At 58.0% G+C, this 53,751-nt stretch carries 66 protein-coding genes (1 of these 66 only partly in view); 12 read left to right on the top strand and 54 right to left on the bottom strand.

Going from position 1 to position 53,751, the window contains the following annotated elements:
- The 34 genes from infA to QZL71_RS04280 all read right to left on the bottom strand — a co-directional run.
- Nucleotides 1-247, bottom strand: partial view of a translation initiation factor IF-1 gene (gene infA, locus QZL71_RS04445; protein ID WP_005937979.1) — the 5' portion only. 5 nt of this gene lie to the left of the window's left edge; only the first 247 of its 252 coding nucleotides appear in the window; it begins with the start codon at nt 245-247; the stop codon falls past the left edge of the window.
- Between the two features lie 517 nt (nt 248-764).
- Entirely contained in the window at nt 765-1,556 is a 792-nt protein-coding gene (gene map / locus QZL71_RS04440) for a type I methionyl aminopeptidase (protein WP_097777145.1), read from the bottom strand.
- A gap of 2 nt (nt 1,557-1,558) precedes the next feature.
- Nucleotides 1,559-2,191, bottom strand: coding sequence for an adenylate kinase (locus QZL71_RS04435; RefSeq protein WP_005937991.1), 633 nt, complete (start codon nt 2,189-2,191; stop codon nt 1,559-1,561).
- A 114-nt stretch (nt 2,192-2,305) separates the two neighbouring features.
- Entirely contained in the window at nt 2,306-3,601 is a 1,296-nt protein-coding gene (gene secY, locus QZL71_RS04430; protein ID WP_005937994.1) for a preprotein translocase subunit SecY, read from the bottom strand.
- Nucleotide 3,602: 1 nt separating this feature from the next.
- Nucleotides 3,603-4,043, bottom strand: coding sequence for a 50S ribosomal protein L15 (gene rplO / locus QZL71_RS04425; protein ID WP_005934902.1), 441 nt, complete (start codon nt 4,041-4,043; stop codon nt 3,603-3,605).
- Nucleotides 4,044-4,063: 20 nt separating this feature from the next.
- The gene (gene rpmD / locus QZL71_RS04420) at nt 4,064-4,249 is read right to left on the bottom strand and encodes a 50S ribosomal protein L30 (protein ID WP_005934904.1); all 186 of its coding nucleotides are present in this window, start codon (nt 4,247-4,249) and stop codon (nt 4,064-4,066) included.
- Between the two features lie 14 nt (nt 4,250-4,263).
- Complete coding sequence (gene rpsE / locus QZL71_RS04415) at nt 4,264-4,764, bottom strand: 30S ribosomal protein S5 (RefSeq protein WP_005937997.1); 501 nt, start codon at nt 4,762-4,764, stop codon at nt 4,264-4,266.
- Between the two features lie 19 nt (nt 4,765-4,783).
- Nucleotides 4,784-5,143 carry a 50S ribosomal protein L18 gene (gene rplR, locus QZL71_RS04410; protein WP_005938000.1) on the bottom strand — a complete coding sequence of 120 codons (360 nt, stop codon included), beginning with the start codon at nt 5,141-5,143 and terminating at the stop codon, nt 4,784-4,786.
- A gap of 18 nt (nt 5,144-5,161) precedes the next feature.
- Nucleotides 5,162-5,713 carry a 50S ribosomal protein L6 gene (gene rplF, locus QZL71_RS04405; RefSeq protein ID WP_005938003.1) on the bottom strand — a complete coding sequence of 184 codons (552 nt, stop codon included), beginning with the start codon at nt 5,711-5,713 and terminating at the stop codon, nt 5,162-5,164.
- Between the two features lie 17 nt (nt 5,714-5,730).
- On the bottom strand, nt 5,731-6,129 hold the full coding sequence (gene rpsH / locus QZL71_RS04400; RefSeq protein WP_005938007.1) for a 30S ribosomal protein S8: 399 nt from the start codon (nt 6,127-6,129) through the stop codon (nt 5,731-5,733).
- A 110-nt stretch (nt 6,130-6,239) separates the two neighbouring features.
- Entirely contained in the window at nt 6,240-6,425 is a 186-nt protein-coding gene (locus tag QZL71_RS04395; RefSeq protein ID WP_005921866.1) for a type Z 30S ribosomal protein S14, read from the bottom strand.
- Between the two features lie 17 nt (nt 6,426-6,442).
- Nucleotides 6,443-6,988, bottom strand: a complete 546-nt coding sequence (gene rplE / locus QZL71_RS04390; RefSeq protein WP_005938011.1) for a 50S ribosomal protein L5 — start codon at nt 6,986-6,988, stop codon at nt 6,443-6,445.
- Between the two features lie 17 nt (nt 6,989-7,005).
- Nucleotides 7,006-7,320, bottom strand: coding sequence for a 50S ribosomal protein L24 (rplX, locus tag QZL71_RS04385; protein WP_005934911.1), 315 nt, complete (start codon nt 7,318-7,320; stop codon nt 7,006-7,008).
- 13 nt (nt 7,321-7,333) lie between these two features.
- A complete protein-coding gene (rplN, locus tag QZL71_RS04380) occupies nt 7,334-7,702 on the bottom strand; it encodes a 50S ribosomal protein L14 (RefSeq protein WP_005938014.1) in 369 nt (122 codons plus the stop codon).
- A gap of 41 nt (nt 7,703-7,743) precedes the next feature.
- The gene (gene rpsQ / locus QZL71_RS04375) at nt 7,744-8,001 is read right to left on the bottom strand and encodes a 30S ribosomal protein S17 (RefSeq protein ID WP_005938017.1); all 258 of its coding nucleotides are present in this window, start codon (nt 7,999-8,001) and stop codon (nt 7,744-7,746) included.
- Between the two features lie 12 nt (nt 8,002-8,013).
- Nucleotides 8,014-8,199: a 50S ribosomal protein L29 gene (gene rpmC, locus QZL71_RS04370; protein ID WP_005921879.1), complete on the bottom strand. Its 186-nt coding sequence runs from the start codon at nt 8,197-8,199 to the stop codon at nt 8,014-8,016.
- Nucleotides 8,189-8,629: a 50S ribosomal protein L16 gene (gene rplP / locus QZL71_RS04365; RefSeq protein WP_005938020.1), complete on the bottom strand. Its 441-nt coding sequence runs from the start codon at nt 8,627-8,629 to the stop codon at nt 8,189-8,191. The genes rpmC and rplP overlap by 11 nt, the downstream gene beginning before the upstream one ends.
- Entirely contained in the window at nt 8,629-9,333 is a 705-nt protein-coding gene (gene rpsC, locus QZL71_RS04360) for a 30S ribosomal protein S3 (protein ID WP_005938023.1), read from the bottom strand. Before rpsC ends, rplP begins: the two co-directional genes overlap by 1 nt.
- Nucleotides 9,334-9,345: 12 nt before the next feature.
- Nucleotides 9,346-9,681, bottom strand: a complete 336-nt coding sequence (gene rplV, locus QZL71_RS04355) for a 50S ribosomal protein L22 (protein WP_005921882.1) — start codon at nt 9,679-9,681, stop codon at nt 9,346-9,348.
- 18 nt (nt 9,682-9,699) lie between these two features.
- Nucleotides 9,700-9,966: a 30S ribosomal protein S19 gene (gene rpsS, locus QZL71_RS04350; RefSeq protein WP_005921883.1), complete on the bottom strand. Its 267-nt coding sequence runs from the start codon at nt 9,964-9,966 to the stop codon at nt 9,700-9,702.
- Between the two features lie 17 nt (nt 9,967-9,983).
- The gene (gene rplB, locus QZL71_RS04345) at nt 9,984-10,814 is read right to left on the bottom strand and encodes a 50S ribosomal protein L2 (RefSeq protein WP_005938027.1); all 831 of its coding nucleotides are present in this window, start codon (nt 10,812-10,814) and stop codon (nt 9,984-9,986) included.
- 78 nt (nt 10,815-10,892) lie between these two features.
- Entirely contained in the window at nt 10,893-11,189 is a 297-nt protein-coding gene (gene rplW / locus QZL71_RS04340; protein WP_005938030.1) for a 50S ribosomal protein L23, read from the bottom strand.
- Nucleotides 11,189-11,812: a 50S ribosomal protein L4 gene (rplD, locus tag QZL71_RS04335; protein ID WP_005938033.1), complete on the bottom strand. Its 624-nt coding sequence runs from the start codon at nt 11,810-11,812 to the stop codon at nt 11,189-11,191. The genes rplW and rplD overlap by 1 nt, the downstream gene beginning before the upstream one ends.
- Nucleotides 11,813-11,826: 14 nt before the next feature.
- Nucleotides 11,827-12,459, bottom strand: coding sequence for a 50S ribosomal protein L3 (rplC, locus tag QZL71_RS04330; RefSeq protein ID WP_005938036.1), 633 nt, complete (start codon nt 12,457-12,459; stop codon nt 11,827-11,829).
- A gap of 97 nt (nt 12,460-12,556) precedes the next feature.
- Nucleotides 12,557-12,868 carry a 30S ribosomal protein S10 gene (gene rpsJ / locus QZL71_RS04325; protein WP_005934923.1) on the bottom strand — a complete coding sequence of 104 codons (312 nt, stop codon included), beginning with the start codon at nt 12,866-12,868 and terminating at the stop codon, nt 12,557-12,559.
- Nucleotides 12,869-13,598: 730 nt separating this feature from the next.
- On the bottom strand, nt 13,599-15,353 hold the full coding sequence (locus QZL71_RS04320) for an Rqc2 family fibronectin-binding protein (protein WP_294647937.1): 1,755 nt from the start codon (nt 15,351-15,353) through the stop codon (nt 13,599-13,601).
- Between the two features lie 270 nt (nt 15,354-15,623).
- Nucleotides 15,624-16,400, bottom strand: coding sequence for a Nif3-like dinuclear metal center hexameric protein (locus QZL71_RS04315; protein WP_294647934.1), 777 nt, complete (start codon nt 16,398-16,400; stop codon nt 15,624-15,626).
- Nucleotides 16,401-16,488: 88 nt separating this feature from the next.
- Nucleotides 16,489-17,199 carry a class I SAM-dependent methyltransferase gene (locus tag QZL71_RS04310; protein ID WP_294647931.1) on the bottom strand — a complete coding sequence of 237 codons (711 nt, stop codon included), beginning with the start codon at nt 17,197-17,199 and terminating at the stop codon, nt 16,489-16,491.
- A gap of 1 nt (nt 17,200) precedes the next feature.
- Nucleotides 17,201-17,455, bottom strand: a complete 255-nt coding sequence (locus QZL71_RS04305; protein WP_005938058.1) for a DUF1858 domain-containing protein — start codon at nt 17,453-17,455, stop codon at nt 17,201-17,203.
- A gap of 108 nt (nt 17,456-17,563) precedes the next feature.
- Nucleotides 17,564-18,433 (bottom strand): YitT family protein, encoded by an 870-nt coding sequence (locus tag QZL71_RS04300; RefSeq protein WP_291014651.1) that lies wholly within the window; start codon nt 18,431-18,433, stop codon nt 17,564-17,566.
- 114 nt (nt 18,434-18,547) lie between these two features.
- A complete protein-coding gene (locus QZL71_RS04295; protein ID WP_294647929.1) occupies nt 18,548-19,249 on the bottom strand; it encodes a P-II family nitrogen regulator in 702 nt (233 codons plus the stop codon).
- A gap of 12 nt (nt 19,250-19,261) precedes the next feature.
- Nucleotides 19,262-20,809 (bottom strand): DUF1538 domain-containing protein, encoded by a 1,548-nt coding sequence (locus QZL71_RS04290; protein WP_294647927.1) that lies wholly within the window; start codon nt 20,807-20,809, stop codon nt 19,262-19,264.
- Nucleotides 20,810-20,962: 153 nt separating this feature from the next.
- Nucleotides 20,963-22,279 carry an NAD(P)-dependent oxidoreductase gene (locus tag QZL71_RS04285; protein WP_294647925.1) on the bottom strand — a complete coding sequence of 439 codons (1,317 nt, stop codon included), beginning with the start codon at nt 22,277-22,279 and terminating at the stop codon, nt 20,963-20,965.
- Nucleotides 22,280-22,416: 137 nt separating this feature from the next.
- Nucleotides 22,417-23,622, bottom strand: a complete 1,206-nt coding sequence (locus tag QZL71_RS04280; protein ID WP_294647922.1) for a nucleotidyltransferase family protein — start codon at nt 23,620-23,622, stop codon at nt 22,417-22,419.
- A 255-nt stretch (nt 23,623-23,877) separates the two neighbouring features.
- On the opposite strand from QZL71_RS04280, the gene QZL71_RS04275 reads away from it, so the two are divergent.
- Both QZL71_RS04275 and QZL71_RS04270 read left to right on the top strand, forming a co-directional pair.
- Nucleotides 23,878-25,074, top strand: a complete 1,197-nt coding sequence (locus tag QZL71_RS04275; protein ID WP_097781256.1) for an acetate/propionate family kinase — start codon at nt 23,878-23,880, stop codon at nt 25,072-25,074.
- A 308-nt stretch (nt 25,075-25,382) separates the two neighbouring features.
- Complete coding sequence (locus QZL71_RS04270) at nt 25,383-25,670, top strand: zinc-ribbon domain containing protein (protein WP_005921120.1); 288 nt, start codon at nt 25,383-25,385, stop codon at nt 25,668-25,670.
- Between the two features lie 113 nt (nt 25,671-25,783).
- On the opposite strand, the gene QZL71_RS04265 is transcribed toward QZL71_RS04270, so the two are convergent.
- Complete coding sequence (locus tag QZL71_RS04265) at nt 25,784-27,403, bottom strand: phospholipase D-like domain-containing protein (RefSeq protein WP_097800858.1); 1,620 nt, start codon at nt 27,401-27,403, stop codon at nt 25,784-25,786.
- 184 nt (nt 27,404-27,587) lie between these two features.
- Here QZL71_RS04265 and udk point away from each other — a divergent pair, with 184 nt between their 5' ends.
- Nucleotides 27,588-28,217, top strand: a complete 630-nt coding sequence (gene udk, locus QZL71_RS04260) for a uridine kinase (protein WP_097781254.1) — start codon at nt 27,588-27,590, stop codon at nt 28,215-28,217.
- Nucleotides 28,218-28,346: 129 nt separating this feature from the next.
- Here udk and atpC read toward each other — a convergent pair whose 3' ends face one another.
- The 15 genes from atpC to QZL71_RS04185 all read right to left on the bottom strand — a co-directional run bounded on the left by atpC (nt 28,347) and on the right by QZL71_RS04185 (nt 43,402).
- Entirely contained in the window at nt 28,347-28,745 is a 399-nt protein-coding gene (gene atpC, locus QZL71_RS04255; protein WP_005938085.1) for an ATP synthase F1 subunit epsilon, read from the bottom strand.
- A gap of 3 nt (nt 28,746-28,748) precedes the next feature.
- Nucleotides 28,749-30,143: a F0F1 ATP synthase subunit beta gene (atpD, locus tag QZL71_RS04250; RefSeq protein WP_005938088.1), complete on the bottom strand. Its 1,395-nt coding sequence runs from the start codon at nt 30,141-30,143 to the stop codon at nt 28,749-28,751.
- A gap of 26 nt (nt 30,144-30,169) precedes the next feature.
- Nucleotides 30,170-31,018 carry an ATP synthase F1 subunit gamma gene (gene atpG / locus QZL71_RS04245; protein WP_005938091.1) on the bottom strand — a complete coding sequence of 283 codons (849 nt, stop codon included), beginning with the start codon at nt 31,016-31,018 and terminating at the stop codon, nt 30,170-30,172.
- A 17-nt stretch (nt 31,019-31,035) separates the two neighbouring features.
- Nucleotides 31,036-32,556 carry a F0F1 ATP synthase subunit alpha gene (gene atpA, locus QZL71_RS04240; protein WP_097774385.1) on the bottom strand — a complete coding sequence of 507 codons (1,521 nt, stop codon included), beginning with the start codon at nt 32,554-32,556 and terminating at the stop codon, nt 31,036-31,038.
- A gap of 51 nt (nt 32,557-32,607) precedes the next feature.
- On the bottom strand, nt 32,608-33,147 hold the full coding sequence (gene atpH / locus QZL71_RS04235; RefSeq protein ID WP_097774384.1) for an ATP synthase F1 subunit delta: 540 nt from the start codon (nt 33,145-33,147) through the stop codon (nt 32,608-32,610).
- Nucleotides 33,144-33,650 (bottom strand): F0F1 ATP synthase subunit B, encoded by a 507-nt coding sequence (gene atpF / locus QZL71_RS04230; RefSeq protein ID WP_005938099.1) that lies wholly within the window; start codon nt 33,648-33,650, stop codon nt 33,144-33,146. The genes atpH and atpF overlap by 4 nt, the downstream gene beginning before the upstream one ends.
- Nucleotides 33,651-33,686: 36 nt before the next feature.
- Nucleotides 33,687-33,968: an ATP synthase F0 subunit C gene (gene atpE, locus QZL71_RS04225; RefSeq protein WP_005930278.1), complete on the bottom strand. Its 282-nt coding sequence runs from the start codon at nt 33,966-33,968 to the stop codon at nt 33,687-33,689.
- A gap of 53 nt (nt 33,969-34,021) precedes the next feature.
- Nucleotides 34,022-34,765, bottom strand: coding sequence for a F0F1 ATP synthase subunit A (locus QZL71_RS04220; protein WP_294647920.1), 744 nt, complete (start codon nt 34,763-34,765; stop codon nt 34,022-34,024).
- A gap of 3 nt (nt 34,766-34,768) precedes the next feature.
- Complete coding sequence (locus tag QZL71_RS04215; RefSeq protein ID WP_005938105.1) at nt 34,769-35,269, bottom strand: ATP synthase subunit I; 501 nt, start codon at nt 35,267-35,269, stop codon at nt 34,769-34,771.
- 22 nt (nt 35,270-35,291) lie between these two features.
- Nucleotides 35,292-35,552 carry an AtpZ/AtpI family protein gene (locus QZL71_RS04210; protein WP_044953278.1) on the bottom strand — a complete coding sequence of 87 codons (261 nt, stop codon included), beginning with the start codon at nt 35,550-35,552 and terminating at the stop codon, nt 35,292-35,294.
- 317 nt (nt 35,553-35,869) lie between these two features.
- A complete protein-coding gene (locus QZL71_RS04205) occupies nt 35,870-37,288 on the bottom strand; it encodes a glycogen synthase (RefSeq protein WP_249236468.1) in 1,419 nt (472 codons plus the stop codon).
- A 166-nt stretch (nt 37,289-37,454) separates the two neighbouring features.
- Nucleotides 37,455-38,582, bottom strand: a complete 1,128-nt coding sequence (glgD, locus tag QZL71_RS04200; RefSeq protein WP_294647918.1) for a glucose-1-phosphate adenylyltransferase subunit GlgD — start codon at nt 38,580-38,582, stop codon at nt 37,455-37,457.
- Complete coding sequence (locus tag QZL71_RS04195; RefSeq protein ID WP_005938116.1) at nt 38,576-39,769, bottom strand: glucose-1-phosphate adenylyltransferase; 1,194 nt, start codon at nt 39,767-39,769, stop codon at nt 38,576-38,578. The genes glgD and QZL71_RS04195 overlap by 7 nt, the downstream gene beginning before the upstream one ends.
- An 87-nt stretch (nt 39,770-39,856) precedes the next feature.
- Complete coding sequence (gene glgB / locus QZL71_RS04190; protein WP_294647917.1) at nt 39,857-42,073, bottom strand: 1,4-alpha-glucan branching protein GlgB; 2,217 nt, start codon at nt 42,071-42,073, stop codon at nt 39,857-39,859.
- A 306-nt stretch (nt 42,074-42,379) separates the two neighbouring features.
- Nucleotides 42,380-43,402 (bottom strand): 3D domain-containing protein, encoded by a 1,023-nt coding sequence (locus QZL71_RS04185; protein WP_242702886.1) that lies wholly within the window; start codon nt 43,400-43,402, stop codon nt 42,380-42,382.
- A 759-nt stretch (nt 43,403-44,161) separates the two neighbouring features.
- Here QZL71_RS04185 and QZL71_RS04180 point away from each other — a divergent pair.
- Genes QZL71_RS04180 through QZL71_RS04155 form a run of 6 tightly spaced genes read left to right on the top strand, consistent with a single transcriptional unit; the run spans nt 44,162 to nt 47,029 of the window.
- Nucleotides 44,162-45,622: a phage baseplate protein gene (locus QZL71_RS04180; protein ID WP_294647915.1), complete on the top strand. Its 1,461-nt coding sequence runs from the start codon at nt 44,162-44,164 to the stop codon at nt 45,620-45,622.
- Nucleotides 45,623-45,640: 18 nt separating this feature from the next.
- Complete coding sequence (locus QZL71_RS04175; RefSeq protein WP_097774377.1) at nt 45,641-46,033, top strand: hypothetical protein; 393 nt, start codon at nt 45,641-45,643, stop codon at nt 46,031-46,033.
- Nucleotides 46,033-46,146, top strand: a complete 114-nt coding sequence (locus QZL71_RS04170) for a CD1375 family protein (RefSeq protein WP_263287078.1) — start codon at nt 46,033-46,035, stop codon at nt 46,144-46,146. Before QZL71_RS04175 ends, QZL71_RS04170 begins: the two co-directional genes overlap by 1 nt.
- Nucleotides 46,139-46,534, top strand: a complete 396-nt coding sequence (locus tag QZL71_RS04165; RefSeq protein ID WP_207698550.1) for a YcbK family protein — start codon at nt 46,139-46,141, stop codon at nt 46,532-46,534. The genes QZL71_RS04170 and QZL71_RS04165 overlap by 8 nt, the downstream gene beginning before the upstream one ends.
- 14 nt (nt 46,535-46,548) lie before the next feature.
- Nucleotides 46,549-46,776: a hypothetical protein gene (locus QZL71_RS04160; protein ID WP_044953283.1), complete on the top strand. Its 228-nt coding sequence runs from the start codon at nt 46,549-46,551 to the stop codon at nt 46,774-46,776.
- A 1-nt stretch (nt 46,777) separates the two neighbouring features.
- Complete coding sequence (locus QZL71_RS04155) at nt 46,778-47,029, top strand: phage holin (protein ID WP_005938144.1); 252 nt, start codon at nt 46,778-46,780, stop codon at nt 47,027-47,029.
- Between the two features lie 435 nt (nt 47,030-47,464).
- On the opposite strand, the gene lepA is transcribed toward QZL71_RS04155, so the two are convergent.
- The 4 genes from lepA to QZL71_RS04135 are packed head-to-tail and all read right to left on the bottom strand — an operon-like array spanning nt 47,465 to nt 51,848.
- A complete protein-coding gene (lepA, locus tag QZL71_RS04150) occupies nt 47,465-49,276 on the bottom strand; it encodes a translation elongation factor 4 (protein ID WP_294647911.1) in 1,812 nt (603 codons plus the stop codon).
- 20 nt (nt 49,277-49,296) lie between these two features.
- Nucleotides 49,297-50,499 carry an alanine racemase gene (alr, locus tag QZL71_RS04145; protein WP_294647909.1) on the bottom strand — a complete coding sequence of 401 codons (1,203 nt, stop codon included), beginning with the start codon at nt 50,497-50,499 and terminating at the stop codon, nt 49,297-49,299.
- Nucleotides 50,500-50,502: 3 nt separating this feature from the next.
- Entirely contained in the window at nt 50,503-51,282 is a 780-nt protein-coding gene (locus tag QZL71_RS04140) for a tRNA 2-thiocytidine biosynthesis TtcA family protein (protein ID WP_097781247.1), read from the bottom strand.
- Nucleotides 51,279-51,848, bottom strand: a complete 570-nt coding sequence (locus QZL71_RS04135; protein ID WP_294647906.1) for a hypothetical protein — start codon at nt 51,846-51,848, stop codon at nt 51,279-51,281. Before QZL71_RS04135 ends, QZL71_RS04140 begins: the two co-directional genes overlap by 4 nt.
- A 310-nt stretch (nt 51,849-52,158) precedes the next feature.
- On the opposite strand from QZL71_RS04135, the gene rplM reads away from it, so the two are divergent.
- The 3 genes from rplM to QZL71_RS04120 are packed head-to-tail and all read left to right on the top strand — an operon-like array spanning nt 52,159 to nt 53,576.
- Nucleotides 52,159-52,587 carry a 50S ribosomal protein L13 gene (gene rplM / locus QZL71_RS04130; RefSeq protein ID WP_005938158.1) on the top strand — a complete coding sequence of 143 codons (429 nt, stop codon included), beginning with the start codon at nt 52,159-52,161 and terminating at the stop codon, nt 52,585-52,587.
- Between the two features lie 17 nt (nt 52,588-52,604).
- The gene (gene rpsI / locus QZL71_RS04125; RefSeq protein ID WP_005938160.1) at nt 52,605-53,003 is read left to right on the top strand and encodes a 30S ribosomal protein S9; all 399 of its coding nucleotides are present in this window, start codon (nt 52,605-52,607) and stop codon (nt 53,001-53,003) included.
- A gap of 33 nt (nt 53,004-53,036) precedes the next feature.
- Complete coding sequence (locus QZL71_RS04120) at nt 53,037-53,576, top strand: hypothetical protein (RefSeq protein ID WP_294647904.1); 540 nt, start codon at nt 53,037-53,039, stop codon at nt 53,574-53,576.
- Nucleotides 53,577-53,751 lie beyond the last annotated feature (175 nt).

The following is a 53,751-nucleotide window of genomic DNA, read 5'->3' as shown; positions in this document are numbered from 1 at the left end:
TGGAGCGCCAGGTGATGCGGCCCTTAGAAAGATCATAGGGCGACATTTCCACGGTAACCTTGTCCCCGGGCAGGATACGGATGAAATTGGTCCGCAGCTTGCCGGAGATGTGCGCTAAGAGGATGTGACCGCTGGGAGTGAGCTTCCCGGTGTTCTTATCCTCGCTCAACATTTCCACCTTAAAGATGGCGTTGGGCATGGCTTCACGCACAATGCCTTCGATCTCGATAACGTCTTCCTTAGACAAGCTATTTGCCTCCTCATTGGATCTGCTCAGTTTGTCGTTGAACCTGAACCGGTACCTTTGCCTTGGAACCCTGAAAGCGCCGCGGTTTTCACGTGCCTGCGCCCGTTTGACCGCAGCTTGCCGCTTCAGCGTTCTCCAGTTCCAGTGCCGGTCCACAGACGGACAGGCGGCGATGATCGCCACATACTTCATCTTTCGCGGCACAAAATCCGCAAAACGGGCAGAAAATCCCTGTCCGCCGAGGAAGTATCTGGCTTCCACAGCCATTTATAGATTATACACCTTTTGTTGTCAATTTGCAAGAGGTTTTTTCCGTATTTCCGATAAAAAATTCTCGAAATTCAAAAGCTGCCCTTTCTCTCCCCGGTCTTGGTTTTTCTCCACCGCAAAGATGAAACTTTTTCACCAAAAGTTGTCATAATTGCACAAACAGCAGGTCTATCCCTGCAAAAACGCCGCCTGCGGCGGAGCATTTCTGCTCTTCACAGGCGGCGCTTCTCATATTTCAGGGATCAGCTTACTTCAGGCTGAACTTTTCCGGGTCAAAATCCGGGTCATCCCAGAAGCGGGTCATGATCTCAGTGTGATCCTTCAGGATCGCATTGGAGTGCTCAAAGTGCGCAGCCAGACCACCGTCCTTGGTCTTGACGGTCCAGCCGTCCTTGGACTGGGTGATCTTGCAGTCGTACTGGCAGATCATGGGCTCAATGGCAATGGTCATGCCGGGCACAAGGCGCGGGCCGCGGCCCTGATGGCCGTAGTTGGGCACTTCCGGGTCCTCGTGCAGCTCACGGCCGGTGCCGTGGCCCACGAACTCGCGGACGACCGAGAAACCGGCATCCTCGCAGTAGCTCTGCACGGCATAGCCAATGTCGCCGATGCGGTTGCCGGCCACAGCCTGCTCGATGCCCTTATACAGAGCAGCCTTGGTCACATCCAGCAGGCGCTGTGCTTCCAGATCGACCTTACCCACCGCATAGGTGCAGGCATTGTCGCCGTTGAAGCCGTCGATCTTTGCGCCGGTGTCGATGCTGACGATATCACCGGGACGAATGACGATGTCATGCGAAGGGATACCATGGATGATGGTATCGTTCAGGCTGATGCAGGCCGTGCCCGGAAAGCCATACAGACCCTTGAAATTGGGGGTGCCGCCGTGCTTCACGATGAAGTCGTAGATCAGCTTATCCAATTCCCATGTGGTCATACCTGCTTCGATATGCTCACCGCCGTACTTCAGGGCAGCTGCGCTCAGGGCATTTGCCTTGCGCATGCCGTCCAGCTCTTTCGCATTTTTGATCTGAATCACGATTATGCCTCCAAAGCTTTCATGACTTCAGCCGTGGTCTCCTCGATGGAGGGGCAGAACTTGATCTCTGCCAGCTTGCCGCGGGTACGGTAGAACTCCACCAGCGGCTCGGTCTGCTCATGATATGCTTTCAGACGATCCAGCACGGTGGCAGGCTGGTCGTCCTTGCGGATGACGGTCTTGCCGCCGCACAGGTCGCATACACCCTCGACCTTGCTCTTCTTGTTGACGATGTGGTAGCTTGCGCCGCACTTCTCGCAGACGCGGCGGCCGCTCATGCGGTCAACGATCACATTGTCCTCGACCTGCAGCTCCAGCACCTTGTCGATGCGGATGCCCATGGTCTCGATGGCCTCGGCCTGAGCGATGGTGCGGGGCACACCGTCCAGGATAAAGCCGTTTGCGCAGTCCGGCTGAGCCAGACGCTCTTTCAGGATGCCGATGATGACCTCATCGGGCACCAGAGCGCCAGCGTCCATAAAGCTCTTTGCCTTCAGGCCCATCTCGGTGCCTTCCTTGACAGCAGCGCGCAGAATGTTGCCGGTGCTGATGGAGGGGATGTTCAGCTTGGCGCAGATGATCTCGGCCTGAGTGCCCTTACCAGCACCAGGTGCGCCCAACAGGATCAGATTCATAGGATCATTCCTTTCCTTTGTTAGAGGATGTAAACTCCAAAAAAGTAAAAAAGCACTGAAAAGTTCGAGCGTACTCTCCTTTCCAGTGCTTTCTCACATCTTAATTATTGTGGATCAACCAAGGAAACCCTTGTGGTTGCGCATCGTCATGAAGCTGTCGAGGCTGCGGGTGGTATCAAGTGCCACACCAACCACGATCAGCAGGCTGGTACCGCCCAGCTGGATGCTCATACCGGTCAGGTTGCCCAGAATGATCGGCAGCACAGCCACCGCAGCCAGGAAGATGGCACCGATGAGGGTGATCTTGTTCAGGGTGCGGGTGATGAAATCGCTGGTCGGCTTGCCGGGACGGAAGCCGGGGATTGAGCCGTTGTTGCGGCGCAGATTGTTGGCGATCTCAACGGGGTTGTACTGGATGGCCACATAGAAGTAGTTGAATGCCAGAATCAGCAGCAGGTAGATCACAACGTACAGCCAGGAGGTGTAGTTGAAGGTGTGGAAGAATGCATACCACACCGGGTGTGCCTGCTGGTCGATCTGCAGGAAGCTGCCGATGGTGCCCGGGATGGACACCAGAGCCGAAGCGAAGATGATGGGCATAACGCCGCTCATGTTCAGCTTCAGGGGCAGATAGCTGTTCTGACCGCCCATCTGCTTGCGGCCTACCACGCGCTTTGCGTACTGAATGGTGATGCGGCGCTCTGCGTTGGTCATGACGACCACGAAGACCACAGCCACCAGTGCCAGCACGATCAGCAGCGGCAGGAAGAAGTAGTACTGGGGCTTGCCGGACGCTGCCTGAGTCAGCAGACCCTTGACAGAGGTGTACAGCGAAGACCAGTTGGAGACGATCGAAGCAAAGATGATGAGCGAGACACCGTTGCCGATGCCCTTGTCATCGATCTGCTCACCGCACCATGTGATCAGCTGTGCGCCAGCCACAAAGGTTGCGATGATGACGATGGCGGCAAAGATGCCGGCACCGCCGGAAACGTACTTCAGTGCGCCCATATTGCGGATCACGAAGTAGTAGCCGATGCTCATGATCAGAGCGACCACAGCACCTGCGTACCGGTTGATCTGCTGCAGCTTCTGCTGGCCGTCGGCTTCCTTTGCCAGATTTTCCAGCGCGGGAATTGCCACGGTGAGCAGCTGCACAATAATGGAGGCGTTGATATAGGGTGTCACACCTAACGCGAAGAGCGTGCAACGGGCCAGAGCACCACCGCTCATCATGTTCAGATAGGAGAGCATGTCGCCGTTTGCGAACATCTGCGTCAGCGCAGAGCCGGAAACGAACGGAACGGGGATGGCACAGCCCAGACGGTACACCACGAGGATCGCCAGCGTGAACAGGAGACGATTTTTAAGCTCGGGGATCTTCCATGCGTTACGGAATGTCTGGAACACCTTACATCACCTCAGCCTTTCCGCCTGCCTTCTCGATTTTCTCTTTGGCAGAAGCGGAATAGGCTGCGGCCTTCACGGTCAGAGCCTTGGTCAGCTCGCCGTTGCCCAGAACCTTAACGCCGTCCAGAGTCTTCTTGACCAGACCCTTTGCCTTCAGAGCCTCGGTATCGACGACATCGCCGGCATTGAAAGCAGCTTCCAGATCAGCCACGTTGACGATGGCGTACTGGGTAGCAAAGATGTTGTTAAAGCCAACCTTGGGCAGGCGGCGTGCCAGAGGCATCTGGCCGCCCTCGAAACCAGCGTGCTTCACGCCGGAGCGGGCCTTCTGGCCCTTGCTGCCGAAGCCGGCAGTCTTGCCATTGCCGGAGCCAATGCCGCGGCCCTTGCGGGTCACAGCCTTGTTTGCGCCGGGAATCGCGTGCAATTCATGAAGTTTCATTATGCGTATACCCCCTGCTATTAGGCTTCGGTGACGCTGAGCATAAAGCCGATCTTTGCGATCTTGCCCTGCGTAGCGGCATTGTCAGGCTGAACGGTAACGTCGCCCGGCTTCTTCAGGCCCAGAGCCTCAGCGGTAGCGATCTGCTTAGCGCCGCGGCCAATCAGGCTCTTCTTCAGCTCGATCTTGAGCATCTTATCTGCCATGGTTTGTTACCTCCTTAACCCAGAATTTCTTTCACGGTCTTGCCGCGCTTCTCAGCGACAGACTCAGCGCTGACCAGGCCGCACAGACCTGCGAAGGTAGCAGAAACAACGTTGATGGGGTTGTTGGAACGCATAGACTTCGCACGAATGTCCTTGATGCCAGCAGCCTCAATGACGGCACGCACAGGGCCGCCGGCGATCATACCGGTACCAGGTGCAGCCGGCTTGAGCAGAACGGCGCCTGCGCCGTACTTGCCGACGATCTCGTGGGGGATGGTGGTGCCCTTCAGGGCAACCTTGTGCATGTTCTTCTTAGCAGCAGCTTCGCCCTTGCGGATTGCCTCAGGCACTTCGCCGGACTTGCCGATGCCGTAACCAATGGTGCCCTTGCCGTCGCCCACGACAACCAGAGCGGCAAACTTCATGATGCGGCCGCCCTTGACAGTCTTGGAAACGCGGTTGATGGAGACAACCTTGGTGATCATGCCGTCGTCTTCACGGTTTCTCATAGCCATAATGTGTTTCCTCCTCTCATTACAGCTTCAGGCCGCCCTCACGGGCGCCATCAGCCAGGGCCTTAACACGGCCATGATAAACGTAGCCACCACGGTCGAACACGACCTCGGTGATGCCCTTTTCCAGAGCCTTTGCTGCGATCTTCTTGCCGATCTCAGCAGCGGCCTCGACGTTGCCGCCGTTGCCGTTGAAGTCCTTGTCCATAGTAGAAGCCGACACCAGAGTCACGCCCTGCTCATCATCGATGATCTGAGCGTAAATGTGCTTGGCGGAGCGGAAAACATCCAGGCGAGGACGTGCTGCGGTGCCGCTGATCTTGTTACGAACGCGGCGATGACGACGAAGACGAGCTTCGTTCTTGTCGATCTGCTTAACCATTGTCTTTCACTCCTTACCTTATTTCTTGCCCTTGCCGGCCTTGCCTTCTTTGTGCTTGACAACCTCGCCCTCGTAGCGAATGCCCTTGCCCTTGTAAGGCTCGGGCGGCTTCTTGGCGCGGATCTCGGCAGCATACTGGCCGACCTTCTGCTTGTCAATACCGGTAACGGTGAAGTGGTTGGGATCCTGCCACACGATGGTGCAGTCCTCAGTATCAGGAATGTTCACCTGATGAGAGAAGCCCAGGTTCATGACCAGGTTGGAGCCCTGCTTCTGGCAGCGCAGGCCGACGCCCACGATCTCCAGCTTCTTCTCGTAGCCGTTCACAACACCGTTCACCATGTTGGCGATGTTGGTACGGGTCAGGCCGTGCAGGCTGCGGGCCTGGGGTTCGTCATTGGGGCGGGTAACCAGAACTTCATTGCCCTCGACCTTGACGGTCATCAGGGGATGATAGTTGGAATTCAGGCTGCCCTTGGGGCCCTTGACGGCGACGTGATGTGCTGCCTCATCGACAGTGACAGTAACGCCGGCAGGAATGACGATGGGTTTTCTTCCGATTCTCGACATTGTCTTTTACCCCTTTCTTACCACACGTAGGCCAGGACTTCGCCGCCGACGTGTGCAGCACGTGCAGCCTTATCAGTCATGATGCCCTTAGAGGTGGAAATGATTGCGGTGCCCAGGCCCTTCATGACCTTGGGCATATCCTCGCAGTTGGTGTAGATGCGCAGGCCGGGCTTGGACACGCGGCGCAGACCAGCGATAACGGGCTCGCCGTTAGCCTGATACTTCAGGGTGACAACGATGGTGCCCTGAACGGTGTCGTTCTTGACCTGCATGCCCTTGATGTAGCCCTCGTCAACCAGAATCTGGCAGATAGCCTTCTTCATGTTGGAAGCGGGGATCTCCACAGAAGGGTGTTTGGCAGTGCTAGCGTTGCGGATGCGAGTCAGCAGGTCCGCGATAGGATCAGTAATCTGCATTTGCCACTAACCTCCTTAGATTAGCTCTCGTTTGTTTTATAATGATACCGCCCCGAAACATCGTTGCCCCGGGGCGGATATCCGACAAATTATCCGGCCCTCTGGCTTGATTACCAGGAAGCCTTCTTCACGCCCGGGATCTCGCCCTTGTAGGCCAGCTCACGGAAGCACACACGGCACACGCCGTACTTGCGCAGCACGGAGTGGGGACGGCCGCAGATGCGGCAGCGGGTGTATGCACGGGTAGAGAACTTAGCAGGACGAGACTGCTTCAGCTTCATAGACAGTTTAGCCATTGTAGAAATCTCCTCCCTTAGTTGTTCTCTGCGAACGGAGCGCCCAGAGCCTTCAGCAGCTCCTTGCCCTCTTCGTCAGTCTTGGCAGTGGTGACAAAGCAGACATCCATGCCGCGGACTGCATCGACCTTCTCGAAGTCGATCTCGGGGAAGATGATCTGCTCCTTGATGCCGCATGCAAAGTTGCCGCGGCCATCAAAACCGTTGCCGTTGATGCCGCGGAAGTCGCGGACACGGGGCAGTGCGATGTTGAAGAAGCGATCGACGAACTCATACATACGCTCACCGCGCAGGGTGACCTTGCAGCCGATGGGAGTGCCCTGGCGCAGCTTGAAGTTAGCAACGCTCTTCTTGGCACGGCAGACGACTGCCTTCTGGCCAGTGATCTGGCCCAGATCCTTCATGACAGCTTCCAGGATCTTCTCGTTGTCCTTGGCTTCGCCGCAGGCAACGTTGATGACGACCTTGTCCAGCTTGGGGATCTGCATAACGCTCTTGTAACCGAACTTGGAGTTCAGAGCAGGAGCAATTTCATTGACATACTGTTCTTTCAAACGAGCCATTGTTCCTTACTCCTTTCTTACAGCTCAGCGCCGCACTTCTTGCAGACGCGAACCATCTTGCCGTCCTTCTCGACGTGGCCCACACGCACGGCCTTGCCGCACTTGGGGCAGATGGGCATGACCTTGGATGCGTACATAGCACCCTCAGCCTTGACGATGCCGCCCTGCTCGCCCTGACGACGAGGCTTGACGTGCTTGGTAACCATGTTCTGGCCCTCAACGATGACCTTGTTCTCAGAGGGGCTGACCTGCAGGACCTTACCAGTGTGGCCCTTGTCCTTGCCGCTGATGATCATAACGTTGTCGCCGGTTTTAACATGAAGATTATTCATTTTTAAAACCTCCTTACAGCGATTCCGGAGCCAGGCTCAGGATCTTGGTGTAGCCGGCATCACGCAGCTCGCGAGCAACGGGTCCAAAGATACGGGTACCCTTGGGGCTCTTGTCGGCCATAACGATAACGGCGGCGTTCTCATCGAAACGGATGTAGGAGCCGTCGTCGCGGCGCACGCCATGCTTGCTGCGCACGATGACAGCCTTGACGACGTCGCCCTTCTTAACGGAGCCGCCGGGGGCTGCCTTCTTGACAGAGCAGACCACGACGTCACCAATGTTTGCGTATCTCTTGCGGGTGCCGCCCAGCACGCGGAAGCACATCAGCTCCTTGGCACCGGTGTTGTCGGCAACTTTGAGATAAGTTTGCATCTGAACCATATCAGATATCTCCTTTCAAACTGTTCAAAGCAGCGGGCAAATTACTTTGCCTTCTCAACGATACGGACCAGGCGCCAGCGCACATCCTTGGACAGGGGGCGGCACTCCATGATCTCAACACGGTCACCGATGCCGCACTCGTTCTGCTCATCACGAGCCTTGAACTTGGCGGTACGCTTCAGGATCTTCTTGTACAGGGGGTGCTGCACGCTATCCTTAACGGCAACCACGATGGTCTTATCCATCTTGTCGGACACGACGACGCCGACGCGGGTCTTTCTCAGATTACGTTCTTCCATCGTTTAACCTCCTTACTGCTTCTCAGCCAGAACGGTCATCACGCGGGCGATGTCCTTCTTGACTGCTTCGATGCGGCCGGGGTTCTCCAGCTGGTTGATGGCATGCTGGAAGCGCAGGTTAAACAGCTCGGCCTTCAGGTCTGCCAGCTTGCTGGTCAGCTCTGCGGTCTGCATTTCGCGGAGTTCATTAGCCTTCATTGGTGCCATCCTCCTTCACGGAGTCCTCACGGACAACAAATTTGCACTTGATGGGCAGCTTGTGCATAGCCAGGCGCAGAGCCTCGCGGGCAGTTGCCTCATCGACATCTGCCAGCTCGAACAGAACGCGGCCGGGCTTCACAACAGCGACCCAGTATTCGGGAGAGCCTTTACCGGAACCCATGCGGGTCTCAGCGGGCTTTTCAGTCACGGGCTTATCGGGGAAGATCTTGATCCACACCTTGCCGCCACGCTTGATGTAACGAGTCATGGCAACACGAGCAGCCTCGATCTGGGTGGAAGAGATCCATGCCGGCTCCAGAGCAACAAGGCCGTACTGGCCCTGGCACACCACGTTGCCGCGGGTAGCCTTGCCGGTCATGCGGCCGCGCTGGACGCGGCGGTACTTAACACGCTTAGGCAGTAACATTACTTGTTGCCTCCTTCCTTCTTCTGAGCGGTCTTAGCGCTCTTCAGGACTTCGCCCTTGTAGACCCACACCTTGACGCCGATGCGGCCGTAGGTGGTAGCAGCCTCTGCAAAGCCGTAGTCAATGTCAGCACGCAGGGTCTGCAGGGGGATGGTGCCCTCGTGATAGCTCTCGGTACGAGCGATATCAGCGCCGCCCAGACGGCCGGAGCACATTGCCTTGATGCCCTTTGCGGGAACGGTTGCGCGATCGCGGGGGCTCATGGCATTGCGCATGCACTGCTTCATGGCACGACGGAAGGTCACGCGGTTCTCCAGCTGACGAGCGATATCCTCAGCAACCAGCTGAGCGTTGGTAGCAGCGCTCTTGACCTCGATGACGTTGACGATGACAGTCTTGCCATACTCCTTGGTCAGCTTGTTCTGCAGAGCAACGCGCTCTTCGCCGCCCTTGCCGATGACCATGCCGGGCTTAGCGCAGTAGATGTTGACAGTTACGCGAGGAGCGGAAGTGGACGGGTCCACAGTACGCTCGATCTCGATCTTGGGCACACCAGCATCCTTCAGCTGAGCCTTCAGCTCAGTGCGGATCTTGTGGTCCTCGACGAGGTTATCGCTGAAATCCTTCTTGGAGGCAAACCAGCGGCTGTCCCAGTCTTTAATAACGCCGACACGAATGCCGTGCGGATTTACTTTCTGGCCCATTGTTTTCCCTCCTTACTCTTTCTCTTTCAGAACAACGGTCATGTGGCTGGTGCGCTTCAGGATGCGGTAGCCGCGGCCCTGTGCACGAGGCATCATGCGCTTCAGCGTCGGGCCGGGGCAGACGTAGCACTCGGCGACGTAGAGGTTGTTCTTGTCCATATTGAAGTTGTTTTCCGCATTAGCGGCTGCAGACTTCACCAGCTTCAGAAGGGGCTCACAAGCTGCCTTCGGGGTGTACTGCAGGATTGCCAGCGCTTCGTCCAGGGGCTTGTTACGGATCAGGTCCATAACGATAGACACCTTACGAGGACTAATGCGGGCATAACGAAGAATTGCCCGAGCTTCCATGTTGTGTTCCTCCCTCTATTACTTAGAATTACCAGTGTGGCCCTTGAAGGTACGGGTGGGAACGAACTCACCCAGCTTGTGGCCAACCATGTCCTCAGTCACATACACAGGCACATGCTTGCGGCCGTCGTGGACGGCAAAGGTGTGACCAACGAATTCGGGGAAGATCGTGGAGGCGCGGCTCCAGGTCTTGATGACCTGCTTCTTGCCGGAAGCGTTCATCGCTTCAACGTGCTTCATAAGAGCAGCCTGGACGAAAGGTCCTTTTTTAATGCTTCTACCCATTGTCTTAAACTCCTCTCTTACTTACCTGCACGCTTCACGATCAGCTTATCGGAGCGCTTATGATGCTTGCGAGTCTTGAGACCCAGAGCGGGCTTGCCCCAGGGAGTCATAGGACCGGAGTGACCAACAGGTGCGCGGCCCTCGCCACCACCGTGGGGATGGTCGCAGGGGTTCATGACGGTACCACGGCTGCCGGGACGGACGCCCATGTGGCGCTTGCGGCCAGCCTTGCCCAGGTTGACGTTCTCGTGGTCGATGTTGGAAACCTGACCGATGACTGCGGTGCAGTTCACGGGCACGTTGCGCATCTCACCGGAGGGCAGACGAACCAGAGCGTAGCCATTCTCCTTAGCCATCAGCTGAGCCATGTTGCCAGCGGAACGAACCAGCTGAGCGCCGCGGCCGGGATACAGCTCGATGTTGTGGATGATGGTACCGACGGGGATGTTCTCGAAGGGCAGGCAGTTGCCGGGCTTGATGTCGGCAGACTTGCTGCTGATGACCACATCGCCCACCTTCAGGCCATCGGGAGCAATGATGTAGCTCTTGACGCCATCGGTGTACTCGACCAGAGCGATGAATGCGCTGCGGTTCGGATCGTACTCGAGAGTCTTGACGGTAGCGGGCATATCGGTCTTCTGACGCTTGAAGTCGATGACACGATACTTGGTGCGGTTGCCGCCGCCCTGATGACGGACGGTGATGCGACCGGTGTTGTTGCGGCCGCTGTGCTTCTTCATGGGCTCCAGCAGGCTGCGCTCGGGAGCGACCTTAGACAGGACGCTGTAATCCGTGACGGTCATGCCGCGGCGGCCCGGAGTAGTGGGGCCATACTTCTTGATAGCCATAGTGCTATTCTCCTTTGTTTATCTTATGAATTATTATCGGGGTCATATCCCCATAGAGGAACCCTCGGCGGGTTCGGCTTAGACCATGCTGTTGAAGAACTCGATTTCCTTGGAGTCCTTGGTCAGGGTCACGATAGCCTTCTTGGATGCAGCGGTGTAACCGGCGTGCATGCCCTGGCGGCGGAAACGACCGCGCACAGAGATGGTGTTGACCTTTGCGACCTTAGCGCCCGGGAACAGGACCTCAACGGCCTGAGCGATCTCGACCTTGGTAGCATCGGTAGCGACCTTGAAGGTGTACTTCTTGTCAGCGATGCCAGCCATGGAGTTCTCGGTAATGACCGGCTTCAGGATGATATCATGTGCGGTTTTCATTAGCCAAGCACCTCCTCGAGCTTCTTAGCTGCGTCGACGCTGATGATCAGCTTGTCGGCATTCAGCACATCGTAGGTGTTCACGCTGCCTGCGAAGGTGGTCTTCACACCGGCAATGTTGCCAGCGCTCTTGACGAACTTTGCATCGACAGTCTCGTTGACCAGCAGGTTCTTCTTGCCGGCACCAACAGCGTTCAGCATTGCAACCACGGTCTTGGTCTTGTACTCATCGCAAGCGAACTTGTCAACAACGACCATGTTGCCATTGGCAGCCTTGTCGGACAACACGCTCAGCAGAGCCAGGCGCTTGACCTTGTTGTTGATGTGGTAGTTGTAGCTGCGGGGCTTGGGGCCCAGAGCGACGCCGCCGTGAGTCCACTGCGGTGCACGGATGGAACCCTGACGAGCGTGGCCGGTGCCCTTCTGACGCCAGGGCTTCTTGCCGCCGCCGGAAACTTCCATGCGGATCTTGGTGTTCTGGGTGCCCTGACGCTGGTTGGCCAGGAAGTTCACCACAGCAATGTGGACAGCCTTCTCGTTCGGGGTGATACCGAACACGGCGTCGGAAAGCTCGATCTCGCTAACATGCTGACCGTTCATATCGACTACGTTAAACTTTGCCATTGTAGCTTTCCTCCTTACGCCTTCACGCTGTTGGCCAGAGTGATGATGGTGCCCTTGGAACCGGGGACCGCACCCTTGACAGCGATCAGATTGTTCTCGGTGTCAACCTTGACAACAGTCAGGTTCTGCACGGTGACGCGCACAAAGCCCATGTGGCCGGGCAGGCGCTTGCCGGGGAACACGCGAGCAGGGGTAGAAGTGGAACCGTTAGAACCTGCATGACGAGCAACAGGACCGGTGCCGTGGCTCTCACGCAGACGGTGCTGACCGTAGCGCTTGATAACGCCCTGGTAGCCCTTGCCCTTGGAAACGCCCACAACGTCCACCTTGTCGCCCTCTGCGAAGACATCAGCCTTCAGCACGTCGCCAACGTTCATTGCGGAAACATCTTCCAGACGGAACTCGCGCAGGGTCTTCTTGGGGGCAACGTTTGCCTTCTTGAAGTGGCCTGCAGCTGCCTTGTTGACCTTCTTGGCGGAAACCTCGCCGAAGCCCAGCTGAACAGCCTGGTAGCCATCGCTCTCGACGGTCTTCTTCTGCACGACGGTGCAGGGACCAGCCTCGATGACGGTGACGGGAACGACCTTGCCGTTCGCGTCGAACAGCTGGGTCATACCGACTTTCTTGCCGATAATGCCTTTAACCATTTTCTTTTCCTCCTGTAAAGGTTATTGGTTGGCAGCGCACGTCACTGCCAACATGACCCCTCGGGAAACGAGGGCATCGAATTTGATCGAGTGTCTTTTACAGCTTGATCTCGATGTCCACGCCAGCGGGGAGCTGGAGGCTCATCAGAGCCTCGACCGTCTTGTTGGACGGCTTCAGAATGTCGATCAGACGCTTATGAGTGCGGCTCTCGAACTGCTCGCGGCTATCCTTGTACTTGTGGGTAGCGCGCAGAACGGTAACGATCTCACGATCGGTGGGCAGGGGGATGGGGCCGGACACGCGTGCACCGGTGTGCTTTGCGGTCTCCACGATCTTCTCTGCTGCGGCATCGATCAGCTGAGCATCATAGCTCTGCAGACGGATTCTGATTTTCTCTTTGACTGCCATTGCTTACGCCTCCTGAAAAAATTGATTTTGCCCTAGGCGAGCCGATAAATTGCTCTACACAGTTCCGGGTGTTCCTCGATTTGGCACTATAAAAACCGGTGAACCGCATGGCAGTTCTCCCGGAAACATATTAGCAAATCAAATCCGAACATTGGTTCCGCCCGTTTCGCAGAGGAGTAACTTCTCTGCCGAGGGAACGTATTCCATCGCTGTCAGTAATTCTTTCGCCCGGTTCTAAGATCGGACATACTCCGCGGAAATAACCCATCGCAGCTATCGCCGGATGACAACCTCCCGCATCTACGCATATCGCTGGCCTGCACGACTTGTATCGCACAAGCCCTTTGCAGCCGAGAGTTATTCTATCACACCTTCGTGCATTTGGCAAGTGTTTTTTAGAAAAAAGAACGAATTTTCTTTTTTATTTTCTCCGTTTTGTCAAAAAGCACATTTTCTGTGCAAGATGCACAATCCGCAGGCTTTTCTGCCGGTGGAAAACTCTGCCGCGCCCGCTGCGCAGTGCTTAGTATGGACCGTTCTGCCGCTTTTATACATATATAATAAAAGGCAGGGCCGGAGCTCTACCGTCCTCGCCCTCTCAGGCAAAGCTTGTCGGCTTTGCCTGCTCTCTCAAAGGGAGAGCACTTGGCAAAGAGGGAAACTTTTCCGTACTGCCAAGGGCTCCCTCCGTGAGGGAGCTGGCGCGCAAGCGCCTGAAGGAGTTCGTTTTTTATCTCTTCTTCAGCTGTTCCGCCAGCCCATCCCGGGGCGTGACGTAGACCGTGGTGTACACCTCGTACAGCACCATGCCGGGTTTGGCACCGCTGGCTTTCCAGATGTTCTTCACCTCGGTGGTGTCCACCGCCACCTTGGCACCGGTGCCTGCCTTGTAGGTGCTGGAGTAGATGACTGCCAGCTCCGCAGCTTCCTGCTTGGTGGTGTCCGGGATCTCCTCGCCCCGGCTCATGACCACAACGTGGCTGCCGGGGGCCTTCTGCACATGGAACCACAGGTCTTTGCCCCGGGCGGTGTGGAGGGTGAGCTTGTCGTTCTGGACGTTGTTGCGGCCTACCAGGATCTCAAAGCCATCGGTGGAAGTGAACCGCAGGAAATCTGCAGGCTTCTGGCGCTTATCCCGCTGCTTGTAGTATTTCAGGTAGCCCTGACTCTTCAGCTCTGCCCGAATCTCGTTGAGGGCTGCCTCACCGGAAGCGGACTCCACCTCGTAGAGTACCGTTTCCAGATAGGCGATCTCCTTTTCACCCTCTGCCAGCAGGTCCACCAGCATCCGGGCGGCGGTCTGCTTCTTTTTATAGTTCTTGAAGAAGTTCTGGGCGTTCTGGCTGGGTGTGAACCGCAGGTCCAGCGGGATGGTCACCTCTTTGCCCTCGTCGTACCAGTTGGGCACGGTGATGCTCTTCATGCCCTTCTGGGCCAGATAGAGGTTTGCCGAGAGCAGCTCACCGTACAGACGCAGCTTTTCGCTCTTGCCGCTGGCAGCAAGCTCTTCCTGACGGGCGGCCTGCTTGCGCACGGCGCGCTCGTACATATTGTGCACGGCCTTGTGCAGCTCCTTGCTTTTGGTGCGCAGGCGTTCCGCGCGGTCCTTCTCAGCGTAGTAGCCCTCCAGCATGGCGTTGAAGGAGGGCCATTCCTTTATTATATACTTTTCGCCGTACTGCTGCGGGCGGAAGAAGGTATACTCGATGGGCTTGCCGCTGGGGTCGGTGACGCTGCAGGGCGTACCGCCGGTTGCGTGCTCTTCCTTCAGCTCGTCGATGGCAGCCATAAGCTTGCGCTTCTGTTCCTCGGTCAGCTCATTGGCGGGCAGATGTTCGCCGTCAAAGGCACGCCATGCAGCTTCGCGGCAGACCACCGGGCCAACACCGGCCACGGTCTTGTTGAGGGCATCTGCCACCGGCAGATCTCTCTGGCAGGCTGCTGCCACGATGGACGCACTGCTCACCAGCAGGAAGTCCGGTCTTGCAGGCTTGGGCGGCGTGGTGTAGGGCAGGCCCGGCAGCAGCTGGCGCACATCGCTGTCCTCAAAATCCACGCGCTTGAGTGCGTCAATGATCTTGCCGTTCTGCACCAGAACCAGATTGGAGTAGCGGCCCATCAATTCGGCACACAGGGTGTTGCGCACAAGGTCGCCCATCTCGTTGGTGCACTGAAAATCAAAATACACGATGCGGTCTCCCGGCTCCATGTGCACGTCCAGCAGCCTGCCGCCGGTGAGATGCTTGCGCATCAACATACAGAAGGAGGGCGGCGTTTCCGGGTTTTCAAAGCTTTCTTCGGTCAGGCACACGCGGGCGGAACCGCTGCGGGCCGAAAGCAGCAGCGCATAGGTATCCGTGCGGGTGCGCAGGGTGAGCACCAGCTCATCACGGGTGGGTTCAAATAGTTTTGCGATCTTGGCGTCGGTCAGCGTTGCTTTGAGCTCTGCTGCCGTAAGGGCCAGTGTCGCGGCATCCAATGCCATAGTGTTTACCTCATTTATGATTTGGAATGGAAATTCTTTTATTTTAAGCGGCCTCGCCCTCTCCGTCACGGCTAACGCCGTGCCACACTCCCCCTTTTGTCACCTATGGTGACATCTTCCCCCGGCGCGGGGAAAGTCTTTCCTCAAAGTGAGAGGCTTTGGCAGTCTACGCAAGGTTCATGGTTTTGCCAAGGGCTCTCCCCTTGGGAGAGCTGTCGAGCAGATGCGAGACTGAGAGGGCGAGGCCGTTCACCTTATTGCAGCTTTCCCTTATAAATACGTATACGGATCCCGGTTTTCAGTGCTCACCAGCACTTCCAGCTCCGGCAGGGCGGCGCGCAGCTTTTCCGCCACGGCGGCAGTCACCGGAAATTCGGTGGCATAGTGGCCCGCCGCAATGAGCGAAAGGCCCAGCCGCTTGGCATCGATGGCGTGGTGGTGGTTGGCTTCACCGGTCAGCAGGCAGTCCGCGCCCATAGCAATGGCATCTGCAAACAGGCTTCCGCCCGCACCGCTGATGACCGCCAAGCGCTTGACCGGCTTACCCGCATCCACAAACTTCACCTGCACCGCCGGGCCGTTCTTCGGCTGGTTGCAGCGCGCAGCAAGCTCCTGCTGTGCCTTGCGGGCAAGCTCCGGAACCGCGATTTCTTCAATGGCTCCCACACGGCCGCAGCCCTCGGCAAAGGTTTCCATATTCTTCATGTCAAAGATGCCTGCCAGCACTTCGTTCACGCCGCCCTCGGCAGCATCCAGATTGGTGTGCATACAGATGGCAGAAATGCCTGCCTGCACCAGCTGGAAAGGCACATCCTGCGGGCCGATCTTTTTGAGCGGATCAAAAATGACCGGGTGGTGGGACACGATCATCTCACACTGCTTTGCGGCGGCTTCGGCCACCACCTCGGGGGTGATGTCCAGTGCTGCCAGCACCCGGTGCATCTGCCCGCCGCAGTCCACCAGCAGGCCGGGATTATCCCAGTGTTCCGCCAGCTCCAGCGGCGCGATGGCCTGCATTGCTTCGTATACCTGATTAACTGTTATCATATCTTCACCATCCTCGCCCTCTCCGTCATTGCTTACGCAATGCCACCTCTCCCATGGTGAGAGGCCTTGGCATTCCATGCAGCGTTCATCATTTTGCCAAAGGCTCTCCCTTTGGGAGAGCTGGACGCGAAGCGGCCTGAGAGGGCAAGCCAGCTAATAAACTATCGATTTCCTGCGCAAGTGCGCTGCCATCCGGCACGCCAAGGCGCATCCGGGGCAGCTTTGCCTTCTGCCAGTCGGCGTAGCCTTTTCCCTCGGGCCACTCTCCCGTACTGCCAAACAGGCACTCGGCAAAGGTGGGCGCATACACCCTGCCGGTGTACTCCGCCGCCATCACCGCGTACCAGCGGCCCGCCGCCTGCACCGGGCGGTCGGCTGCAAAGGAGAAGCCATGCTCCCACAACCAGCGGCGCAGCGCGTCGTGGCGGGTGGCCGGGATCATGATGATCCGCGGCCCTCCCACGGTGAACACCCACGGGGCTTTCTCTAAAATTTCCCAAGTGGTCTGGGCGGAAACGCCCGCCAGCACGATGCTGTCTACTTCGTTCTCCGTAAGCACAGAAAGACCGTCGCCAAGCCGAAGCTCAGCGCGGTCTTTACAGCCTGCATGTTCCAGCGTCTGCTCTGCCTTTGCCAGCGGGCCGGGCCGCAGGTCGGCACCGATCACCTTCGGGTATTTTCCCGAAGCCGCCAGCACCGCCGTCAGCTTGCCGTGGTCGCAGCCGATGTCTGCCACCGGCTCTCCCGGCCGCACAAGCTCTGCGGCGGCAGCCAGACGCGCATCCAGTGTGGGCAGCAATTTATGCCTTCTTTGCGGCCAGATGCTCGTTCAGCTTCTCGATCAGCTCATCGCAGTCCACGCCGTGGACAGCACAGGCCTCCTCGATGCTCTCGCCGCGGGATGCAGGGCAGCCCAGGCAGTGCATGCCGATCTCCATGAAGTAGGGAGCGGTGGTCTGGTCCATATCCAGGATATCGCCGATGATGGTCTCGCGGGTCACCTGCTTTGCGTCCTTGTGTTCTTCCTTCTTGAGCATATTGAAAATATCAAACATGATGGTTTTCCTTTCCTGTTGGGTAAAATCACGGCATAACCTACCGTTCTTCTATACTATACCCTAAACCGGTACTGTTTTTCAAGTATCTGCTGGGATTTTCAGCGTTTACTGGTAATTCTTATCCAGCGAGAAGCCGCGCCCGCTCACCTCGGTCACATGGCTCACGATCATAAAGCAGGTGGGGTCGATGGCATGGGCCAGCTTTTCCAGCTTCGGCAGCTGGCGGTTGCTCACGATGCTCAGCAGCACCTGCTCCGGCTCGTGGCTGTAGCCTCCCTCGCCATGCAGCACGGTCACACCGCGGTCCAGCTGGGTGAAGATGGCCTCGCGGATATCATCGGCGTGCTGGCTGATGATCTTTACCTCGGTGCGGGTAGTGCCGAAGATGAGCACCTTGTCCAGCACCACCGTATATACGATCACCATCACGATGCCGTACAGACACTGCTGCAGCGGGCTGAACGCCGCCTGCAGGCAGAGGATGAGCATATCGAACACCAGCATACTGGCCGACACCGGGATGTGGAAATATTTGTTCAGCACCAGCGGAGGGATGTCCATGCCGCCGGTGGATGCGCCTGCCCGGATGGTGATGCCCAGCGAAACGCCTACGCCGAGGCCTGCAAAAATGGTGTTGAGCACCAGATCATCGGTGAGCACAAAGCCTGTGAACACCCGCTCCCACAGAGCCAGAAACAGGGGGCTGAGCACGGTGCTGGCAATGGTGGTGATGGCAAAGCGCCGCCCCAGCAGCACCCAGCCCACCGTAAGCATGGTCATGTTGATGACGAATAGCACACCGGACACCGGCAGTCCCAATGCACGGTTGATGCCCAGTGCGATGCCGGTGGCACCGCCGGTGATCAGGCCTGACGGCACAAGAAACAGCACCACCGTGAGCGCATACAGTGCATTGCCCACGATGATGGACAGCGAATTGAATGCGATCTGCTGCTCATATGAAAGCTTTATCATCTTTTGTCCCTCATTCTTGAATTTCTTTCTTCTATGATAACGAAAAAATCCGCATTTATCAAGCGTTTCGCCCATAAATGCGGAATAATCCCGGAATAAATTACATTTTGTTGTTTACTGCGCAGAGGTCTCCTGCACCGGTTCCTCGTCCTCCAGCAGACGCAGACCGGCGGTATCCGTCACCGGCAGCGAGAACACGATCGTACCCGCCTTTGGCCCGGCACCGTCCATGATGGCTTTCATGATGCGTTTCTTTTCCGGCGTGCGGGCCACGATGAGCACCAGCTCCTTTTCGTTCACCAGCTCCACGCCAAGGAACTGGGCTGCGCCTTCCATGCCGGTACCCTTGGCGTGGATCACCGTGCCACCGCCGGCACCTGCTGCACGGGCGGCATCCATAATGGTGCCGGTGTGGCCCTGATTGGCAATTACCAGCAGCAGTTCGTAACGGGTATCCTTCAAGGTGCTCTCCTCCTTCAATGTCAGCGGCTGGTGCTGGGTGAGGAACATCAGCGCCCTTCTGCCGCCGATGCTGCTCAGCGGCACCGTGAATGCAATGCCGGTGCCCGGCACGTCGATGCGCATTTTGCGGCGCAGGTCTGTCCGGACGGCCTTCCATGTATCCTCTGTCACCACCGCCAGCAGCACGGCCTTCTCGGTCTTTTCCAGACCCAGCGTGGCCAGCGTCTCCCGCACCGCTGTGCCGCTGCCCACCGTGCGCAGGTTCACATCCACGCCGCGCTGCTGGTACAGCTGCAAAAAGGCATCGGTGGAGCGGCGGTCGGTGATGGTCACCATCAAAAACAACGAACTCATGCCGAGCCCTCCTTACAGTTCAATGATATCATCGTCCGGCAGACCGGCAAAGGCCGCACCCATGGCCGCAGGCTGCAGCCGCCGGGCCTTGCGGGTGCGCAGCTGTGCCACAAGGCCCATCAGCTGCACCGTAATGAGCGGGGTCATGGCCACCATGGCCACCACGCCGAAAGCGTCGGTGACGATATTGCCGCCCACGGCCACGCAGGCACCCTGTGCCAGCGGCAGCAGGAAGGTGGCTGTCATGGGGCCAGATGCCACGCCGCCCGCGTCAAATGCAATGGCGGTGAACAGCTTTGGCACCACAAAGGAGATGCCGATGGCAAACACATAGCCCGGCACGAGGAACCACAGGATGGAAATGCCGGTGAGTACCCGCACCATGGCAAGGCCCACCGAGATGGAAACGCCTGCCGAAAGGGCTGTGCCCATGGCCTTGGCCGAAATGGCACCGTCGGTCACCTCTTCCACCTGCTTGTTCAGCACATAGACGGCCGGTTCGGCCTTGACGATGAAGTAACCGATGAGCATTCCAATGGGAATGATGATCCAGCGGAAGCTCTGCCCGGCCAGCACCTGACCCAGATAATTACCGGCGGGCATAAAGCCCACATTTGCGCCGGTGAGGAACAGCACAAGGCCCACGTAGGTATACGCAAGACCCACCGCAATGCGGCCCAGTGACCGGCGGTCCATGTGCAGAGCCACAAATTGAAAAATGCCGAACATCACGATGATGGGCAGCAGCGAGACAGCGATCTCTTCCAGATACGTAGGCAGGCTGACATGGAACAGCTGCCACAGCTCCACCGAGTCGCTCACCTCCGGCAGCACCGGCGGGAGATAGGTGCTGTCCGAGGCGCGGAACACGATGCCCAAAATGAGCACCGCCAGAATGGGGCCGATGGAGCACATGGCCACCAGACCAAAGCTGTCGTCCGCCGCGTGGCGGTCGCCGCGGATGGACGAAACACCCACGCCCAGCGCCATGATAAAGGGCACCGTCATGGGGCCGGTGGTCACACCGCCGGAGTCAAAGGCCACAGCAAGAAATTCCTTGGGCACAAACGCCGCCAGAAGAAAGATCATGCCGTAGAACAGCACCAGCAGCTTTGGCAGCGAGATGCCAATGAGCATACGCAGGAAGGCAAACACCAGAAACAGGCCCACGCCCGCCGCCACCGATAAAATAAGGGTGCGGTTCGGGATGGAGGGCACCTGATTTGCCAGCACCTGCAGGTCCGGCTCCGAAATGGTGATGAGGAAGCCCAGCAGAAAGCCGATGCCCAAGATCACCGGCAGCTTCCGGCTTTTGGTGATCACCGCACCCACGCGCTCGCCCATGGGGGTCATGCTCATCTCCGCGCCCAGTGTGAAGAACATGATGCCCACCACGATCATGGCGGCCCCCAGCAAAAAGCACAGCAGGATGCTGGGCGACACCGGCGCAATGGTAAAGCAGAGCACCAGCACGATGGCTGCAATGGGCAGCACTGCCTGCAGCGCTTCCAATAGTTTTTCCCGCAGTTTCGGGAGGGATGCTTTCAGGATAGCGTCCACCGCCTTTCACCGTTTTATATCCAGTTTGTACAAATCAGAAGCAAGTATATGAATAGTATACAAGGCAAAAGCCGCCCCGTCAACAAACGGAGCGGCAAAGATCGGCAAAGACGCAGAAGCTTTACAGTTTCTTCCAAGTTTGTCTTTATTTCGTCAGATCTCCTGCTTTGCCAGCACGTCCAAGGTGGGGGTCTGGAACACCGGGATATCGGCATAGGGATCAGCTGCTTCTTCTGCGGGCAGGCTCTTCATGTAGGCGTCCATGGATTCGGCCACCTTCTTGGCCACAGCTACCGCCTCCACCACGGTGCGTGCGCCCATCACGGCATCGCCGCCGGCAAATACGCCCTCGCGGGTGGTGCTGCCGTCCTCGCTGACGGTGAGCAGACCCTTCTGGTTGGTCTCGATGCCGGTAGTGGTCTTGACGAGGTTGCTCTCCGAGCCTTGGCTGACCGACACAATCACGCCGGTGTGGGGGTAGAAAGTCTCACTGCCCTCCACCTGAGTGAACCTGCCATCTTCGCCCTTGACGGTATCGCGGCAGATCAGGCCGTTCTCGCGGATCTCCACCGGTGCTTTGCAGAAGCGGAAGCCCACGCCCTCCAGCTTTGCATAGCTCACCTCGTACTCGGAAGCACTGATGCAGCTCTCGTCGCGGCGGGCATAGCAGGTGACGTGGCGGGCACCGTTGCGGATGGCGGTGCGGGCGCAGTCCATGGCAGAGTTGCCCACGCCGATCACCGCAACATCGCTGCCCAGACGGAACGCCTTGGAGTTTGCCAGATAATCGATGCCAAAGGCTACATTTCCCAGCGTCTCACCCTTGATATGCATAGCGTTGGCCTTCCACAGACCGGCACCGATGAACACGCTCTTGTAGCCGTCGCGGAACAGGTCATCGATGGTGATGGTCTTGCCGATGGTGGTGTTGGGCCGCACCTTGATGCCCTTCAGCTCCAGATGGCGGTACTGGAAATCGTCCAGCACGCTGTCCGGCAGGCGATAGTTGGGGATGCCGTAGCGCATGACGCCGCCAATTTTATCGCGGGCATCAAAGATGGTCACATCGTAGCCCCAGCGTGCCAGCAGCACCGCAATGGTCAGGCCCGCCGGGCCGGAGCCAACGACTGCCGCCTTCATGCCGTTTTTGGGGGCAGGGCCGGCGGTCATTTTGTTGGCGTAGGTCGTGGAAATGTAGTCTTCAATAATGGAGAAGTGCACCGGGTCGTGGCTGGGCATCCGGTTGCGCACGCAGTGGCCCTCGCACTGGTTCTCGTGGTTGCACACCAACGCACAAACGGTGGTCAGCGGGTTATTCTCAAACAGCATCCTGCCAGCTTCGTCCATCTGGTTTGCCTTGAGCAGCCGAATGACCTCCGGGATGTTGGTGTGGATGGGGCAGCCCTGCTGGCACAGCGGCTTTTTGCAGCCCAGACAGCGGTTGGCTTCGTCCAGAACGTGAAGTGCCATGAAGTTTCCTCCTTATTGCGTGCGGTTTTCTGATTCCGTTCTTATTTGTTGTATCCAACATTGCATTGCTTTAATCATACACCACAAACCGTCCGGGCACAAGTGTTTCTGTATAAATTTTTTTCGATTATTTTTTGTCAATTCGTCAAAAAGATAATTTTTTGACGATATACTCCCCCCATCGGCCCGGGCACCCGGCGGCACAGTGCGCCAAAATCGCTGGCTGCTGCCTGTGCCGCCGCCATACGGGCGCAGGCATCGTTTTCTTTTTCCAGCTTTGCCAGCGAGTGGCTCAGCGGCAGGGATGCATGCTTCAGCAGCACAAGTGCTCCCCGCCTTGCCCCCAGCAAATGCAGATAGGGCGGCAGGGCAGGCACGGTCTCCGCCGCATAGCCCAGTGCCGCGTCCATGGCAAGGCGGCGCATCCGCGCCCGGGGGTAACGCACAGTGGTCAGCGCGTCCAGCAGCTGGGGCAGGCCGGTGCAGCTGCGCACGGCGTTTTCCAACCGGTGGTCCAACCCCTCGGAAACGCCCCGCACTGCGGCAAAAGGTTCCGGTCGTGCACAGGCCGCCCGCAGCAGAGCCAGCTCACACCGGCCCGCAGCGGCATGATCCGTATACATTCCGTCGATTTCCGTTTTTTTATACAGCTCCAGTGCTTTTTCCGGCACATAAGGAGTCAGCGCATCCGCGCCCTGCTCTGCCCAGAGGGCGCGCAGCGCGCTGGCGCTGGCAAACTGTGTGTGGTCGCTTTCGGCAAGGGCCTGCCCGTGGCCCGCCCCCACGCGGGGCAGCGGCACCGGGGTCATGGGTGCCTCCTGTTCCAGAATGGCCTTGCAGTATTCCACTGCCAGATTGTTGTTGGGCTTATCCAGCAGTGCGGCCAGCGCCGTGCCCGGACAAAGCGCTTCCACCGCCGCCTGCCGCGCCGCCGCAAAGCTGCGGGCACCGGCTGCAAGCTGGCGCTTCAGCTCGGCACGGTAGGCTGCGCTGCACAGCACCCGGGCAGCTTCCATCAGCAGGGCTGCGTCCGGCGTCTCTGCCCCGAACACCAGCGCATCGCACCCGGCGGCGGCAAGGATGCGCACCCCCGCCCGGGCAAAAGCCTCTGCCCCCGCACAGGCACAGGGCGCAGGCAGCGCAAATATCAGATCTGCCCCGCACTGCAGGGCGGCCTGCACCCGCACCGCTTCCGGCAGCAGCGGCAGTGCGCCGCGCTGGGTCAGCCCGCAGCTCATGGCCACCGCCACATGCTGTGCTCCCAGCGCTTTTGCCTGCGCCAACTGCCATGCATGGCCATTGTGAAAGGGGTCGTACTCTGCAATGATACCGGCAAATTTCATAGATAAGCTCCTCTGCAGGGCTGCTGCGCCCTCGGAAAGATTGTTAAATTTATATCGTATATACAGAAAACTGCAGTGGTTTTGCGCATTTGTGGGCAGGATGTACAAAAACCTTGTACACAAGCTTTACCGCTTTGCCCGGGTTGCGGCTTGAAAAGCCGCCCACCCTATTATATAATAAACACAGGAATCTGTAAAATTCTGTCCTCAGGTTTAAAAAGAGGGCAGACCAAAAACATACAGGAGGCAACACAGATGAAAGTTCTGGTTATTAACTGCGGCTCTTCTTCCCTGAAGTATCAGCTGATCGATATGGACGGCGAGAAGGTGCTGTGCAAGGGCCTGTGCGAGCGCATTGGCATGGAAAGCAGCATGATCACCCACGAGGCCAACGGCCACAAGGCCACCACGCCCGCCATCTTCCCCACCCACACCGAGGCTTTTGCCGAGGTCGTGAAGAAGATGACCACCGGCGAAGGCAAGTGCATCAACGACGTCAGCGAGATCGATGCCATCGGTCACCGTGTCGTGCACGGCGGCGAGAAGTTCAAGGAGAGCTGCCTGATCACCGACGAGGTCATCGAGACCATCCGCGAGCTGAGCCCTCTGGCTCCCCTGCACAACCCCGCCGGCATTCTGGGCATCGAGGCCGCACGCAAGGTGTTCGGCAACATCCCCATGGTGGCTGTGTTCGATACCGCTTTCCACAGCACCATGCCTCCGAAGGCTTATATGTACGCCATTCCGTATGAGTACTACGAGAAGTACGGCGTGCGCCGCTACGGCTTCCACGGCACCAGCCACAAGTACGTTGCTCACAAGGCTGCCGAGTATCTGGAAGAGCCCATTGAGCGCCTGAAGCTGATCACCTGCCATCTGGGCAACGGTTCCTCCATTGCCGCTGTGGATCAGGGCAAGGTCGTGGACACCTCCATGGGCATGACCCCGCTGGCCGGCCTGATGATGGGCACCCGCTGCGGCGACCTGGACCCCTCTGTGGTCAACTACCTGAAGTACACCCTGAACATCACCGGCCACGAGCTGGACGAGATCCTGAACAAGAAGTCCGGCCTGCTGGGCATCTCCGGTGTTTCTAGCGACAAGCGTGACGTGGAAGAGGCAGCTGCTGCCGGCAACAAGCGCGCACAGCTGGCTTCCGACATGCTGAACTACCAGATCAAGAAGACCGTTGGCGCTTACATCGCTGCAATGGGCGGCGTGGATGCCATCGTCTTCACCGGCGGCATCGGCGAGCACGACGCGATCGCCCGTGCAAAGGTCTGCCACCACATGGATTGGCTGGGCATCCGCATCGATACCGAGAAGAACAAGCACCCCGTGGGCGATGTGTGCGAGATCACTGCCTGGGGCGCAAAGGTGCGCACTCTGGTCATTGCTACCGACGAGGAGCTGATGATCGCCCGCGACACCAAGGAAGTCCTTGAGAAGTAATCGTTTTCCAAAGGGCTTTGCAGGGGCTGCTGCACGGAATGTGCGGCAGCCCCTTTTTCATCTTCCGGCAGTTATTTTACCCAAATCAGCCCTGTCGGATTGTGCTATCTATACAAATAGCAAGGCGAATGGTTGTTTTTTGGTTGACAAATTTCAAAAAGAACGGTACAATAGAAAAGTCCTCAATTGGAGGACGTCCATTCATTCAAGCCCCTGGTAAGCTTACTGATCAGCGCGATGGTCCCAAAACCAAAGGTATGGTTACAATCCTTCCGTGGGCAAGAACTAACTAAAGAGGAGATACTACTATGTTTGAAGACAAGACTCTGGTCTGCAAGGACTGCGGTAAGGAATTTGTTTGGACTGCTGGTGAGCAGGAGTTCTACGCATCTCGCGGCTTCGAGAATCAGCCCCAGCGCTGCAAGCCCTGCCGTGACGCCCGCAAGAACGGCGGCGCACGCAGCAACAGCGGTGAGCGTCAGATGTTCGATGCTGTCTGCGCAGCTTGCGGCAAGGCTTGCAAGGTCCCCTTCCAGCCCCGTGAGGACCGTCCGGTCTACTGCTCTGACTGCTTCGCTCGCATGAAGCAGAACTAAGCGCTGATTTTTATTTAAATCGGTAACAAAAGGCCCGCTGTCGAAAGGCAGCGGGCCTTTTTGTATTCAGAGCTTCTCCAGTCTGATTACGCAGCCATGACGGAAGGAGTCTTTCACACCAGCGGCGCAATAAACTTGAGCAGGATGCCCGCCAGATGCAGCAGCTTTTTGCCCTGCCAGATACTTTCTCTCGTCTGCTCCACCCTGCGGCACCGGGTGAGCGTATCCTGAAAATCCGCTTCCATGTTGGCAATGCAGTCGGTGCCGCGCATCCAGACCGCGTTTTCAAAGTGATGGTACAGGCTGCGGTAGTCCAGATTGATGGTGCCCGCCACAGCTTCCACGCCGTCGGCGATCACGATCTTCGCATGGGTAAAGCCGGGCTGCCACTCGCTGATCTTCACACCCGAAGAAAGCAGCGCCTTGTAGTGGGTCTTGGCCAGTGCATAAACGAACCACTTATCCGGCTTGCCGGGCAGGATCAGGTGCACATCCACACCGCGCTCTGCCGCAAAGCGCAGGGCCGTTTCCAGCTCGCCGTCTAAAATCAGATACGGCGAGATGATGTGCACATACTTCCGGGCGCGGTTGAGCATATCCATGTACACCATTTCGCCCACCCGCTCACCGTCCAGCGGGCAGTCTCCGTAGGGCACCACAAAGCCCTTGGCGTTTGCTGCCGCCGGGATGGGATCGGACAGGAACTGCTCAAACTCCGGCTGGCACAGGATGCTCCACATCTGCAAAAACAGTGCCGTCATGGAGCGCACGCCTTCGCCTTCCAGCATCAGGGCCGAGTCCTTCCAGCGGCCATACTTTTCTATGTGGTTGATGTACTCATCTGCCAGATTCACGCCGCCGGTAAAGCCCACCTGGCCATCAATGACCAGAATTTTGCGGTGGTCGCGGTAGTTGTAGTGGGTGGAAACAAAGGGCGTGACCGGCGAGAACACCTTGCACTGGATGCCCAGCGCTTCCAGCCGGCTGGGGTAATCCCGCGGCAGGGTGGAAAACTCGCAGGTGCCGTCATACATCACACGCACATCCACCCCTTGCGCCGCCTTGCGGGCCAGCACTTCCAGAATGCGGCCCCACATCAGGCCTTCATCCACGATGAAATATTCCAGAAAGATGTACTTTTTTGCCGTTTCCAGCTGGCGCAGCATTTCATCGAACATAGCTTCGCCGCCGTTGAAGTAGGTGGCCACCGTATCGGCATAGACCGGGAAGCCGCCTCCCTTGCCCCGCAGATACCGTGCCAGCGGCACCGCTTCGGGTGCCTGCTCCTGCAAAAGCTCCACGGTCTGCTCATTCTGCGGCAGCCGGGCACCGGTCTGTCCCTCCAGATCCAGCAGGCGGTGCTTCAGGGCATTGTGGCCCACATCACTTTTGGTGTACCAGAACAGCGGCACGCCCAGCACCGGCATCAGCGCTGTGACCACCAGCCATGTGATGCGCACGCTGTTGTCCATGTCCTGATTGAGCAGATAGACCATCATTGCCGCTGTTACCAGCAGGGTGCCGCCAAAATAATGCGGCAGCAGCCCGCCGAACCACTGCAGCAGGCTGAACAGCGCGAACGCCTGTAAAAGCAGCAGAACCAGCACCAGACCAAAACGGCTGAAAATAGCGTGTACCACGCCCTTCTGTCCCCGTTTGAGCAGGCGGATGCCGCCATCCTCAAACACCCGGACCTTGTCCTTCATATTTTGCTGAAATTGTTTTTTCTGCATGGCATTTTCCCTTATCTCGCACATTTGCAGCCCTGGGGCTGTAAAAATGTGCCGGTTTGTGTTATGATGTACAGGAACAAGCCCGCCCGGCGCTGTGTCCCGGACAGGCAGCTTTGCACCTATTATAATCCATTCCTGCCCTTTTTTCCACCCAAAGCGGCAGGATGATGCAGGAGGGACCCCTATGAATAATCTGATCATTGGCATTGCAGGCGGCTCCGGCAGCGGCAAGACCACCCTTGCCCTGCGGCTGAAGGAGCGTTTTGGCGAGGATGAAGTGCGCCTGATCTCCCACGACAGCTATTACAAGCGCCACGACGAGCTGCCCTTTGAGGAGCGCTGCAAGCTGAACTACGACCACCCGGATGCTTTTGACAACGCTTTGCTGATCTACCATCTGCAGGAGCTGAAGGCAGGCCGCGCCATCGACTGCCCGGTGTACGACTACTCCAACCACAACCGCAGCGACAAGGTGCAGCACATCGAGCCCGCACCGGTGCTGATCGTGGAAGGCATCCTGCCCTTTGTGGAGCCGGAGCTGTGCGCCCTGTTCGACTATAAGATCTATGTGGACACCGACGCCGACGAGCGCATCCTGCGCCGTCTGGTACGGGATGTGAAGGAGCGCGGCCGCAGTCTGGACAGCGTCATCAATCAGTACCTGACCACCGTCAAGCCCATGCACGAGGCTTTTGTGGAACCCAGCAAGCGCAACGCAGACATCATTGTACCCAACGGCGGCGAGAACACCGCTGCGGTGGAGATGCTGGCCCATCACATCCGCAACCTGATCGAGAAGGCCAATATGATGTAACGTTTTTACGATTTAAATGCCCTCCGCATTCGCTCTGGGCATGTTCAGCGGAAATCTTATTTTTAATTTCATCATGCACGCAAAAGGAGCCACCGCACAGTTTGTGCAATGGCTCCTTTTCTTTTTGTTTTAGTGGATAGAGGTGCGCACCAGTGCGCGCTTGAGACGCGCCTGAGCCAGCTCGTAGTCCCGCTTGTCGAGGTTCTTCTGCGCAAGGATCTCCTCCGCGCGCTTCTTGGAAGCCTCGGCGCGGGCCTGATCGATCTCCTCGGCCCACTCCCATGTGGTGGCGACCAGACGCACTTCGCCATCCAGCACGCTCAGCAGCCCGCCCATGCAGGCGGCGCGGCGGCGCTGGCCCTCGGCATCCACGATATGGGCTTCGCCCATGCCCAGCGCGGTGCAGTAATCCCCGTGTTTGGCAAGGATGGCCAGATCGCCGTCAATGGCGCGGCAGACGATGCGCTCGGCCTGCCCGTCAAAGGCGCAGCCGTCCGGCGTGACCACCGTCAGATGAAAGGTCGTCATGGTTTACCCTTTCTTCGCTTTTGCGAACACGTCATCGATGGTGCCCGCGAACAGGAATGCGCTCTCGGGCAGCTCGTCGCACTCGCCGTTCAGGATCATCTTGAAGCCGCGCAGGGTCTCCTTGAGCGGCACATACTGGCCGGGCATACCGGTGAACTGCTCTGCCACGTGGAAGCTCTGGCTCAGGAAGCGCTGCACCTTGCGGGCGCGGCTGACCGTGCGCTTGTCTTCCTCGCTCAGCTCGTCCATGCCCATGATGGCAATGATGTCCTGCAGCTCCTTGTAGCGCTGCAGCACCTTCTGGACGGCGCGGGCGATCTCGTAGTGCTCCTGACCCACGACCTCCGGGCTGAGGATGCGGCTGGTGGAATCCAGCGGGTCCACAGCGGGGTAGATGCCCTGCGAAGCAATGTCACGGCTCAGGACCGTGGTGGCATCCAGATGGGTAAAGGTGGTGGCAGGGGCCGGGTCGGTCAGGTCATCGGCGGGCACGTAGACGGCCTGCACCGAGGTGATAGAACCCTTGCGGGTGGAGGTGATGCGCTCCTGCAGAGCACCCATCTCGGTGGCCAGCGTGGGCTGGTAGCCGACGGCGGAAGGCATACGGCCCAGCAGTGCGGACACCTCAGAACCAGCCTGGGTGAAGCGGAAGATGTTATCAATGAAGAGCAGCACATCCTGATTCTTCACATCGCGGAAATACTCCGCCATGGTCAGGCCGGACAGTGCCACGCGCATACGGGCTCCTGGGGGTTCGTTCATCTGGCCGTAGACCAGCGCAGTCTTGTTGATAACGCCGCTCTCGGTCATTTCACCATACAGGTCGTTGCCCTCACGGGTGCGCTCGCCAACGCCGGTGAACACCGAGTAGCCGTTGTGCTCGGTGGCGATGTTATAGATCAGCTCCTGGATCAGGACCGTCTTGCCGACGCCTGCACCGCCGAACAGACCGATCTTGCCACCCTTTGCGTAGGGGCAGATCAGGTCCACGACCTTGATGCCGGTCTCGAGGATCTCGGTGGTGGACTGCTGCTCCTCGTAGCTGGGAGCAGGGCGGTGGATGGGCCAGTAGGCCTCCGGGGCCGGGGCGGGCTTGTTGTCCACGGGCTCACCCAGCAGGTTGAACACGCGGCCCAGACACTGGTCGCCCACGGGCACTTTGATGGGTTCGCCGGTATCCACGGCTTCGGTGCCGCGCACCAGACCATCGGTGCTGTTCATTGCAATACAGCGCACCACGTTATCGCCGGTGTGCTGTGCCACCTCGACCACCAGCTTTTCGCCGTGGTTGTCGATCTCGATGGCGTTGAGCAGCTCCGGCAGCTGGCCATCCTCAAACTGGATGTCCAGCACCGGGCCGATGACCTGGAGCACCTTGCCGATATGTTTTTCGGACATAGGCTACAACTCCTTTTTGATAGGTTTTAAATCTCCGCGCCGGCCACGATCTCGGTGATCTCCTGCGTGATGGCAGCCTGACGGGCACGGTTATAATACAGGTTCAAATGGTCGATCATCTCACCGGCGTTCTTGGTGGCGGCATCCATGGCAGTGCGGCGGGCTGCCAACTCACTGGCTACGCTCTCGCACACGGCACCGTAGACGATGCCTGCCACATACTCCGGGATGATCGCGCTGAATACTTCCTCGCTGCTGGGCTTGTACAGGATCTGGCTGCGGCGGGCATCCGCCTTCTGCTGCTCGGTAGGTTCGATGGACAGCGGCAGCACCTCCATGGTGGCTGCGGTCTGGGTCATCATGGAATCGAACCGGGTGTAGCAGATCTTTACCGCATCGTACTCGCCCTTGAGATATCCTTCCGTGATCTGGCGGGACAGCTGGAAGCACTCGCCCACCGAGACATCTGCCGCCAGCAGCACCTCCTGCGTGAACAGGGGCACCTCGTGGTGGACGAAATACTCTGCCGAGCGCTTGCCGATGGGCAGCACCAGCACCTCGCCCTCTTCGGCCCCGGCCTGCTTGAGCACGTTGGAATTGTATCCACCGGCAAGGCCGCGGTCGCCTGCAATCACGATGAGCAGGGTGCGCTTCACTTCGTCACGGCGCAGGTAGGGGTTGCGGGCGCGGGGGTCGGCCGCGGCGATTTTGGTCAAAGTCTCATGCAGCGTTTCAAAGTAAGGGCGGCTGTGCTCCACCCGTTCCTTGGCGCGGCGCATTTTGGAGGAAGCCACCAGTTCCATTGCCTTGGTGATCTGCATGGTGCTCTCTACGCTTTTGATGCGCAGCTTGATGTCCTTCATGGAACCAGCCATGCGTTACGCCTCCTTCCTTAGTGCGCCTTGACGAAGCTGTCGGTATAGGCTGTGAGCACGCTCTTAAGCTGCTCCTCAGTGTCCTTATCCAGATTGCCGGTGGTGCGGATGGTCTCCATGACGGCGGCACCCGCAGCATTGTTGTCCAGATATTCGTACAGGCCCTTCTCATACTCGGCCACGTCCGGCACCTTGACCTTCACGAGGTGATCGTGAATGGTCGCATACAGGATGGCCACCTGCTTTTCCACAGGCACGGGAGCGGAGCGGTTCTGCTTGAGCACTTCCACAATGCGCTCGCCCTGTGCAAGGCGGGCCTTGGTGTCGGCATCCAGATCGGAACCGAACTGTGCAAAGCTCTGCAGCTCGCGGTACTGGGAGTAGATCAGCTTCAGGGTACCGGCGACCTTCTTCATGGCCTTGATCTGGGCATTGCCGCCCACGCGGGACACCGAGATGCCGGGGTTGACTGCCGGCATGACACCGGAGTGGAACAGCTCCGTCTCCAGGAAGATCTGACCATCGGTGATGGAAATGACATTCGTGGGGATGTAGGCGGAAACATCGCCCGCCTGCGTCTCGATAATGGGCAGAGCCGTCAGGCTGCCGCCGCCCAGCTCATTGGAGAGCTTGGCCGCGCGTTCCAGCAGACGGGAGTGCAGATAGAACACGTCGCCGGGGTAAGCCTCACGTCCCGGGGGACGGCGGATCAGCAGCGACAGTGCACGGTAGGCCACGGCGTGCTTGGACAGATCGTCGTAGATGATGAGGACGTGCTTGCCCTGATGCATGAAATATTCGCCCATGGCACAGCCGGAGTAGGGTGCGATATACTGCAGGGGCGAAAGCTCGGATGCCGTTGCGGACACCACGATGGTGTAGCCCATAGCACCGGCCTCGGTCAGGCTCTGCACAAGGTTTGCCACGGTAGAGCGCTTCTGACCGATGGCAACGTAAATGCAGATGACGTCCTTGCCCTTCTGGTTGATGATGGTATCGGAGGCGATGGTGGTCTTGCCGGTCTGGCGGTCGCCGATGATCAGCTCGCGCTGGCCGCGGCCAATGGGGATCATGGAGTCGATGGCCTTGATGCCGGTCTGCAGCGGCTCCTTGACCGGCTGACGGTCGATGATGCCGGGAGCACGGCTTTCAATGGCGCGGAACTCGGTGGTCTCGATGGGGCCTGCGCCGTCGATGGGCTGGCCCAGCGCGTTGACCACGCGGCCGATCATGGCTTCGCCCACCGGCACGGACACCACCTTGCCGGTGCGCTTGACAGTGCTGCCTTCCTTGATACCGACGTCGGAGCCCAGCAGAACGATGGAGACGGTGTTCTCCTCCAGATTCTGGGCCATGCCGTATTCGCCGTTATCAAACTGAAGCAGCTCACCTGCCATGCACTTTTCCAGACCACTGGCGCGGGCGATGCCGTCGCCCACCATAATGACCGTGCCGGTCTCGCTCTGCTCAATGGCATTTTCGTAATGCTTGATCTGCGCACGGATGATCTTGGAGATCTCTTCAGGTTTCAGTTGCATCTTTGTTTGTTCACCACTCAATTCTTAAAAATCTTTCGGGTGGAAATTCGATCACAGTGTCACGGAAGCAATATCCCTGCGCAGGGCGGACAGACGGTTCTGCACCGTGCCGTCCAGCTCGGTGCCTTCGATATCCAGCCGGATGCCGCCCAGCACTGCCGGATCGACCTTTGTTTTCAGGTCGATGGTCTTGCCGGTGAGCTTTTCCAGCTTTTCGTGCAGGCTCTTTGCCTGCTGCTCCGTCATTGCCACTGCAGTGGTCGCCGTTGCTTCCAGAATGCCGTGTGCCTGATTGTAGCGCACACGGTAAGCCCGTGCGCAGCCGGACAGCTCCCGCAGGGTGCCCTTCTCGCACAGGATCTTCAAAAAGTTCAGCACATAGAGGTGGACCTGATCCCGCAGTGCTTCATCCAGCAGGCCGCAGCGCTCTCTTTTCGGGATGCTGGGGGTGCTGAGCAGATGCAGGTAGTCCGGGTTTGCCTTAAAAAGCGCCACGGCTTCGTCCAGCTCGCCCAGAATGCGGGCCTCCAGCCCTTCCTCCGCCGCCAGATCGTACAGGCTTCCGCCGTACATCCTTGCAGTCTCGGTCATGATGCTTCACCCACATTTTTGATAAATTCGTCGATCAGATCCTTGTGGTCCTTCTCGCTGATCTCACGCTCCACCACCTTGGAGGCGATCTCCATGGCGATGCCGCCGATCTCGTCCTTGACCTCATTCACGGCCTTCTTGCGCTCCTGCGCAATGTCGGCTTCGGCCTTCTGCTTGAGGGCAGCAGCCTGCGCGCGGGCCTCGCCCACGATCTCTTCGCCGCGGGCGGTGGCCGTCTTCTGCGCATTGGCAACGATCTCGTTGGCCTCGGTGCGGGCATTCTGCAGGTTCTGCTCGTACTCTGCCTTCATGGCTTCGGCTTCGGTGCGCAGCTTGGTGGCATCGGCGATCTGGCTGTCTGCCTTCGCCTTGCGCTCTGCGATCACGTTTTTGACCGGATTCAGCAGGAACTTTTTGAAGATGAACAGCTGGATCATCAGGTTGCAGATCTGGGCCAGAAAGGTCCAGCCGTCCAGCGTGATCAACGCCTGGTACAGTTCCATAAGCGTCTCCTTTCGTTATTTTGTAAAAGGTTCCGCTTATGCCAGGAACTTCATGAACATACCGGGTGCCAGGAAGATCAGCAGCAGGCCGGTGACGAAGCCGTAAATACCGGTGGTCTCGGAAAGTGCAACGCCCAGGATCAGGGTGCTGGTAACGTCGCTCTTGCACTCGGGCTGACGGCCCACAGCTTCACAGGCAGCAGCTGCTGCGTTGCCTTCGCCGATACCGGGGCCGATACCTGCGATCAGTGCGCAGCCTGCGCCGATGCCGCAGCCTGCCAGAGCGATACCACGAGCGAGGTACTGAAAGTCAGTCATAAGATTTGTCCTCCAAAAAAGTTTTTTGTTTTGGGAGATGCCGTTGTGAGGGCTTAGTCCTCACCGGCAGCACGTTTGATGAAAATTGCGGTCAGGGTACAGAAGATGAACGCCTGAATGCAGCCGCCGAACCAGTCGAAATACAGGCCCGTAAAGGCCGGGATGCCGATCTGGAACAGCTGGATCTGGCTCAAGGCACCCGGCAGCCAGCCGAAAATGACGTGGCTCAGGCTTGCCAGCGCCCAGTACAGCAGTGTGGAAATGACCGTACCGGACAAGATGTTGCCAAAGTGACGGAACGCCATACTGACGGGGGTGGAAACCTCCGACAGCACATTGATGGGTGCCATGATGAAGATGGGGTCCAAAAGACCTTTCAGGTAGGAAAGGATGCCGTTGGTCTTGATCTTGTAGTACATGATCAGCACGAACACCACAATGGCCCACGCCGCCTCGGTGTTCAGGTCGGCTGTGGGGCTCCACAGGCCGATGACACTGATGAGGTTGCAGCCGATGCTCAGAGCGAAGATCGCGCCGATGAGCGGGATATACTGATCAAAGTGATAGCCCATGTTGTCGTGCACGAACTGGTCCAGCCGTTCTACGATGAACTCGGCGGCGGCCTGCCGCTTTGAGACATTTTCCAGCTTGAGGTTGCTGCCCAGCCAGATGGCAAGACCCGAAAGCAGCGCCATGACGATCCAGGTACTGACTAAGGTCTGGGAGATCTTGAAATCACCCAGCAGGGGGATGTCCGTATGGATGGTATACAGGATCTTTGCGCCGTTCAGTTCCATTTGTTACGTTTCACCCCCTTCGTCACGGGGTTCAGCTTCCGGCTCCGGTGCGGGTTCGGGGTCGTCCTCCACAGAGACGTCCACCGAAGGCCCGGCCGGTGCAAGAGGCTTGTACTTGCCGGTTATTTGCAGGTAGTAGATCGTAACGCGCGGGAAAAGCAGGGGCAGAACACCGGCAAACGGCTGGAACACCGGTGCCCCGATGGCAACGATGATCCACACCGCCTGCAAAAGCATCCGGACATTGTAGGAAGCCTGCAATGTCGCTTTGCGCCGTTTCTCATCCTGCTCGTCGATGACCTTCTGGCACACGAGGCAGATGCCCGCAAAGTTGCCGATGGCCACGGCCGCGCCGATGAGACTGCCCAGAACAACAGTGTAATCAAATTTCACCCAGCCAACCAGGTGCAGAGCTGCAAAGATCACCCACATGACGGCGGTACAGATGGCCGTGCCGCAGGCGATGCGGGTCAGCTCCTTTTTGGATTCCGGCTGCAGTTTCATAAAGGGAAACCTCCTGTTAAGTTTACTGATGCGAGTTGAACCCCACCCGCTTTGGTTTTTCCTTTTTGGTGCGGTCCATGTGTTCCTTGGCAAAATACCAGAAGTTCTGTGCCCCGGCAGCAAGCCCCAGCAGGATGGCCGGCAGGAACACCCATTCCGGCCAGCTCCAGTTGTTCACCGCCCACCATGCACCGCCCAGACACATGACCAGCGGCAGCAGCATATTCAGGCCCAGCTGGGTCAGCCAGACAAGATCCTCCAGTGCCTTATACCAGCCCTTCAACCTGCGTTTCCTCCCTGTGTGATGTGCCTTTGCAAAAGCCAGATTCTGGATTCTTTGCCAAGGATTTGCAATCAGCAAAAAATCTTATAACGATAGTATAATTCAAACCGATCGTTTTTTCAATCAATTTTCCACTGTTTTCTAGTAAAATTTCATAGTTTGTTTACACTAATGCCGTAACTGTACGCCCTGTATGGAGTTTGTGCGTCTGCGGGCGCATCAATACCAAAAGTTTGATGGATCTGTTGTGCAGAATGCAAAAAAGCCGCCCGGCTCTTTGGGAACCGGGCGGCAGCCGTTATGCAGTTTTCAGGACATTACCAGAGGTTTGCGGTCTCGTTGTACAGGCCCTCATAGCTCTTGGCGGAGACATCCCAGCTGAAATCGCACTCCATGCAGTGATGCACGAGGTTCTTCCAGTTCTCCTTGTCATAGTAAGCATTCTGTGCGTTGCAGCAGGCCACATACAGCTCATGGGCATTATAGCCCGCAAAGGTGAAGCCGTTGCCCTCACCCATGGTGCTGTCGTGGATGGAGTCGCGCAGACCGCCGGTCTCGCGGACGATGGGAGGCGTGCCGTAGCGGCAGGCCACCATCTGTGCCAGACCGCAGGGCTCGCTCTTGGAAGGCATGATAAAGGCATCTGCGCCTGCGTAGATCTCCTGCGACAGGGCCGGCTCGAAGCCGATGTAGGTGCCAACGCGGCCCGGATGGCGTGCGCACAGGTCGGAGAAGAAGTTCTCATACTGGCTCTCGCCGCTGCCCAGAACGACCAGCTCGATGCCGCGGTCCACCAGACCATCGGCGATGCTCTGCACCAGATCAAAGCCCTTCATGCCGACCATGCGGCTGACCATGGCAAAGACGGGGCTGCCATCCTTGTGCAGGCCGAACTTATCCTGCAGGGCTTCCTTGCACTTTGCCTTGCCCTCTTCAAAATTGGTGATGTCGTAGTTGAAGGGGATGTTCTTATCCGTAGCGGGATCGTTGGAATCGGTATCGATGCCGTTCAGGATGCCGCACAGCTTGTACTGCTTCTCGCGCAGCAGAGCGTCCAGACCATAGCTGAACCACGGGTCGAGGATCTCCATGGCATAGGTGGGGCTGACAGTGGTGATCTTATCGGCAGTCTCGAAAGCACCCTTCATGAAGTTTGCGCAGCCATCGTACTCCACGATGTGCTGGTCGCGGCGGCCGATGCCGCAGGTGTCCTCCAGAATGTCGGTGCCGTACTTGCCCTGATAAGCGATATTATGGATGGTGAAGATAGTCTTGATGCGGTTGAACTTATCCAGATGGCGATAGTACAGGTTCAGGTACACCGGCACCAGAGCGGTCTGCCAGTCGTTGCAGTTGATGATATCGGGGGTGAAATCGATGTAGAACAAAGTCTCTAAAACGGCGCGGGAGAAGAAAGCGAAACGCTCGCCGTCATCGTAGAAGCCGTACAGGCCGCGGCGCTTGAAGTAATACTCGTTGTCCAGGAAGTAGTAGGTCACGCCGTTCCGCTCGGTCTTGAACAGGCCGCAGTACTGGCTGCGCCAGCCCACGGGGACGGAATAATTGGTCACGTACTCCAGCGTATCACGGAACTTCAGGTCGCCGTACAGGGGCATAATGACGCGGGCATCCACGCCGTCCTTGACCAGAGCCTTGGGCAGTGCGCCCGCAACGTCGGCCAGGCCACCGGATTTTGCAAAGGGTGCAGCTTCCGAAGCAGCATACAGGATTCTCATAGGATCGCTCCTTTCATATAGTGGGATATTTTCGTTCTCCCCCACCGCCCTTGCAGGCAGCACGAACCATTTTTACAAAAGAGCAGGCGGGGGCACACAGATGCCCCCGCCCCTCTCAAGAGGGGCTACCGGGGAGGAAGCCGCCCCTATGGATAACTCAGTAAAATCAGACGATGTGCTTCTTCTGCACGTACACCGGGAAGCTCTCGGTGCCGGACAGCTTCTTGCCGGCAGTGATCTTCACGTTCTTATCGGTAACAACGCAGTCCAGCTCGGCATTGGCTTCCACAACGGTGTCCTGCATCAGCACGCAGTTCTTGACGACGGCACCCTTCTTGACCTTGACGCCGCGGAACAGCACACAGTTCTCCACCGTGCCCTCGATCACGCAGCCGTCGGCCAGAATGGAGTCGGTCACCTTGCAGCCCGGCACATAGCGGGTGGGGTTGTCGTCGCGGATCTTGGTGTAGACCGGGCTCTTCTTGGGGAACAGCTTTTCCAGATTTTCGTCATCGGTCAGCTTGAGGTTCTCGTCGAAGTAGCTCTTCATGTCACAGACATGTGCCACATAGCCGGTGTACTCCAGAGCGTGGATGTTCAGGATGTTGACATTGTGGGCCAGAATATCGCGCTCGAAGTAGATCAGGCCGCGGGAGGTTGCATCCCGGACCAGCTTGAGCAGGGTCTCGCGCTCCAGAACATAGATGTTCAGGTCAAGGTTCTGCACGCCGGGGCGGTAATCGTTGAACAGCAGCTCGGTCACACGGCCGTCGGCATCAACGGTCAGGGTGTAGTTGTCATTCTTGCGGCCCTCGGGGATCTCGGTCTTCTGGTAAGCAACGGTCACATCGGCACCGCTTGCCTGATGGGCAGCCAGCAGAGCGTTGAAGTCGTAGTTCAGGGCAACGTTGGCATCGCTCATGACCACGTACTTTTCCTTCTGGTTCTCCAGGAAGTTCATGATGGAGCCCAGAGCTTCCACACGGCCGGAATAGATGCGCACGCCCTTCTCAGCGAAAGGCGGCACGATGTTCAGGCCACCGTGACGGCGGGCCATATCCCACTCACGGCCGGTGCCCAGATGATCCATCAGGGAGTGGTAGTTCTTGCGCACCACGATGGAGACATTGGAGATACCGCAGTTTGCCATGCTGGACAGAACAAAGTCCACCATACGGTAGCGGCCCGCGAAGGGGATCGAAGCCATTGCGCGCTCGGTCACCAGCTCGGGGACGGTATTATCATAACTGTTGGGGAAAATAATACCCAACGCATTGGTGTTCTGGCTCAGCATACTTCCATACCCTCCTTGACGGATTCAAAGACTTTGGCACCTTCCTTGACGGTTGCGCCTGCGCCGACGGTCAGGCCGGTGCCCACATGGGCAATGGGGCCATCGCCGCCCACTCGTGCACCTGCACCGACCACAACATCCTCCGCCAGGATGCAGCGCTTGACAACAGCACCAGCCTTGACCACAACGCCGTCCATCAGGACTGCGTCCTCAACGGTAGCGCCCTCTTCCACAACAACGCCTGCGCTCAGCACAGAGTGATGCACATTGCCGTAGATCTTGCAGCCCTCCGTGACGAGGGAATCCTGCACCACAGCGCGGGGGCCGATCTTCTGCGGAGGCAGGACCGGGTTGCGGCTGTAGATCTTCCACTTCTCGTCGAAGATATCGATGCCGGAGTTTTCGGGATCCAGCACTTCCATGTTGGCTTCCCACAGGCTGTCGATCGTGCCCACGTCACGCCAGTAGCCGGCAAAGCGGTAGGCGTACATCTTGCGGCCGTCGCGCAGCAGGGCGGGGATGATGTTCATGCCAAAGTCGTTCTTGGAGTTGGGGTCTGCTTCGTCCTCTTCCAGATACTTCTTCAGCACATCCCAGTTGAAGATGTAAATGCCCATGGAAGCCAGATTGGACTTGGGTACCGGGGGCTTCTCCTGGAACTCGGTGATGCGGTCGTTCTCGTCAGCCACCATCAGGCCGAAGCGGGAGGCTTCCTTCCAGTCCACTTCCATAACAGCCACAGAGAACTCTGCGCCCTTTTCCTTGTGGAAGCGCAGGAAGTCGGCATAGTCCTGCTTGCAGATCTGGTCGCCGGACAGGATGATCACATACTCGGGATCGTAGCTGTCGATGAAGCCGATGTTCTGGTAGATGGCGTTTGCAGTGCCCTTGTACCAGTCGGTGCCCTTTGCCTGCTCGTAGGGCGGCAGGGTGTGCACGCCGCCGTGCAGACGATCCAGATCCCATGGCTGGCCGTTGCCGATGTACTCGTTCAGCTTCTGGGGCTGATACTGGGTCGCGATGCCAACGGTGTCGATGTTGGAGTTCACGCAGTTGGACAGCGGGAAGTCCACGATGCGGTACTTACCGCCGAAGGACACTGCGGGTTTTGCCGTTTTCTGTGTCAGCGCGTACAAGCGCGAGCCACGTCCACCGGCAAGGATCATTGCCACAATTTCTTTTGCCATAGCTTTATTCTCCCCTTTAACATTAACATTTCCGTTGTTCGGAAATGAGCGTCAACATGTGCGGTATGGGTCGGCCGAAGTGCCGGGTCATTCCTTGGGCTCCTTCGGTTTGCGGGTGCGTTTTGCGGGTGCGTTTTCCGCCTTGGGTTCTGCCTCTGCCTTGGGCTTGCGGCCGCACTTTTTGGGTGCTTCCTCGGCCTTTTCCGGCTCAACCTTTGCCTTGCGGGCGGTCTTTTTCACCGACTTTTCCTCTGCAGCGGCAGCTTCTGCCTTGGGCTTGCGGCCCGGCTTCTTTACCACTTTTGCTGCAGCTTTCTCCGCAGCGGTCTTTGCCTTTTTGGCTGCGGTCTTTTTTCCCGCCTTATCGGTCTTGTCCGCTGCGGCCTTGCGGGTGCGCTTGGCGGGCACTTCAAAATACAGGGTGCTCATGGGCGGCAGGGTGATGGTGATGCTCTGCTCAAACCCGTGCATCGGCTTTTTGTGGGTGCGCACGGCCTTGTTGTGGACTGCGCCGGAACCGCCGAACTCTGCATCGTCGCTGTTCAGGATCTCCTTGTAGGAGCCTGCCACCGGTGCGCCCAGAGTGTAGCCCTCGCGCAGGACGGGGTTGAAGTTGCACACCACAAGGATCTGCTTGCCGGAAGTGTCCTTGCGCAGGAAGGCGATGACGCTCTGCTGCGAGTCATCCGGCACGATCCACTGGAAACCCTCCCAGCTGTAATCCACCTGCCAGAAGGCGGGATGCTCCTTGTAGAAGGCGTTCAGGGTCTTGACGTAGGTCTGCAGCTCGGTGTGCTTATCGTAGCCCAGCAGCATCCAGTCCAGCGGCTTTGTCTCGTTCCACTCAGCGAACTGGCCGAACTCCTGACCCATGAACAGCAGCTTCTTGCCCGGGTGGGCCATCATGTAGCCAAAGAAGGTGCGCAGGTTTGCAAACTTGGCGTCGTACTCGCCGGGCATCTTGTTGATCAGGCTGCCCTTGCCGTGCACCACCTCATCGTGGCTGATGGGCAGCACAAAGTTCTCGCTGAAGGCGTAGAAGAAGCTGAAGGTGACCTTGTTGTGGTTGCCGGAACGGAAGAGCGGGTCAGTCTTCATGTAGCTGAGCATATCGTTCATCCAGCCCATGTTCCACTTGAAGTTGAAGCCAAGGCCGCCGTCCGAAGCAGGCTTTGTGACCATGGGCCATGCAGTGGATTCTTCCGCAATCATGTACTTGTGGGGGTGACGGCCCAGCACGGTGTCGTTCAGCTTGCGCAGGAAAGCAACAGCCTCCAGATTTTCCTTGCCGCCGTCCTTGTTCGGCTCCCACTCGCCCTGCTTGCGGTTATAGTCCAGATACAGCATGGATGCCACCGCGTCCACGCGCAGACCGTCGATATGGTACTGCTCCAGCCAATACAGTGCGCTGGAGATCAGGAAGCTCTGCACCTCGCTGCGGCCGAAGTCGAACACCATGGTGCCCCACTCCTTATGTTCGCCGCGCTTCGGATTCGGGTCCTCGTAGCAGGCTTCGCCATCAAAGTTGTACAGGCCGAACTGATCCTTCGGGAAGTGAGCAGGCACCCAGTCCATGATCACACCGATGCCGGCGGCATGGAGCTTATCCACAAAGGCCATCAGGTCCTTGGGGGTGCCGTAGCGGCTGGTGGGTGCAAAATAGCCGGTGACCTGATAGCCCCAGCTGCCGTCAAACGGATATTCCATGACCGGCAGCAGTTCCACATGGGTATAGCCCATCTCTGTGATATACGGGATCAGCTCGTCTGCCAGCTCGGAATAATTGTAGGGCTTGCCGCCCTCCTTCATCTTCCAGCTGCCGGCGTGCATCTCGTAAATATTCATCGGGCTGTTGATCACATCAGCCTTTTTTTGTGCTGCCTGCCATGCATCATCGTGCCACGCAAAACCACTGATATCGTAGACCTTGCTGCCGTTGGACGGGCGGGTCTCGGCGTGGAACGCATAGGGATCGGCCTTATAGACCAGATCACCTGCGCGGGTGGTCACGCAGTATTTATAAACATCATATTCCTTCATGCCCGGGATGAACAATTCCCATACGGAATCGCCATCCACCTTGCGCATCGGGTGGCTGCCCGGCTTCCAGCTGTTAAAGTCGCCCACCACGCTGATGGCTACAGCATGGGGTGCCCACACGCGGAACACCACACCTGCTTCACCGGCACGCGTTTCCATGTGTGCGCCAAAGTAGCGGTATGCTTCACAGTTATTGCCCTGTTTAAACAGATACACCGGCAGGTCCGATGCATTGCTCTGGATCTTCTCCTCGGTCGGTTTCATAGACTGCTCCTCCCCGTACAGATGCACAAAGCGCACCTGTAGCTTTTTACCCTTTTATATTAAAGAATTTCGGTCTGTTTTTCAAGAGTTTCGCCGCATTTTACTGTAAAATTTACCATAATCTTTTCATTGATATTTTTCTCTTATATACATACCCGCTAAATTTTTACAAATTTTATGGTGAATCCTGCCAATCTGACAATAAAAAAGAGCCTCTGCGCACCCTCCCAAAGGGAAGGTGTACAGAAGCTCTCTGTTTCTGTTGAAAATTTTCAGTTCCGGTTTCCCCGGTTCTTTTCAGCCTGCTCAGTCCACCACGTAGACGTTCACCTGAATGGCTCCATTGATCACGCTCTCGGCGTAGGTCTCGTAGAACAGGTCCACAAGGATCTGGCCCTTCTGCACGGCAATGCCGGTATCGGTAGCCACCGCATAGCCGTACACGAACTTGCCGTCGGTGGAGGTGATATACAGCTTGGTGCCGTAGGGGATCACATCCGGGTCCACAGCCACAGTGCCGTAGCCCAGACCCAGACCGGAAGAGCCCTTGCCGGTCTTGGAATAGTAGCCGGTGGCCTTTCCGGTGAGCACCTTGCTGTAAGAGGCGGGTGCATTGGTGGTGCCGTCCGGGCCGGTCAGCGGGGAGACCGGCGCGCCTGCGCCATAGGTCTTTACGATGTGGTTGGTCGGCTCCACAGTGGTGGTGGAATCCACCACGATGCTGTTTTCCAGTTCGCCGTCCACATAGCGGTCGCGGGTGGTGATGGTCTGCTGGCCTTCCGCACCATGGCGCACCGTGGTGGCGCGGCCGGTGTTGCGGAAATACAGGCTGGTGTAGACGTACTCGGTATCGTAGGGGATGGCCTGCGTCTCCACACGGTCGGTGTAGTCCACGCGGTGCACCGTGATGGTGGAACCTGCGCTCACCAGCTGGTCCAGAGCAGGCTCGGTGTAGTCGTCACCCTCCAGGGTGATACCGGCACGCTTCAGGGCATCCGCCACGGTGCCGAACACCATTTTGACGGGGTACTCCTGACCGTCGGCAGTGATGCTGACGGAGAATGCGCGCTCAATGTTCAGGGCGGCAAGGTTGCCGCTGTAGGCCGTGTAATAGACCTGATCGCCCTCTTCGGACTGGATGCCGGAAAGGTTCATAACCTGTGCAGGGTCGGTCTCGGAGGTGAGGATCACCTGCCGGGCACCATTGGAGTCTGTGACGTAGGTCAGCCGCAGATTCGCAGCGGTCACACTGAGTGTAGCCACAAGGCACACGACCATGACACAAAACGCCAGCACACGGGGAGAGACTGCATGCTTGCAGTCAGACAATGCTTTCTTCAATTTTACGGAAGCGATACGAGACAACTCCTCTCTTTTCAAAATTGGCTGCGGCTGCGGACATGTTTTTCATGCCCCGGCCGCCCGGACTGCAGGGCGGGCAGAAGCCATCTGGCCCCACAATCAAATACGATGCCCTCTTTTTGGTAAAATCGAGCATCGTATACAATTTGGACTCCGCTGCGGAGGGTGCAGTTACCCTCCCGGCCCGGACCCCATCTGCCCGCGCCGCGCCGTATATAAGACGGCTTTTTACTTCATCCAGATAAATTTTAAACGCTGCAACGTCTGTTGGTTCCGTTGAGCGGCTCTTATTTTACCAGTCCAATGGCCATTTGTCAAATCACCTTCTCATACTTTGTTAGTTTTTTGACGTTATTTTTTGTGCAACTTTAACATTGTTTTCTCCAAAATATTGTTTTTTCGGTTATTTCCTTCCGATTTTCGACCTGTTTTCTGGGGTGTTTTGTTCACGAATTTTTAACATTTATTTTGGACTTTTTGCACCGGAAACTGCACTTTTGGGTTCGTTTTCCCATGCGGCAAGCGGCCAAAAATCGCTGGTTTTCCGTACAAAGCCACCTCTTTTTCATCCCATTTTTCACCCACAAAGAACTGTGCGAATTACTCATGAAAAGCGCCTCCCGGCAAAATGCCGAAGCACAGAAATTTGTGCAGCAAAAGACCACACTGGCAGCTGCCGGGCAGCGGCTGTACAATCAAACAAAAAGCAGAAAGGAAGGTTTTCAAGTGAACATCAAGATCATTCAAAGGCAGTGCGGCGGCACTGAATTTCTGTCCCAGCCGCACCGCCTGCACCTCGGTGCACAGAACGCTGCCGGTGTGGACGAGCTGTGCTTCACGCTGCCGGAAGCATGGGCCGGGTGCACCGTTGCGCTCTACCTGCGCCGCAGCGACGGCACCCTGCTGGCACCGGTCTCACTGGACACGCAGCACTGCGTCACCGTGGACCGCCGCCTGACCGGAAGCACCGGCGGACAGTGGATGCTGGCAGCCATCGATGCCAGCGGCTACGCCGCCTATACCCGGCCCGGCAGCTACGACACCTACGCCATCCTGCCCACCGACGGCGGCGTGGAAGAGCTGCCGCCCTCGCAGTATGAGCAGTTCGTGGCGCGTGTGCTGGAAAGTGCCAGTACCGCTTCCACCGCCGCGCAGCGTGCCGCAGCCAGTGCTGCAAGCACGGCATCCAATGCGGCACAGGCCCAGACCGCGGCACAGCGCACCAGCGCCGACAGTGCCGCTGCATCCCGCTGTGCAGCCCGTGCCGAGGCTGCTGCCGCACGGGCAGAGGAGCTGGTGCCTACCGACGGTCAGGTAGTGAGCGTGAACGGCAAAAGCGGCATCGTAAAACTGACGGCGCAGGATGTGGGGGCGCTTCCCTGCCCGGCAGTTCCGGTCTCCGGCCAGCTGCTTCGGGTGCTGAGCGTGGACCCCAACACCGGGGCCGTGTTGACCGATACTGCCGCCATGCCGGATCTGTCGCCCTATCTGCGCAGCAGCACGGTGCCCACGGCTTCGGCCCCCGGCGCAGTGCGGGTGGACCCCGCCTGCGGCATCAACGTGCGCAGCGACGGAACCCTGATCACCGCACCAGCTGCCCGCGAACAGCTGGACAGCATGACGGATGCACTTCTGCCGCTGACCGCAGTCCTGCTGCCTTATGGCGTGAAGAAGGCTCTGACCACCGCCGCAGCCGCCGGGGAATGGACCGCTGCCGAAAAGGCAAACGCCCTGCGCACCTTCGGTGCCGATTTTTCTTCCTATTATACAAAGGAAGATGTCGATGCTCTGCTGGCCGCACCCAGCTCCGCTGCCTACCCGGTGGGCAGCATCTACCAGAGCACCGACCCCACCAGCCCTGCCGCCCTGTTTGGCGGCACATGGGAGCAGATCGCATCGGAGCGCGTGCTGATGGGTGCCAGCAGTAGCCACGCAGCGGGCACCACAGTAAAGGCCGGACTGCCGAACATCACAGGCTCTTTTGTCGCGGATGTAAAAAAGGGTGAACATAAGGTATCCGGCGCATTCACTGCCGGCAACGTGATCGCATCTACGGGCGAATACAATTCCTTTTCTGATGTATATAAGTTCAGTCTGGATGCATCCAAGTCTAATGCCATCTACGGCCGCAGCGCCACCGTGCAGCCTGCCGCCTACTATGTGCACATCTGGCGGCGCGTGGCCTGAGAAAGGAGGTTTTGAACCATGAAGATCATTGACGAGAACGGTGCAGCCATTGAAAACCCTGACCTGACGCTTGGGTATCTGGTGGACGACACCGAGCCAGTGGAGCACCCCGCCGTGGAAGGCGTGGAGGAAGTGAGCCACTACGAGACCGTAACGGAGTATCCCGGCGGCGGCAGGGATGTGCGGAAGGTCATTGATGTGCCGGGCGTGCCTGCGCAGGCCGCATGGACCGAACAGGTGCCGGTGCAGAGATACATCCGCTATACGGAAGAAGAATTGGCCGCGCGGGAAAAAGAGCGCCAGCAGGCCGAGGAAGCAGCCCGTCTGCCCGAGACGATTGCCAGCCTGACCTGCCAGCTGACCGACCTGCAGCTGGCCCTGTGTGAACTGTACGAAGGAGGTGGTGTGTAATGGCAAGGATCTATGCGGCCCTGATCCGCAAGGGCATCAAAACGCTGGAGGATGTGCCCGCCCGGCTGAGGGATGCCGTGGCAGCGCTGCTGCAGGAGGACGGCCATGCTTAACGTTTACTCCCGCGCAAGGGATGGCGAAACGCTGCTGAGCCGCAGCTTCCGCGCAAAGGAATTTGCCTGCAAAGACGGCACCGACCCTTTGTTTGTGGACAGCGAACTGGTGCAGGTGCTGCAGGCCATCCGTGACCATTTTGGCGCACCAGTGGTCATTACCAGCGGCTACCGCACCGCTGCACACAACAGGGCTGTGGGCGGGGCGGTTTACAGCCAGCATCAGTATGGCCGTGCCGCGGATATCCGGGTGTCCGGCGTGCCGGTGGAGCAGCTTGCCGCCTACGCCGAGACCCTGCTGCCCGGCACCGGCGGCATCGGCCGCTACCCCGCAAAAGGCTTTGTCCATGTGGATGTGCGCAAAGCAAAAAGCCGGTGGGTCGGGTAAAGGCGGTGAACGGAATGGAAACGATCTTATCCGCTGTCATTGCCGGGGCCGTGACCCTGATCGGCGTGCTGATTGCCAACAGCCGCAGTCAGGCCGTGACCGACACCAAGCTCGAAGAGCTGACCCGCGAGGTGCGCGAGCATAACAATTTTGCCCGCCGCGTACCGATTTTAGAAGAACAGATGAAGGTGGCCAACCACCGCATCGCTGACCTTGAACAAAATGAGAAAGTGAGGAATTGATATGAACTTTGGTAAAATTTCTGCCGCCACCATCGCCCGCACCGCTGTGCTGCTGCTTGCCCTGACCAATCAGGTGCTGAGCGCTCTGGGCAAACCTATGCTGCCCATTGAGAGCCAGACTGTGGAACAGCTGGTGACCGCCGGCATCACCACCGTGGCCGCGCTGATCAGCTGGTGGAACAACAACAGCTTCACCTCTGCAGCCATTCAGGCCGATGCCGAATACGCCCGCCTGAAGCAGAAAAGTGAGTGAGAAAGCCCTCGAAGCAGTGTATCAGTAGTACTTTTTGACTGAAAAGTATTACTGATGCAGTCATCTTTCACAGCAGCCCCGGAAGGCACCCAGACAGCCTTTCCGGGGCTTTTTTTTGCTGCCCAGATGATTCGTTCACGCAGATTCAAGAACGTTTCGCGCAGGTTTCGATGACTTTTGCACTGAAATCATGTATAATCCGGGCAGAAGCAAATCGGAAAAGAACAGCCAAGAGACTGTAAGCGCCCCCTGACGCCCCAACGTAAAGGGACTGTTGCAAAATAGTCCCAACAAAAAAAATGAGATAGGTTTCCCCGAAAGGGGGTGCCTATCTCATTTTTGGTTGTAAACTGAGGTTGTAAAAAAACAGATAGAACCCGCGCGCTGGGTGCATTGCAGCATACCAGAGCGCGGGTTCTCTTTGATCTATAAAGTTTAATCGTCGTCGCTGTCCAGCTTGAGCACAGCGGTAAAGGCTTCACTGGGCAGGGAAACGCTGCCCAGCTGACGCATCTTCTTTTTGCCTTCCTTCTGCTTTTCCAGCAGCTTCTTTTTGCGGGAGATGTCGCCGCCGTAGCACTTGGCAAGCACGTCCTTGCGCACGGCTTTGACCGTCTCACGGGCAATGATCTTGCCGCCGATGGCAGCCTGTACCGGGATTTCGAACAGGTTGCGGGGGATGTTATCCCGCAGCTTTTCGCAGATGCGGCGGCCCTTGGCATAGGCGTTATCGCGGAACACGATCATGGACAGCGCGTCCACAGGGTCGCCATTGAGCAGGAAGTCCAGCTTGACAAGGTCGCTCTCGCGGTACTCCTTAAACTCGTAATCGTAGCTGGCGTAGCCCCGGCTGCGGCTCTTGATGGCATCAAAGAAGTCGTACACGATCTCGCCCAGCGGCAGAGCATAGTGCAGATCAACGCGCACATCGTCCAGATACTTCATGTCGATCAGCACGCCGCGCTTGTTCTGGCACAGATCCATCAGGCCGCCCACATAGTCGTTGGGGGTGTACAGGTGAACATCCACAAAAGGCTCTTCCTGCTTGACGATATTGGACGGGTCGGGGTAGCTGGAAGGATTGTCGATCATCTCCACAGTGCCGTCGGTCAGGGTAAGGCGGTAGCGCACGCTGGGGGTGGTGGTGATGATATCCAGATCAAATTCCCGTTCCAGACGCTCGGTGATGATCTCCATGTGCAGCAGGCCAAGGAAGCCGCAGCGGAAACCGAAGCCCAGCGCGGCGCTGGTCTCCAGCTCAAAGGTGAGGGAGGCGTCGTTCAGCTGCAGCTTTTCCAGTGCATCCTTCAGGTCGGGGTACTTGGCACCGTCGGCGGGGTAGATGCCGCAGAACACCATAGGCTTGACCTGACGGTAGCCGGGCAGTGCTTCGGCGGTGGGATTATTGGCCAGCGTGACGGTATCGCCCACGCGGGTGTCCTGCACGGTCTTGATGCTGGCGGTCAGATAGCCGACCTCACCAGCCTGCAGCTGGGCACAGGGAGAAAGGTTGGTAGCACCCATGTGGCCCACTTCTACCAGCGTGAACTCCGCGCCGGTGGCCATCATGCGGATGGTATCGCCGGGCTTCACGGTGCCCTCAAACACACGGATATAGACGATAACGCCCTTGTAGCTGTCGTAGATGCTGTCGAAGATCAGCGCCTTCAGCGGGGCATCCGGGTCGCCGGTGGGAGCAGGAATGTCGGTGACGACACGCTCCAGCACCTGATCCACATTCAGGCCGGTCTTGGCAGAGACGCGGGGCGCATCCAGACAGGGCAGGCCGATCACGTCCTCCACCTCCTGCGCCACCTCGTCCGGGTGGGCGCTGGGCAGGTCGATCTTATTCAGGATGGGCACCAGTTCCAGATCATGCTCCAGCGCCATGTAGGTGTTGGCCAGCGTCTGAGCTTCCACGCCCTGGGTGGCATCCACCACAAGGATGGCACCCTCGCAGGCGGCCAGACTGCGGCTGACCTCGTAGGCAAAGTCCACGTGGCCCGGGGTATCGATGAGGTTGAACTCGTAGGTCTTGCCGTCCTTGGCGGTATAGTTCATGGTGACAGCGCGGGCCTTGATGGTGATGCCGCGCTCGCGCTCAATGTCCATGTTGTCCAAAATCTGGTCTTCCATGGTGCGCTCGTCCACACTCTTGGTCAGCTCCAGAATACGGTCCGACAGGGTGGATTTGCCGTGGTCGATGTGTGCAATGATGCAGAAATTGCGGATATTGTCTCTTGCCATGTAGTTCCTCCGGGAGAAATTTAAGCTTCCAGTATCCAATCCTCGACATCCACGATCTTTCCGTGCTCGAGGTAGACGCGGGGCACGCGGCGGGACACGCCGCACAGCACCTCGTAGGAAATGGTGTCGGTCTTGCGGGCGATGGTCTCGGCAGTATCACTGACGCTGCCGCCCCACAGGATGGCTTCGTTGCCCTCGTGGATGTCCGGGATACCGGTCACATCCACCATCATCTGGTCCATGCACACGCGGCCCAGCACCGGGCAGGCCTTGCCGTGGATCTCCACGATGCCCTTGCCGCAGCTCAGCTGGCGGGGATAACCGTCCGCATAACCGGTGCACAGGGTGGCCACCAGCGTGGGCTTATCGGCGGTGAAGCGGCGGCCATAGCTGGCGCTCTGACCGGGCTGCATTTCCTTGACCATGCTCACCACGGTCTTGAGGGTCATCACCGGCCGGAACTGCCCAAAGCGCACCTCGTCGCTGGGGTCGTAGCCGTAGAGGATGATGCCGGGCCGCGCCATGCAGCGCTCCCGGGCCAATCCCTCGGGCCAGTCCGGGTGCAGCATCACGCCCGCAGAGTTGTCACAGTGGACGGTCTGCGGCTCGCGGCCTGCCGCCTTGAGCGCATGGAACGCTCTGACGAACAGTGCGTGCTGCTCCGCGGTGTAGGCAACGTTCTCTTCGGCGGTGTCGTCGGCCACCGAGAAGTGCTGGAACAGGCCGGTCATCTCAAGGCCCGGCAGCTCACACACAGCCAGCATTTCGCGGATGGCGGCATCAAAATCGGTGCGCAGGGCAAAGCCGATGCGGCCCATGCCGGTATCTGCCTTGAGGTGGATCTTTACTCTGCCGCCTGCCTTTACGGCAGCAGCGGAAAGGTTCTGCGCCTGTTCGGTGGAGTAGCACGCTACAGTGATATCCTCGTGGATGAGGGTCTGGGCGTACTCCGGCTGAACATGGCCCAAAATAAGGATGGGCAGAGTCTGCCCGTCCTGACGCAGCTGCACGGCCTCGGTCAGGCAGCTCACTGCCAGCCATGCTGCACCCTCCTGCGCAAAAACGCGGGCACACTGCACAGCGCCGTGGCCATAGCTGTCGGCCTTGACCACCGCGCACAGCGGCAGGTCACCGGCCCGGGCTTTGACGGCCCGGAAGTTATGCCGCAGGGCATCGAGGTCGATCTCGGCCCAGACGTGTTTTTCAAAAGGTTGAGTCTTCATGATTCATTCTTCCTCGTTTGTAATTGCAAAGCTGCCGCGCCCGGTGTGGACGGGCCGCCAGCCATCGATGCCGCTCTCCTGCAGTGCGTGCAGGGTTTTCTGGCGGAAAGCGTGGTCGGTGCGGCAGCGCTCCTTGACGAACTCCTTGGTCTGTTCGCGCACGGTCACGCCGTCGGCAGGGCAGACGCTCTTGACGATGGGCAGCCCCTCGGCGTGCACTGCGGAAATGACCTCCTGCTCGGTGGCCAGCAGCATGGGCCGGATGAGGGTGAGGTCCCGGCGCGAAAGATAAGTGACCGGCGAGAAGCAGCCGATGCGGCCCTCCCGCCAGAGATTCATGTAAAAGGTCTCCACGGCATCGTCCAGATGGTGGCCCAGCGCCACCTTGTTGCAGCCCAGTTCCTGCGCCGCCGTGTGCAGTGCGCCGCGCCGCAGCTTGGCGCACAGGGCGCAGGGGTTCTTCTCCTTGCGGTAGTCGAACACCACAGGGCCGATCTCGGTGCGGCGGATCTCATAGGGGATATCGTACCGGGCAAACAGCTCCTGCAATACGGTATAATCCATGGGCCTGCCGCCGAACTGCGGGTCCAGCGTGACGGCCTGCACCGTAAAATCAAAGCCGATGTACTTGCGCAGCTCCGCGAGGCCAATGGTCAGCGCTACGCTGTCCTTGCCGCCGGAAACGCCCACCATCACTTTATCGCCGGGAGCGATCATTTCATAGTCCTGCACAGCCTTGCGCATCAGGCCGCACAGACGCTGCATCGCACGGGAACTGCTCATGACAGGGTCACACTTTCCACAAGATTCACAATGTCGTTGATGGAGGCAAGCTTTGTCAGGCCGGAAACATACACCACGTCACCGCTGGGGTAGGTAATGGTGGCCAGCACCGCATAATACGCCTGAATGTCGCAGCGCACGGCCTCCACCTCGGCACCGTCCACGGTCAGGTTCACCTTGCGGGGCTTGATGACACCATAGGCCTGCTTGAGGTCCTTCTCGGACGTATCGATAAAGTCCGCGTAGCTGTCGGCAGTGCCGCGCTGCAGCAGCACAGCTTCGTAGTCCTCACCGTCGGCGCTGTCTGCCGTGGCGAGTTCCAGCACGGTGCCAAGGGTGCTGTCCTCGGTCATCTGGCACACCTTCCAGATGGAACTGTCATAGTAGACGGAAACGCCGTTTGTGCCGGTGTAGTGGGTGTCCGGGTTTGCGGGCACGCTGCGGTTGACCAGCAGCGTTAAAATAATGTAAGCAATGATGCCCAGAGCAACAAAGATGCCCATAGCGGCCAGAAGCTTGGAGGTGCGGCGCTGGGCAGAGGCGTTGTGGTCGATGTCGTTTGGCATGTAAAAAATTCTCCTTGTATCAGTGCGCAGCAAAAGCTGCCATATCCTTTATAGTATACCACACCGGCAGACAAAATTGTAGCGGGCAGCGGCAGAAAATGTGCGGCCGTGGGCAGAAAATTTTGCAGAAAATGCGTTTTTAGAAATAATGAGAATTCAAGAGAAAACGTGAGATTTTGCAAGATTGAAAAAATTACAATGAAAAAATCAAAAAATGCTGTTGACAGGCACCTTTTTATGATGTATACTGACACTCGCGCCCCAGAAAGGCGCCTGAAACGTACAAAAAGCTTATCAGGAGGAAATAGATATGAGCACTACTCTCGTGAAGCCCGCTGAAGTCGAGCGCAAGTGGTACCTGCTCGACGCTGCCGGCAAGAGCCTGGGCCACGTCGCTGCTGAGGCCGCTGTTCTGCTGCGCGGCAAGCAGAAGGTCGATTATACCCCCAACGTGGACTGCGGCGATTTCGTTGTTGTCATCAACTGCGATCAGGCTGTTCTGACCGGCAAGAAGGCTGAGCAGAAGTTCCACATCACCCACAGCAAGTACATCGGCGGCCTGAAGAAGGTCCAGTACAGCAAGCTGATGGCTGAGCACAGCGATCTGGCCATGACCTACGCTGTCAAGGGCATGATCCCTTCCAACACCATCGGTGCTAAGGCTCTGACCCGCCTGCACTGCTACCAGGGTGCCGAGCACGCTCACGCAGCTCAGAAGCCCGAGAAGATCGAGTTCTAAGAAGGAGGCAATCGAACATGTACGAAACCAAACCTTATTTCTACGGCACTGGTCGTCGTAAGGATTCCGTTGCCCGCGTTCGTGTTTACACCGGCACTGGCAAGATCACCATCAACGATCGTGATATCGACAACTACTTTGGTCTGGAGACCCTGAAGCTGATCGTCCGTTCTCCGCTGGTCCTGCTGGGCCTGGAGGGCAAGTACGATGTCGTCGTCCGCGTTTCCGGCGGCGGTGTTTCCGGTCAGGCTGGCGCTATCCGCCACGGCCTGAGCCGCGCTCTGCTGCAGCAGAACGAGGAGAACCGTGCTGCTCTGAAGAAGGAAGGCTTCCTGACCCGCGATCCTCGTATGAAGGAACGTAAGAAGTACGGTCTGAAGGCTGCCCGTCGTGCACCTCAGTTCTCTAAGCGCTGATTTTACCCATATTGCAAACTTTGCAGCTCTGCCTTGGCAGAGCTGCTTTTTTATTGTAAATTTTCTGCGACTGCACTGACAGGCTGCTGGCCCAGCGGCGGCAGCAGCAGTTCGGAGCAGACAAAAAATGCAGTAAAGACTGCACTGAAAGCGGCAGTTGAACAAAACGAGGATTCTTATAATCTGGTCGAAAACAAAGCGCTGAGCGTAAAAGCACGGGCCATTCTGGAGGCATATCTTCAGGATGAATACGCTGATGTCTATAATCCTCTGGATGTAACCGAGGTTTATCAGACAGATGAGCCCGTTGGTGACGACTACTTCGGAACGGCTGTCTTTTCCATGCCGGAGAATGCTGTTGATCCGCAGGCGTGGAAAAGAGCTGCGAATGCATTGGTGGCAAATTTTCTGTGTTATTATCAATACAATGGCAACAATGTTGAGTTCTGCGTTGAAATTGTGAAGCAGGAGGCCGCAGATGGACAAGGTGAAGCGGCAGACTATATGGTGATTTTTGCCAAAAAACATGATGGGGAGGAAGGCGGAGAAATCTGGACGCCGCCGGCACTCTGATATTTTTTGATACCAGCATCCCTGTATAAACCCGGAGAAAAAGATTTGACAAAGCTTTCCGGCAAAAGAAAAACGCTTCAGAATTTCTTCTGAAGCGTTTTTTGTTCAAGTCGGCGACTACCTATTTTCACGCGCCGTTTCCAGCGAACTATCTTCGGCACAAGTGAGCTTAACT

The organism is uncultured Faecalibacterium sp. (assembly GCF_900066275.1).
GTDB classification, from domain to species: Bacteria; Bacillota; Clostridia; order Oscillospirales; family Ruminococcaceae; genus Faecalibacterium; species Faecalibacterium taiwanense.
Note: the sequence above shows the minus strand (reverse complement) of the source record. Positions and strands in the feature narration are given on the sequence as shown.

Bases quoted from the DNA above. Each gene is read 5' to 3' on its own strand.
- QZL71_RS04435 (WP_005937991.1), bottom strand. From the start codon at position 2,191: ATGAATCTGATCCTGTTGGGCGCACCTGGTGCTGGTAAGGGCACTCAG.
- rplO (WP_005934902.1), bottom strand. From the start codon at position 4,043: ATGAAACTTCATGAATTGCACGCGATTCCCGGCGCAAACAAGGCTGTG.
- rpmD (WP_005934904.1), bottom strand. From the start codon at position 4,249: ATGGCAGATAAGATGCTCAAGATCGAGCTGAAGAAGAGCCTGATTGGC.
- rpsE (WP_005937997.1), bottom strand. From the start codon at position 4,764: ATGGCTATGAGAAACCGTGAAGACGACGGCATGATCACCAAGGTTGTC.
- rplR (WP_005938000.1), bottom strand. From the start codon at position 5,143: ATGGTTAAGCAGATCGACAAGAACGAAGCTCGTCTTCGTCGTCATCGC.
- rplF (WP_005938003.1), bottom strand. From the start codon at position 5,713: ATGTCGAGAATCGGAAGAAAACCCATCGTCATTCCTGCCGGCGTTACT.
- rpsH (WP_005938007.1), bottom strand. From the start codon at position 6,129: ATGCAGATTACTGATCCTATCGCGGACCTGCTGACTCGCATCCGCAAC.
- QZL71_RS04395 (WP_005921866.1), bottom strand. From the start codon at position 6,425: ATGGCTAAACTGTCTATGAAGCTGAAGCAGTCTCGTCCTGCTAAGTTC.
- rplE (WP_005938011.1), bottom strand. From the start codon at position 6,988: ATGGCTCGTTTGAAAGAACAGTATGTCAATGAAATTGCTCCTGCTCTG.
- rplX (WP_005934911.1), bottom strand. From the start codon at position 7,320: ATGAATAATCTTCATGTTAAAACCGGCGACAACGTTATGATCATCAGC.
- rplN (WP_005938014.1), bottom strand. From the start codon at position 7,702: ATGGTTCAGATGCAAACTTATCTCAAAGTTGCCGACAACACCGGTGCC.
- rpsQ (WP_005938017.1), bottom strand. From the start codon at position 8,001: ATGGAAGAACGTAATCTGAGAAAGACCCGCGTCGGCGTCGTCGTGTCC.
- rpmC (WP_005921879.1), bottom strand. From the start codon at position 8,199: ATGAAGGCTAATGAACTCCGCGAAATGCAGACCGCAGAGCTGACCAGC.
- rplP (WP_005938020.1), bottom strand. From the start codon at position 8,629: ATGTTACTGCCTAAGCGTGTTAAGTACCGCCGCGTCCAGCGCGGCCGC.
- rpsC (WP_005938023.1), bottom strand. From the start codon at position 9,333: ATGGGCCAGAAAGTAAATCCGCACGGCATTCGTGTCGGCGTTATTAAA.
- rplV (WP_005921882.1), bottom strand. From the start codon at position 9,681: ATGGAAGCTCGGGCAATTCTTCGTTATGCCCGCATTAGTCCTCGTAAG.
- rpsS (WP_005921883.1), bottom strand. From the start codon at position 9,966: ATGGGTAGAAGCATTAAAAAAGGACCTTTCGTCCAGGCTGCTCTTATG.
- rplB (WP_005938027.1), bottom strand. From the start codon at position 10,814: ATGGCTATCAAGAAGTATGGCCCCACTACTCCGGGCCGCCGCGGCATG.
- rplW (WP_005938030.1), bottom strand. From the start codon at position 11,189: ATGAAAACCGCACATGATATCATCCTGAAGCCGGTCATTACCGAGAAC.
- rplD (WP_005938033.1), bottom strand. From the start codon at position 11,812: ATGGCAAAGTTTAACGTAGTCGATATGAACGGTCAGCATGTTAGCGAG.
- rplC (WP_005938036.1), bottom strand. From the start codon at position 12,459: ATGGTTAAAGGCATTATCGGCAAGAAAGTCGGTATGACCCAGCTGTTC.
- rpsJ (WP_005934923.1), bottom strand. From the start codon at position 12,868: ATGGCAGTCAAAGAGAAAATCAGAATCCGTCTGCAGAGCTATGATGCT.
- QZL71_RS04320 (WP_294647937.1), bottom strand. From the start codon at position 15,353: ATGGCATTGGATGCCGCGACACTGGCCCTTACGGCAGCAGAGCTCAAA.
- QZL71_RS04315 (WP_294647934.1), bottom strand. From the start codon at position 16,400: ATGATAACAGTTAATCAGGTATACGAAGCAATGCAGGCCATCGCGCCG.
- QZL71_RS04305 (WP_005938058.1), bottom strand. From the start codon at position 17,455: ATGTTTGATATTTTCAATATGCTCAAGAAGGAAGAACACAAGGACGCA.
- QZL71_RS04300 (WP_291014651.1), bottom strand. From the start codon at position 18,433: ATGATAAAGCTTTCATATGAGCAGCAGATCGCATTCAATTCGCTGTCC.
- QZL71_RS04295 (WP_294647929.1), bottom strand. From the start codon at position 19,249: ATGAGTTCGTTGTTTTTGATGGTGACCATCACCGACCGCCGCTCCACC.
- QZL71_RS04285 (WP_294647925.1), bottom strand. From the start codon at position 22,279: ATGGCACTTCACGTTCTGGACGAAGCCAACCGCTGTCTGGGCTGCAAA.
- QZL71_RS04280 (WP_294647922.1), bottom strand. From the start codon at position 23,622: ATGAAATTTGCCGGTATCATTGCAGAGTACGACCCCTTTCACAATGGC.
- QZL71_RS04275 (WP_097781256.1), top strand. From the start codon at position 23,878: ATGAAAGTTCTGGTTATTAACTGCGGCTCTTCTTCCCTGAAGTATCAG.
- QZL71_RS04270 (WP_005921120.1), top strand. From the start codon at position 25,383: ATGTTTGAAGACAAGACTCTGGTCTGCAAGGACTGCGGTAAGGAATTT.
- QZL71_RS04265 (WP_097800858.1), bottom strand. From the start codon at position 27,403: ATGCAGAAAAAACAATTTCAGCAAAATATGAAGGACAAGGTCCGGGTG.
- udk (WP_097781254.1), top strand. From the start codon at position 27,588: ATGAATAATCTGATCATTGGCATTGCAGGCGGCTCCGGCAGCGGCAAG.
- atpC (WP_005938085.1), bottom strand. From the start codon at position 28,745: ATGACGACCTTTCATCTGACGGTGGTCACGCCGGACGGCTGCGCCTTT.
- atpD (WP_005938088.1), bottom strand. From the start codon at position 30,143: ATGTCCGAAAAACATATCGGCAAGGTGCTCCAGGTCATCGGCCCGGTG.
- atpG (WP_005938091.1), bottom strand. From the start codon at position 31,018: ATGGCTGGTTCCATGAAGGACATCAAGCTGCGCATCAAAAGCGTAGAG.
- atpA (WP_097774385.1), bottom strand. From the start codon at position 32,556: ATGCAACTGAAACCTGAAGAGATCTCCAAGATCATCCGTGCGCAGATC.
- atpH (WP_097774384.1), bottom strand. From the start codon at position 33,147: ATGACCGAGACTGCAAGGATGTACGGCGGAAGCCTGTACGATCTGGCG.
- atpF (WP_005938099.1), bottom strand. From the start codon at position 33,650: ATGGAACTGTACCAGGCGTTGATCACGCTGGACGGCTGGACCTTTCTG.
- atpE (WP_005930278.1), bottom strand. From the start codon at position 33,968: ATGACTGACTTTCAGTACCTCGCTCGTGGTATCGCTCTGGCAGGCTGC.
- QZL71_RS04220 (WP_294647920.1), bottom strand. From the start codon at position 34,765: ATGGAACTGAACGGCGCAAAGATCCTGTATACCATCCATACGGACATC.
- QZL71_RS04215 (WP_005938105.1), bottom strand. From the start codon at position 35,269: ATGAAACTGCAGCCGGAATCCAAAAAGGAGCTGACCCGCATCGCCTGC.
- QZL71_RS04205 (WP_249236468.1), bottom strand. From the start codon at position 37,288: ATGAGAATCCTGTATGCTGCTTCGGAAGCTGCACCCTTTGCAAAATCC.
- glgD (WP_294647918.1), bottom strand. From the start codon at position 38,582: ATGCTGAGCCAGAACACCAATGCGTTGGGTATTATTTTCCCCAACAGT.
- QZL71_RS04195 (WP_005938116.1), bottom strand. From the start codon at position 39,769: ATGGCAAAAGAAATTGTGGCAATGATCCTTGCCGGTGGACGTGGCTCG.
- glgB (WP_294647917.1), bottom strand. From the start codon at position 42,073: ATGAAACCGACCGAGGAGAAGATCCAGAGCAATGCATCGGACCTGCCG.
- QZL71_RS04175 (WP_097774377.1), top strand. From the start codon at position 45,641: ATGAAGATCATTGACGAGAACGGTGCAGCCATTGAAAACCCTGACCTG.
- QZL71_RS04170 (WP_263287078.1), top strand. From the start codon at position 46,033: ATGGCAAGGATCTATGCGGCCCTGATCCGCAAGGGCATCAAAACGCTG.
- QZL71_RS04165 (WP_207698550.1), top strand. From the start codon at position 46,139: ATGCTTAACGTTTACTCCCGCGCAAGGGATGGCGAAACGCTGCTGAGC.
- QZL71_RS04160 (WP_044953283.1), top strand. From the start codon at position 46,549: ATGGAAACGATCTTATCCGCTGTCATTGCCGGGGCCGTGACCCTGATC.
- QZL71_RS04155 (WP_005938144.1), top strand. From the start codon at position 46,778: ATGAACTTTGGTAAAATTTCTGCCGCCACCATCGCCCGCACCGCTGTG.
- lepA (WP_294647911.1), bottom strand. From the start codon at position 49,276: ATGGCAAGAGACAATATCCGCAATTTCTGCATCATTGCACACATCGAC.
- alr (WP_294647909.1), bottom strand. From the start codon at position 50,499: ATGAAGACTCAACCTTTTGAAAAACACGTCTGGGCCGAGATCGACCTC.
- QZL71_RS04140 (WP_097781247.1), bottom strand. From the start codon at position 51,282: ATGAGCAGTTCCCGTGCGATGCAGCGTCTGTGCGGCCTGATGCGCAAG.
- QZL71_RS04135 (WP_294647906.1), bottom strand. From the start codon at position 51,848: ATGCCAAACGACATCGACCACAACGCCTCTGCCCAGCGCCGCACCTCC.
- rplM (WP_005938158.1), top strand. From the start codon at position 52,159: ATGAGCACTACTCTCGTGAAGCCCGCTGAAGTCGAGCGCAAGTGGTAC.
- rpsI (WP_005938160.1), top strand. From the start codon at position 52,605: ATGTACGAAACCAAACCTTATTTCTACGGCACTGGTCGTCGTAAGGAT.